Annotated in this window: 46 protein-coding genes and 3 pseudogenes (1 of these 49 running past the window's edge); 19 read left to right on the top strand and 30 right to left on the bottom strand. The window is 45.3% G+C overall.

All coding sequences use genetic code 11. From position 1 onward, the window contains the following. The 15 genes and pseudogenes from ACFQZT_RS20015 to ACFQZT_RS19945 form a co-directional block, all read left to right on the top strand. Window positions 1–352 carry the 3' portion of a VOC family protein gene (locus ACFQZT_RS20015; RefSeq protein ID WP_379302612.1) on the top strand. It extends 74 nt beyond the left edge of the window, so the window shows 352 of its 426 coding nt (coding positions 75–426); its start codon lies off the left edge, out of view; the stop codon is at window positions 350–352. A gap of 94 nt (window positions 353–446) precedes the next feature. Further along, window positions 447–815: a DoxX family protein gene (locus ACFQZT_RS20010; protein WP_379302611.1), complete on the top strand. Its 369-nt coding sequence runs from the start codon at window positions 447–449 to the stop codon at window positions 813–815. 248 nt (window positions 816–1,063) lie between these two features. Beyond that, the gene (locus tag ACFQZT_RS20005) at window positions 1,064–1,210 is read left to right on the top strand and encodes a hypothetical protein (protein WP_379302610.1); all 147 of its coding nucleotides are present in this window, start codon (window positions 1,064–1,066) and stop codon (window positions 1,208–1,210) included. Next, window positions 1,207–2,133, top strand: coding sequence for a phosphotransferase family protein (locus ACFQZT_RS20000; RefSeq protein WP_379302609.1), 927 nt, complete (start codon window positions 1,207–1,209; stop codon window positions 2,131–2,133). Before ACFQZT_RS20005 ends, ACFQZT_RS20000 begins: the two co-directional genes overlap by 4 nt. 249 nt (window positions 2,134–2,382) lie before the next feature. Continuing rightward, window positions 2,383–3,667: pseudogene (locus ACFQZT_RS19995) on the top strand (IS110 family RNA-guided transposase). Between the two features lie 508 nt (window positions 3,668–4,175). After that, window positions 4,176–4,331, top strand: a complete 156-nt coding sequence (locus ACFQZT_RS19990) for a hypothetical protein (RefSeq protein ID WP_379302608.1) — start codon at window positions 4,176–4,178, stop codon at window positions 4,329–4,331. 300 nt (window positions 4,332–4,631) lie between these two features. Next, window positions 4,632–5,744 carry a hypothetical protein gene (locus ACFQZT_RS19985; protein WP_379302607.1) on the top strand — a complete coding sequence of 371 codons (1,113 nt, stop codon included), beginning with the start codon at window positions 4,632–4,634 and terminating at the stop codon, window positions 5,742–5,744. A 494-nt stretch (window positions 5,745–6,238) separates the two neighbouring features. Next, window positions 6,239–7,615, top strand: a complete 1,377-nt coding sequence (locus ACFQZT_RS19980) for a PASTA domain-containing protein (protein WP_379302606.1) — start codon at window positions 6,239–6,241, stop codon at window positions 7,613–7,615. A gap of 214 nt (window positions 7,616–7,829) precedes the next feature. Then, window positions 7,830–8,354 carry a 5' nucleotidase, NT5C type gene (locus ACFQZT_RS19975; RefSeq protein ID WP_379302605.1) on the top strand — a complete coding sequence of 175 codons (525 nt, stop codon included), beginning with the start codon at window positions 7,830–7,832 and terminating at the stop codon, window positions 8,352–8,354. Window positions 8,355–8,934: 580 nt separating this feature from the next. Continuing rightward, on the top strand, window positions 8,935–9,840 hold the full coding sequence (locus tag ACFQZT_RS19970; RefSeq protein WP_379302604.1) for a hypothetical protein: 906 nt from the start codon (window positions 8,935–8,937) through the stop codon (window positions 9,838–9,840). A gap of 358 nt (window positions 9,841–10,198) precedes the next feature. Next, a complete protein-coding gene (locus ACFQZT_RS19965; RefSeq protein ID WP_379302603.1) occupies window positions 10,199–10,597 on the top strand; it encodes a hypothetical protein in 399 nt (132 codons plus the stop codon). 125 nt (window positions 10,598–10,722) lie between these two features. Next, window positions 10,723–11,241 carry a DUF4275 family protein gene (locus tag ACFQZT_RS19960; RefSeq protein WP_379302602.1) on the top strand — a complete coding sequence of 173 codons (519 nt, stop codon included), beginning with the start codon at window positions 10,723–10,725 and terminating at the stop codon, window positions 11,239–11,241. Window positions 11,242–11,407: 166 nt separating this feature from the next. Next, window positions 11,408–11,689, top strand: a complete 282-nt coding sequence (locus ACFQZT_RS19955) for a GrpB family protein (protein ID WP_379302601.1) — start codon at window positions 11,408–11,410, stop codon at window positions 11,687–11,689. A 410-nt stretch (window positions 11,690–12,099) separates the two neighbouring features. After that, window positions 12,100–12,840, top strand: a complete 741-nt coding sequence (locus ACFQZT_RS19950; RefSeq protein ID WP_379302600.1) for an SDR family NAD(P)-dependent oxidoreductase — start codon at window positions 12,100–12,102, stop codon at window positions 12,838–12,840. A 231-nt stretch (window positions 12,841–13,071) separates the two neighbouring features. After that, window positions 13,072–13,173 (top strand): annotated as a pseudogene (locus ACFQZT_RS19945) (chromosome condensation regulator); the annotation flags it as partial. Window positions 13,174–13,512: 339 nt separating this feature from the next. Here the strand turns inward: ACFQZT_RS19945 and ACFQZT_RS19940 are convergent. From ACFQZT_RS19940 to ACFQZT_RS19860, 17 genes and pseudogenes are all read right to left on the bottom strand, one after another. Further along, window positions 13,513–13,962, bottom strand: coding sequence for a DUF1569 domain-containing protein (locus ACFQZT_RS19940; protein ID WP_379302599.1), 450 nt, complete (start codon window positions 13,960–13,962; stop codon window positions 13,513–13,515). Between the two features lie 127 nt (window positions 13,963–14,089). Beyond that, window positions 14,090–14,455, bottom strand: a complete 366-nt coding sequence (locus tag ACFQZT_RS19935; protein WP_379302598.1) for a VOC family protein — start codon at window positions 14,453–14,455, stop codon at window positions 14,090–14,092. Window positions 14,456–14,509: 54 nt separating this feature from the next. Beyond that, window positions 14,510–15,022, bottom strand: a complete 513-nt coding sequence (locus ACFQZT_RS19930) for a MarR family winged helix-turn-helix transcriptional regulator (RefSeq protein WP_379302597.1) — start codon at window positions 15,020–15,022, stop codon at window positions 14,510–14,512. 189 nt (window positions 15,023–15,211) lie between these two features. Then, window positions 15,212–15,676: a hypothetical protein gene (locus ACFQZT_RS19925; protein WP_379302596.1), complete on the bottom strand. Its 465-nt coding sequence runs from the start codon at window positions 15,674–15,676 to the stop codon at window positions 15,212–15,214. Window positions 15,677–16,034: 358 nt separating this feature from the next. After that, the gene (locus ACFQZT_RS19920) at window positions 16,035–16,793 is read right to left on the bottom strand and encodes a cyclase family protein (RefSeq protein WP_379302595.1); all 759 of its coding nucleotides are present in this window, start codon (window positions 16,791–16,793) and stop codon (window positions 16,035–16,037) included. Between the two features lie 148 nt (window positions 16,794–16,941). Further along, window positions 16,942–17,325, bottom strand: coding sequence for a hypothetical protein (locus ACFQZT_RS19915; RefSeq protein WP_379302594.1), 384 nt, complete (start codon window positions 17,323–17,325; stop codon window positions 16,942–16,944). A 316-nt stretch (window positions 17,326–17,641) separates the two neighbouring features. After that, window positions 17,642–18,094, bottom strand: coding sequence for a CBO0543 family protein (locus ACFQZT_RS19910; protein WP_379302593.1), 453 nt, complete (start codon window positions 18,092–18,094; stop codon window positions 17,642–17,644). Then, window positions 18,021–19,103, bottom strand: coding sequence for a DUF2515 domain-containing protein (locus tag ACFQZT_RS19905; protein WP_379302618.1), 1,083 nt, complete (start codon window positions 19,101–19,103; stop codon window positions 18,021–18,023). Before ACFQZT_RS19905 ends, ACFQZT_RS19910 begins: the two co-directional genes overlap by 74 nt. Before the next feature lie 270 nt (window positions 19,104–19,373). After that, window positions 19,374–19,598, bottom strand: coding sequence for a hypothetical protein (locus ACFQZT_RS19900; protein WP_379302592.1), 225 nt, complete (start codon window positions 19,596–19,598; stop codon window positions 19,374–19,376). Between the two features lie 585 nt (window positions 19,599–20,183). Continuing rightward, a pseudogene (locus ACFQZT_RS19895) lies at window positions 20,184–20,333 on the bottom strand (SDR family NAD(P)-dependent oxidoreductase); the annotation flags it as partial. Between the two features lie 45 nt (window positions 20,334–20,378). Next, window positions 20,379–20,774 carry a DoxX family protein gene (locus ACFQZT_RS19890; protein WP_379302591.1) on the bottom strand — a complete coding sequence of 132 codons (396 nt, stop codon included), beginning with the start codon at window positions 20,772–20,774 and terminating at the stop codon, window positions 20,379–20,381. A gap of 264 nt (window positions 20,775–21,038) precedes the next feature. After that, on the bottom strand, window positions 21,039–22,166 hold the full coding sequence (locus ACFQZT_RS19885) for a response regulator (protein ID WP_379302590.1): 1,128 nt from the start codon (window positions 22,164–22,166) through the stop codon (window positions 21,039–21,041). After that, the gene (locus ACFQZT_RS19880; protein WP_379302589.1) at window positions 22,163–25,252 is read right to left on the bottom strand and encodes a hybrid sensor histidine kinase/response regulator; all 3,090 of its coding nucleotides are present in this window, start codon (window positions 25,250–25,252) and stop codon (window positions 22,163–22,165) included. The genes ACFQZT_RS19885 and ACFQZT_RS19880 overlap by 4 nt, the downstream gene beginning before the upstream one ends. Window positions 25,253–25,337: 85 nt before the next feature. Next, window positions 25,338–25,643 (bottom strand): hypothetical protein, encoded by a 306-nt coding sequence (locus ACFQZT_RS19875; RefSeq protein ID WP_379302588.1) that lies wholly within the window; start codon window positions 25,641–25,643, stop codon window positions 25,338–25,340. Between the two features lie 33 nt (window positions 25,644–25,676). Then, entirely contained in the window at window positions 25,677–26,183 is a 507-nt protein-coding gene (locus ACFQZT_RS19870) for a hypothetical protein (protein ID WP_379302587.1), read from the bottom strand. Between the two features lie 325 nt (window positions 26,184–26,508). Further along, on the bottom strand, window positions 26,509–27,024 hold the full coding sequence (locus tag ACFQZT_RS19865; protein ID WP_379302586.1) for a hypothetical protein: 516 nt from the start codon (window positions 27,022–27,024) through the stop codon (window positions 26,509–26,511). After that, entirely contained in the window at window positions 27,024–29,180 is a 2,157-nt protein-coding gene (locus tag ACFQZT_RS19860; RefSeq protein WP_379302585.1) for an ABC transporter transmembrane domain-containing protein, read from the bottom strand. The genes ACFQZT_RS19865 and ACFQZT_RS19860 overlap by 1 nt, the downstream gene beginning before the upstream one ends. Before the next feature lie 313 nt (window positions 29,181–29,493). Here ACFQZT_RS19860 and ACFQZT_RS19855 point away from each other — a divergent pair, with 313 nt between their 5' ends. Beyond that, window positions 29,494–30,480: a GNAT family N-acetyltransferase gene (locus tag ACFQZT_RS19855; RefSeq protein ID WP_379302584.1), complete on the top strand. Its 987-nt coding sequence runs from the start codon at window positions 29,494–29,496 to the stop codon at window positions 30,478–30,480. Between the two features lie 66 nt (window positions 30,481–30,546). Here the strand turns inward: ACFQZT_RS19855 and ACFQZT_RS19850 are convergent, their stop codons facing one another. The 12 genes from ACFQZT_RS19850 to ACFQZT_RS19795 all read right to left on the bottom strand — a co-directional run bounded on the left by ACFQZT_RS19850 (window position 30,547) and on the right by ACFQZT_RS19795 (window position 49,286). Then, window positions 30,547–30,960: a DUF5412 domain-containing protein gene (locus ACFQZT_RS19850; protein WP_379302583.1), complete on the bottom strand. Its 414-nt coding sequence runs from the start codon at window positions 30,958–30,960 to the stop codon at window positions 30,547–30,549. Window positions 30,961–31,145: 185 nt separating this feature from the next. After that, the gene (locus ACFQZT_RS19845) at window positions 31,146–32,975 is read right to left on the bottom strand and encodes a stalk domain-containing protein (RefSeq protein WP_379302582.1); all 1,830 of its coding nucleotides are present in this window, start codon (window positions 32,973–32,975) and stop codon (window positions 31,146–31,148) included. Window positions 32,976–33,013: 38 nt separating this feature from the next. Next, window positions 33,014–33,187, bottom strand: a complete 174-nt coding sequence (locus ACFQZT_RS19840) for a hypothetical protein (RefSeq protein ID WP_379302581.1) — start codon at window positions 33,185–33,187, stop codon at window positions 33,014–33,016. 294 nt (window positions 33,188–33,481) lie between these two features. Further along, window positions 33,482–37,345: a carbohydrate-binding protein gene (locus tag ACFQZT_RS19835; protein WP_379302580.1), complete on the bottom strand. Its 3,864-nt coding sequence runs from the start codon at window positions 37,343–37,345 to the stop codon at window positions 33,482–33,484. 35 nt (window positions 37,346–37,380) lie between these two features. Then, entirely contained in the window at window positions 37,381–39,402 is a 2,022-nt protein-coding gene (locus ACFQZT_RS19830; RefSeq protein WP_379302579.1) for an alpha-L-arabinofuranosidase C-terminal domain-containing protein, read from the bottom strand. 24 nt (window positions 39,403–39,426) lie between these two features. Then, window positions 39,427–40,320, bottom strand: a complete 894-nt coding sequence (locus ACFQZT_RS19825) for a carbohydrate ABC transporter permease (protein ID WP_379302578.1) — start codon at window positions 40,318–40,320, stop codon at window positions 39,427–39,429. Window positions 40,321–40,334: 14 nt separating this feature from the next. Then, window positions 40,335–41,291, bottom strand: coding sequence for an ABC transporter permease (locus tag ACFQZT_RS19820; RefSeq protein WP_379302577.1), 957 nt, complete (start codon window positions 41,289–41,291; stop codon window positions 40,335–40,337). Between the two features lie 27 nt (window positions 41,292–41,318). Then, window positions 41,319–42,923, bottom strand: a complete 1,605-nt coding sequence (locus ACFQZT_RS19815; RefSeq protein ID WP_379302576.1) for an extracellular solute-binding protein — start codon at window positions 42,921–42,923, stop codon at window positions 41,319–41,321. Between the two features lie 118 nt (window positions 42,924–43,041). After that, window positions 43,042–44,646 (bottom strand): response regulator, encoded by a 1,605-nt coding sequence (locus ACFQZT_RS19810; RefSeq protein WP_379302575.1) that lies wholly within the window; start codon window positions 44,644–44,646, stop codon window positions 43,042–43,044. 18 nt (window positions 44,647–44,664) lie between these two features. Beyond that, on the bottom strand, window positions 44,665–46,428 hold the full coding sequence (locus ACFQZT_RS19805) for a sensor histidine kinase (protein ID WP_379302574.1): 1,764 nt from the start codon (window positions 46,426–46,428) through the stop codon (window positions 44,665–44,667). Window positions 46,429–46,511: 83 nt separating this feature from the next. Then, complete coding sequence (locus ACFQZT_RS19800; RefSeq protein ID WP_379302573.1) at window positions 46,512–48,302, bottom strand: family 43 glycosylhydrolase; 1,791 nt, start codon at window positions 48,300–48,302, stop codon at window positions 46,512–46,514. A gap of 123 nt (window positions 48,303–48,425) precedes the next feature. Then, complete coding sequence (locus ACFQZT_RS19795; protein WP_379302572.1) at window positions 48,426–49,286, bottom strand: AraC family transcriptional regulator; 861 nt, start codon at window positions 49,284–49,286, stop codon at window positions 48,426–48,428. Between the two features lie 138 nt (window positions 49,287–49,424). Here ACFQZT_RS19795 and ACFQZT_RS19790 point away from each other — a divergent pair, with 138 nt between their 5' ends. Further along, window positions 49,425–50,939, top strand: coding sequence for a sulfatase family protein (locus tag ACFQZT_RS19790; RefSeq protein ID WP_379302571.1), 1,515 nt, complete (start codon window positions 49,425–49,427; stop codon window positions 50,937–50,939). Next, the gene (locus tag ACFQZT_RS19785; protein WP_379302570.1) at window positions 50,932–51,780 is read left to right on the top strand and encodes an AraC family transcriptional regulator; all 849 of its coding nucleotides are present in this window, start codon (window positions 50,932–50,934) and stop codon (window positions 51,778–51,780) included. Before ACFQZT_RS19790 ends, ACFQZT_RS19785 begins: the two co-directional genes overlap by 8 nt. A 73-nt stretch (window positions 51,781–51,853) precedes the next feature. Here the strand turns inward: ACFQZT_RS19785 and ACFQZT_RS19780 are convergent, their stop codons facing one another. Next, the gene (locus ACFQZT_RS19780) at window positions 51,854–55,441 is read right to left on the bottom strand and encodes a cyclic nucleotide-binding domain-containing protein (protein ID WP_379302569.1); all 3,588 of its coding nucleotides are present in this window, start codon (window positions 55,439–55,441) and stop codon (window positions 51,854–51,856) included. A 377-nt stretch (window positions 55,442–55,818) separates the two neighbouring features. Between ACFQZT_RS19780 and ACFQZT_RS19775 the strand changes: the two genes are divergently transcribed. Continuing rightward, the gene (locus ACFQZT_RS19775; RefSeq protein ID WP_379302568.1) at window positions 55,819–56,976 is read left to right on the top strand and encodes an RCC1 domain-containing protein; all 1,158 of its coding nucleotides are present in this window, start codon (window positions 55,819–55,821) and stop codon (window positions 56,974–56,976) included. The last annotated feature ends 695 nt before the right edge of the window (window positions 56,977–57,671 follow it).

The raw sequence follows: 57,671 nt of genomic DNA, 5'->3' as shown, positions 1-57,671 counted from the left end.
ACTGGATGCCAAGGTCGCCTATATGCTGCGATTCGGTGATATGCCGGAAGATCCCAAAGCTTCACTGCCTCCGGATAAGAAGGACTGGGTTAATTACGCCATCTTGAAAATCGGCGATTCGGAACTACAGATTACCGATCATATCACCGGGAGCACCTACGAGAAGGGAACACAAATCACCATCGTTGTTCAAACCAACGATAAAGATAGTGCTACCAAATATTTTGAAGCATTGAAGCAAGATGGTCAAGTGAACGATCCGCTTCAAGCAAGTTTCTTCAGCCCCGCTTACGGCAATGTTACGGATAAATTCGGCATCACGTTCCGAATCCTTACAAAAGGTCGTCAGTAATCAATTAGGTGAGAATGGGTGGGCAGTTCGAAAAGATGTTGGCAGAATGGTAATACGAAATTTAAGGTACTTATAATAAAGGGAGGAAATCCAAATGACTGTATTTTCCGTCGTTCTTCAAAGTTTGCTAGTCTTATACTATGCCTTTTCAGGAGGCGCCAAGATCGCAGGGGCCAAATACTGGGCTGATATTTTCAAGAATCTTGGACTATCGCAATGGTTTCGTGTCGTCACAGGTATCGTCCAGTTATTCGGAGCAGCATTACTCATCATTGGCTACTGGTATGTAGGGGCGGTCGCATGGGCTGGCATTTGGCTTGGAGTCACTATGTTATTGGCGTGTCTCGCGCATTTCAGGGTCAAAGATCCAATCAGCAAAACGGCACCGGCCATCGTTTTTACTGCGTTAATCATCATTCTAACCATCATTAATGCAGATGGTCTGATGCTTCCTTTATCTTAAGAATGCATTATCTCTATTGTTTCCGACGACTGGTTTTGTCGGCGGATGGGCCAAAGCACGCCGCCGGCCAAATAATTTGTTGAAGTAACGAAAAACGAGTGTGTAATAAAGAACAACTACGACGAGGCTGCCAGCATGATATGGCAGCCTCGTTAAGCGATTGGGCAGAATGGTTTTAATTATTTGTTACCCTGATTATCACCTGTGAGATGCTATAATTACAATATTATATTATCCGAGGGGCGCCGATGACTTACGGTCGCTTAGGCGACGCAGAGATGCGCGTCTGTGATGTGAAACGGACGATGGAGATCATATCTCAAATGCTGAGGGCAACCAAGATTCACGAACTACTGACCGAGAATACGTTAATGAACGGGGGGACGGAACCATGACTGCTTATGAGAAACCGAGCTTGGTCATGAGTGAAATCGAGAAAGTGTTGCGGAATCATTTCGTACGCGGTGCGGCCGAGATTACGCCACTGGCCGGCGGCAACTTGAGCAGCGTGTTTTCCTTCGTCCATGAAGGAAAAAGTTATGTCGTGAAATTCAGCGATCTGGAAGGCGCGTACAAGACAGAACGCTATGTCTCTGACTTGCTGTCGCGTCAAGGCATGACTTTTCCGAAATGTTTGGCGCTGGGGAAAACCGGACGGTTGACCTACATCATCATGGAACGGATGGACGGACGCAATCTAGCCGATTACACGGCAGAGGAACAGGCCCGTCAATTGCCGGAACTAGTCGGCATCTTGACGAAGCTGGCTGCTGTGGACGTCGGGGCAACGAACGGGTACGGGTGGATCGGGCCTGAGGGCAACGGAAATTACGCGTCTTGGAAGGAATTCGTCGTTGCCTGCAATGCGGAGGATCAGACGGGGACGTTCTGGGAGAACTGGCACGACCTCTATCGAACGACTTGCTTGGAGAGAGATGTATTCGAAGAAATCTATAACCGTTTGATGGCCTACGTACCGTATAACGGACCGCATAGGGGCTTTATTCACGGGGATTTTCACCAGTGGAATATTTTGTCGGACGGCACGCGGATTACCGGCATCATTGACGGCAATTGCCTATACGGCGATTCCCTCGTGGACCTTGCGATTCTCGATCGGCATATGCCGTGGAACGGCGTCATTCAGGCATATCAAGACTTTCAAGCGAATGTCGGCATCACGATTCCGAATTTCAAGGAACGGCTAATCGGCGCCTATTATTTCAAGGGACTCGACGGACTTCGATTCTATGCGAAGATGGGATGGATAGACGCCTATCAATACACGCGGCATTTTCTTCTGAACCTGGATGCTTGAGCGACAGGGCGCAAGCGGCAGCCAACCGGGACACTTGCGGTATAAGCAAGGTAAACGACGATAGCGCGGCGATGGAACGGATCCATCGCCTGTTTTAATTATTCTGAACCTCGTTCAACAAACGGGCAGCATTCCTATTATGAGGAAATATGAGGTTTGAGAAACAAAAAGACTCCTTGGTATGATGTTTGTGGGTCTCCCAAAGCTGGCCAGCGACCGGATCCAAAAACAAACCAAGGAGAATACAAAATGAATTCTACTCAAAATGAACGTATTAATCAAATTACTTCTTCTACCTTAATTGTCGGTGTAGACATCGCTAAATTCAAACACGTGGCTCGAGCACAAGACTACCGCGGAGTCGAGCTCGGGAAGCCCATGACCTTTGAAAATAATCGAGACGGTTTTGAGTTATTCGTTAGTTGGTTCCAAAAGATTATGGCAGAGCAAGGATTCCAGGACGCCATCGTTGGCATGGAGCCGACCGGTCACTACTGGCTGAACCTCGCTCATTTCCTAAATAAAAAGCAAGTAAAATACGGTGTGGTGAATCCACTGCACGTAAAGAAAAGCAAAGAGCTCGACGACAATTCGCCGACGAAGAATGACATCAAGGACGCGAAAGTCATTGCACAGCTGGTCAAAGACGGAAGATACGCCATACCAACGCTCCCTCAAGGCATCTATGCCGAACTACGGGAAGCGATGAAAATTCGCGATCATCTGACGACTGACCTGTGTGTCGTGCAAGCATGGTCCATACTGGTTAGATCGGTATTTTCCAGAGTTTCTAACGGTCTTTAAGGATTGGGAATGCAAGACCGCCATTCAAATGCTCAGCCTCTATTTATTGCCGCATGAGCTGGTTTCTGTACCCGACGAGACGTTGTTGCAGCATCTGAGAGAAGCTGCGAAGCGAGGGCTTGGTATAGGTCGAATCAAGAATCTAAAGGCAGCAGCCAGCTGTTCTGTCGGTATTCAACAAGGCTCTGAACTAGCTAAAATGGAGCTGAAGATATTGCTGACTCAGTACGAATGGCTTCATAACAAACTCGAAGAATTGGAAGCAAAATTAGATGAGTTGCTCATGCAAATCCCACATGTACAGCAAGTGTTGGCCATGAAAGGGATTGGCAGGGACACCATCGCAGGCTTTCTTGCTGAGGTAGGAAACATTAGTCAGTACCGGCATCCCAAGCAGATCATGAAGCTCGCTGGATTGAATTTAAAAACAATTTCATCAGGCACACATACCGGACAGACCAGGATAACCAAGAGAGGCCGGAAACGACTTCGTGCCTTACTCTTTCGAGTGATGATGCCGCTGGTTGCTAAAAATACAGCCTTCCGAGCGTTACACGAGTATTACACCAAGCGGCCGAAAAACCCATTAAAGAAGATGCAATCCCTCATTGCGTTGTGTAACAAACTCATTCGCATCCTATTCGGCATATTGAAAAAGGGACATGAGTTTAGGGAAGAGAAGATGATGCAGGATATCCCTCAATGTGCAGAATTGCCACAGGCAGCTTAACAGCACTTTTCCAATGATCATGACCCAGCAAAAGGCTAGATAACAAGAAGCACGGATGAGTCGGAACGGCGTTAACATACGGACGAAGAGATCCTGTCGGGCAGCATATCTGACCTCCACCTCATGGACAGGTTGAATGAAGGAATGTGGGAGCGTAGACTCTGTGAGATGTGGGAGGGTTGACCGCCATGAGCTCATGTGGAGATCCAAAGGTGCAACCATACTTTACCACAGTATCCACTTTTTACAGAAGGTGGTTTGGGGGGAGACTGTTTTGTGCTTCAATTGCCCCATAAATTTCTTCTTCTTCAACTTCGTTCCACTGAAATGATATCTGCCAAGAAGTAAACTTGGGTCAAAACCTAAGAAAACGTGAGCTTTTAAGAGAAAAGCGATTCTTCATAGAGGGAGTATAACGCAATAACAGGGGTTGTCTTAAAAGGAAAGTCCATCCTTGTTATATAATAAAGATAAGAATTGCAATTACTTCAATGAGCGGGAATGATTTATGGCGGACGAACTCTTATTTTCTAATTATGGAGTAGAGATATTTAAACGTGATGAAAAATTTTTCATCCGCTATAACGCACGTGGAATAGTTGTTCAAATGCGGGAAGATGAAGTCACCGAAGAGGAAGCCATGAAAGCTCAGACCTGGGAGTAGATAGATGAATAATGTTATTGCCTAAGTCAAGCTCGTTGACAGTTTTGAGGGGGAACGTGAGATAGGGGAGAATTAAGGCTCTTTTTCGCGTTTATCGTGTACGTGACTCACCGATCGCGATATAGGTGGGGGCTGTTCCAGCGGGTGGAGCAGGCCCTTTTTTCGTCATGGCAGGCAGAATTTTATCGAGCATCTCCCCCGCAGATTTCTAGCTAGTTTTTTCCTCCCCCCTTAAATACCGCCTCCCCCGCGAATGGTATCAAAGATAATAGCTGATCAAACAACACGGAGGGTACAGTAATGAAAAAATGGACAAAGTTGGGGATCGGCCTCTTGTGCGCAACCTTGGTTACGTTCGGAGTACGCTCGATTTCGGGCGTTTCGAATGCCGACGAAGCGTCGCAGACTGTGACCGGAACGGTGAAAACGATCGACGCAGCCCATGGCCAAGTAACGGTTTCGACAGACGAAGGCGCTGAAAAAACAGTGCCGCTAACGAAGACGGTATGGGTATTCCTGGATGACCACAAAGCGCAAATGAGCGATCTCGGAACGGGGTTTAAGGTCGAGCTGATCCTGAACGGAAAGAAGCAGGTCGCTTACATAAAAGCTATCTCGATTACAGTGACGGATAAATCGGGCAGCGCCCAGGCACCGGCGTCAGCACCGGCCGCAGCAGCTGCGGACGCAACACCTGTAACACCGGCCGCCGGCACGAGCCCAACTACATCTTCAGCTCCGGTGCAAACCATTGCACCAACGGCATCGGCGGATGCCGCTGCACCTTGGAAAACGCTACATATCAAGATCGATGGCAACGGCTTTACCATGGATATCCAAGATAAAGGCGATCACAATAACGGCATGTCGATGATCAAAATGAAGCCGAAAGGCCGCGACAGGCTATTCCTCAAAGGCGATGACGCGGAGCATTGGATCCGTACGCTGCTCGCCGGCATCGATCTGAAGGCGCCGAATGTACAGCAGCAAATCAGCGCGGCGTTCACAAATTGGTTTGAGCTGAACGGCACCACGCTGAACGTCAACATCGAGGTTGAAGCGAAGCCTGCGGCTTCCGCGGTAGCTACCTCAAGCGCCCCGGCTGCAGCTTCGGGTACTCCTACAGCACCTGCAAGCACTCCAGAGGCACCTTCGATTACGCCGGAAGCCCCTACAAGTACCTCGGCCTCACCTTCGACTGCCTCAGTCGCTGCCGCTGCAACTGTGAATGCGCAAATCACAATCAGCCAAAATAACAATAACGACGACGATGAAAATCACGACGACATCGAGGACAAACAAGAGCACGACAAGCAAAGGAAGGACGACCACAAGAAAGTCGAATTAAAGATCAAAGAGAAAGAGCATCAGGACAACGGCAAGCACAAGGGCAAGGGAGGCAAAGACGACTAAAACTTTCAGTATAGACCGGCGGATACAGTGAATAACTGTGCCACGGTCTTTTTTCTGCGTCTACCCGCATTATCTGAACAACAGTAGACAATGATGACTGAACTCCCATGAAAATTAAATCCGCGAAAAACCTCAAAAAGACAATATTAAAGTAGACCTAGCCGAATGATTTTAAAAAAGGATGAGCCTAAGATGGGTTGTGAAATTAATGTACCAAAGATTCTTTCAAGGCTGAAAATAAAATGAGGCTGGTGCAGCAACCAGAGTAGGATTAATCTCCCATGAGTGCTTCCCAAAACGGAGCGACAATCTGTGATTCACCGTGATCGTATTGATTTCAGCTTCTTTTTTTTGTTCTCTGAAAATTAAGTCTTACATGTTATTAATCGTATTTATGGGAATTACAACCATTAGTGACTCAAAATATGAATGATAGGCGAATAGACTATACATATAAGGGGGGAACGTCCATAGATAACATCGGAAACCGCTATATGCTCGATCAACCGCTTAAGCGGATGACGAACGGGCTGTTGTTAAGAGGGATGGATCTGACCAGCAAACGTGATGTTCTTCTATATACATTTCAAGAGACCGACGAATCAGCGCATCAGGAAGCTTTGCGTTGGCTGAGAAAAGCGTCCCAGATGTCCGACGAGCATTTCATGCACATTCTGGACGCCGGTTCGGAAGACGGAACATTGTTCGCCGTTCTTCAGGCGGTAACTGGAAGTCCTATGTCCGATCGGCTGAGAGATTTGGAAATAACGGGACACAAGGCACTCACGTATGTGCACGAACTGTCCAAGGGCATTCGAGAAAATCGCCGCAAACGGCTGTTGGAATGTTCCGTTGACGCGGAAAATCTGTGGATTGAAGATAACGGCCGGTTGCGGATCATGAACTTTTGGTCAGAAGGGAAGAACGGACGACGCGGTGTACCGGGGCTGGCTCTGCTTCTGTACCAGTTGGGTGCCAAAACGGATATTCCTACATCCTCTATTAGTGCCTACTCATTCGAGCTGAACCGGTTGTTTGCGGATTTGTCGGATGTTACTCGGGAACGTGCCATAGCTTTGGCCTGCAAGGCGTATGAAGGGATATGCACGCTTGCCGATTTTCAGCAGGAGCTGGAAGTACTGCTCGATTTCGGCGGCGAGAGGAAGGAGCCACTTCTTACATCGGCTTTACCAGAAGCCTACGATATAATGGCGTCCAGAGGACGGGAGCGGAAAGCAGCTATACGTGAGTCACATGCGTTTGTAGAACCTAAAACCGGGGAGAGAAAGGCCGAGGACCGAACGGCAGATGGGCGTAAGCCCGGGAAGCCTCAGGCGCGCATCAGTGCGGCTTCTGACCGCAAAATGGCTGAACTAAGCGAGCTGTTCCGCAAATCGTTCCAGCTGCGCAAATGGCATCTGTTTGCTTCCGTCGGCTTCTGTGTGCTCGTTCTGCTGCTCTGGCTATCACTTCGTCCGCACTCGGACCATGTGAATGGTTCTAAACCGCAGATAATTCCGACGCCCGAATCCACAGCGGTATCGGTGTATCGTACCGAACCGTCGAAGCCTTCCGCGTCGGCATCCGCGATGCCAGCTCGAACGGAAGCACCGACGGCTAAACCTCTAGACGCCGAAGTTCAGCCGGCAGACGATGGCGCGGTACAAGCCAAGGCGGGCGTTGTCCCGGATTTGGTCGCTCATACAAGGGAGGATGCCGAGAAGATGGCAATTGCCTCCGGGCTTCGATACCAGTTTTTACTGGAATCGAATGCCGCCGATAAAGGGGTCGTATTCAAGCAAGACCTCACTCCCGGAACTGCCGCCAAAAATGGCGACCGCATCACGTTCTGGGTGAGCAAAGGGAAGTAAATCGGCGACAAGAAACTGATTGGGTACCATTTGATGATATCTTATCAGTAGAATTGGTGGGATGGTTCTTTTGCTAGAACAATACTAAAGAAAGGAATGCTGGCAACTCAGCATGCCTCTTTCCTCCGAGAAGTGATTCTCCATAGAGGGAGTATAGTAGAATTAGTAACAAAAACATGTATAATGGTGTTCAAAGATAGGGAGGAGTGGTGATATGCAAAGAATTGCAATTGATATGGACGAAGTTATAGCTGATTTTAACCCGAAACATTTACGAGTGTTTAATCGTGATTACAATGAGAATCTCACTGTCAATGACTTGATGGGAACGCGTCTTAGGGAGTTGCGTCCTCAGTTAAAGAAAGAGATTATTGCTTACTTAAATGACTCTACATTTTTCCGCGATTTAGATGTCATGAAAGATAGCCAAGAAGTAATTAAAGAATTAAGTGAACAGTTTGAAGTATTCATCACCACAGCAGCGATGGAGCATCCATCTTCTTTCACTGCGAAATATGAATGGCTAAAGGAACATTTCCCCTTTTTAGATGAGATGAATTTTGTTTTTTGCGGAGATAAGAGTATTATCCATGCGGATTACCTTATTGATGATAATGTAAGACATTTTCAACGATTTAAAGGTCAAGGAATTTTGTTTACAGCACCGCACAATATAAACGAAACAGGATACGTTAGAGTAAACAACTGGTTAGATATACGGGACTATTTTCTGGGGTAATTTTGCACGGATAACGATAGAGGAATGCGGTTGCTTCGGGCAGCCGTTGTTGTTTCTGTACTAAAGGTGAGATTTTCTTAAGTAATCAAGAAAACTTTTCCAAAAATAACTCGTCTAACAAAGTGGCTGTAAAAACATTTAAGGTGGCAGGCATGGCGTTGATAATTGAAAGGTCTCGATTTTCGAAAGCTCGCCTAATATTGATACTAGTTGGCGTCCTTATGTTGTTGATAATGATATTTCTATACTTCTATGCTTTTAGAGGGTTTCCAGTCAATCTTGACAAAATTATTGTTAACAAGCCGGAAGTTAAGGATGGGAAACTCGTATTGAGCGGCTCGACTACATCCAGTGCAGAAGCTTATAGCGGTTATAGCTATCGTCAGCGTTAGGTATGTGCCATTACCTAATAAGTGGCATCCAACAGGGGATTTTAAGATTGAGATTTCTGTTAAGGACATGTCGCCGATCCGAGAGGGATGGATTCGATTAGGAACCACAGGAGTATCTACCTGCAATAAATAAAAGATAAGTTTCATAGGGCCAGCAATGTTTAAAAATGAGGGAAGGGTATGATGATGTGTTTCGATACCATGTAGCTATCAAGAAAAGAATACATAAGTCAAGTTTGGAAGATATTAATCATCAATTCTCAAAGCTTAAACTGTCAATATGTGATGAAATAATTGACTTTGGAGAAAAAAATAAAATATCAGACAATATCTTAATCAACAAATATAAAGAAAATTTATCTGAACATATTGGCAATGTTGAAATGACTTTCTTAGAATTGAACGAAGTAGTTAATAGGATTAATAATGAAAATTTGATACAAAATAAAGAATTTAATCATAATGGAAAAGTATTTAGGGTCTTTCCTTTAGGAAAGTCTGTGGAAGTAATTTATTTAAGTAGCTTTGACAGTTTTACAAATTATTACATGTATGGTTATTTAAATTTAATAGAAAATAGAAATAAGTATCTCGTTGAGAATTCTGAGGTACTTTTCAGTTTAGTAGAAAATTTAATTGAATTTAATCCGTTTGAACATATCGCTAAATTAGTAAATACCTTAAAGATATCGAACACGTTACAAGAAATAAATTCTCATAGAGGTAATATTGAACAAGCACTGTTTAATTTTTTTAATGTTAAAAGCTATAGGGAGTTACTTGATAACAATGATGGAATATTTACAGGTGAGGAATACTTAGAGCTAGCAAGATTGATTGGTACTGAGTTCAGAAGGAGCGAAACTAAGATTTCATTATTGGAAAAGGGAATAAACGAATATACTACTGACTTAGTGGATTTAATAATCGAAAAAAAACATTATGACGAACTTATTGATAAAAAAGAATGGTATACCAATGAATTGGGGCGTATTGATTTTGATAACGTTATTGCAAAAAAACTATTAAGTATTGAAAAATTAATGAAGAACTTAAAAATAGATATTATAAGTCTCCAAAACCTTATGGAATGAAATTTTTTTGTGTCCTATTTTATATATTTTTATTAATAAAAGAATGTTGTTTTTACACAAAAAAACTTGGTAAATCAAGGTTTTTTTCTTCTTTGTGTCCAAAAGGCCATACGCGGTTTTAGAATACAAAGATCATTTTACTATGTAGTGTAAATAGGATAGATGCACATAAATTCTTAATTGAACTAACGGATGACTAGAGTACGGAGTCATGATAATGCTTTTGTGGAAATATTAGCAAGAAATACACAACGAGATAGAGTTTGCATACGTCTAATGTGTTAGGAAATGGGGTGTATGCATAATACGAACAAAGGTAACTATCGGAATACTTGTTGGTATCATCGGGGTGTTGTTAATGATCTTAGTTTTAAATTTAACAACTGACAGAAAAAGTATAATCCTTCACAATTTCAATAAGTTGGATGTAGACCGTTTAAATGAGATGGTTCAGCGCCATAAAGATGGAAAAGGCGACTATCTCATGCTCATTCCACCGATTATCGACGGTGGTTACTCTATACATGATGTGCATTCAAACGGCAGGGAAGTCACCTGGACCATTGATAATACCAGGGATGGAATGAGTTCTGAGCATGAAAAACAGATTTACAGATGCAAGAGAATCAGCATGGATGAGACAAAAGATCATTATGTGTATACACTTAATCAATGTGATAATGAAGGTGAAAAGAGTATAACAATTTTTAGCCTCCTCAAGGAAGATGTTTTGTTACGCTCCCTCGGAGTACAATAGATAAATATCTGAAGGTCTACCACTTGGTAGACCTTCAATTCGTTAACGGGAGTTTAGCGCAACCATTTATTCCTATTTTCGTATATGTATTGTTCAGAAATAGGCTAGCGAAGAGAGGGATTTTAATGAATTTCGGTATGTATAGACAAGAAATTAATCAAATGATAGACAGTTTACCTGATGAAGAATTAGTGAAAGTTTACTGGTCCATTGAGGCTATCCACCAAAAATATCTTTTTACTAAAAACATGCATGATAAAGGGGTAGTTATTTTAACCTTATTGGAAAAAGAGCATGGAATTATGGATCTATGGGATAGATCATTTGCAAAGAACATTAGCGACGAGACCAAAAGTGAAATTCATTATAATCAGTATAAGTGGCATATTTTTAGTTTTAATAAGCAGGAATGTTTTGAAAAAGAAGTAGCGAGAAATGCATTTAATGCTATGACTAAAAGTGAATTATATGTCATGTATCAAAATCTTCCTGATATTGTATTTGAATATAATAATGCTAATGATATTGTTGCATCAGATTTTGATTATGAACTAGATATATATTTATTTGATAAGAATTTCACATGGACGTACGTATACACTCATGAATCAATGTGCGGTCCATACTTTTATAAGAATGTATAGGGTTTGTTAAGCTTTTCAAAAAAAAAGACAACTTAAATGACAAAAGGCTCCTTCATTTTTCGGCAGTCTATTGAAGTAATGGAGTATATAGTTCAATTATAATATGAAGGCAGCCAGCACATGATCGGCTGCGTTATCTGTTAAAGTAGCAGTCAGGAGGGGCTTGATGGGTGCCAGTCTAATAGTGAGTGAATATGACCCTAGTTGGGTTCAATTATTTCAGCAGTTACGATGCTTTGTAACTCCTGTTTTAAGTGATTTCGTAGTCACAATAGAACATGTTGGCAGTACATCCGTTCCAGGCTTGGCAGCGAAGCCGATTGTTGATATCGACGTGGTAGTGCCTACACAAGAACTTGCACGACGGTACCATAATGACCATTTGGCTTACACGAATGCCAAAGGCGAGTTTGTGAGAGGGATACTACAACGAGCGGGTTGGAATTGATATGTAGTTATAGTTCAGCCTTTGTTATTGCGCTAATTGATACGTTACTTTAATTAAACAGCCTGCCGGCATAATCCGGCAGGCTGTTCAGTTAACTGGCAGAAGAGAAGAATAATATTTCGTTTCTAATTGTTAATAATTAATAAATTTGCATATTTTCCGATTCCTGAAGTACAATTAATTTGGATAAGATTGGAAAGGGGAATTGAGACTCCAAATGTGGCAGACCGTGAAGCAACACTCAATTTCATAGCTGCACTCATAGCGGATTGGCTGGAGCAACAATCAGCTTCATGATTAACGACCCATCCGTCGTATCAGAGGAATTGAGACGTTTTGGAGGATGCTGATGATTCTATCGTTAAGTTATAATGTGCTTGTATCAAGTAAAAAACGAAAAGGAGCTCACTATGAAAGCACTCGTCACTGGCGCAAATAAAGGAATCGGTTTCGAAATCGCTCAAAGTCTTGGTAAGCGTGGCTATGACATTCTCGTTGGAGCGCGTGATGAAGCCCGTGGGCAGGCAGCAGTCGAAAAACTTGCCGCAGAAGACATATCAGCGACGTTCATCAAGATTGATTTGAATAATCTTGACAGCTTGCACGCAGCGGCTAAAATGGTTAATTCGCTCGATATTTTGGTCAATAATGCTGGAATTCCTGATAGTGTCAAGCCTGGGCGCGCGGCGCTCGACCTCGCAAAGCGCACATTTGACTATACAACTGAGGATTTACGTACGACGATAGAAACGAATTTTCTCGGCACACATGAACTCATCAAAAGTCTGCTGTCATCTCTGACAGACAACGCGAAAATCGTCAACATCACCGTTCCGATTTCGCCGACCGACTTTTGGCACCCGCTCGCTTACATTACGAGCAAGGCAGCACTCAACGTGATGACACTGACTTACGCTTACGAGTTTGAAAAAATGAGCAGCCATCGCCAGATTTTCGGCATCATGCCTGGCGCTGTCGCAACCGACTTGAACGGCATGGAAGCTGGTGCGCACGGCGGATTCGTCAAGTCTCCCGAAGCCGCTGGGCAGATGAGTACCGACATTATCCTGTCTGATAAGAATCAAAATGGCCAAATTATTCAGTACGATGGAAAGATTGTTACGGATTATGAGATTCAGCTGAGAGGCTAGAAACATCAAGCTCTGTCAGTGTGGTACTACTTCGACTGGCACTTTAGTTACATAGGGCTAGCTTAATGATTTACACAGCCTCTCCGATAGGACAAAACTTCGTTACAATCGTCACGTTCGAGCACTTCAATAGAGGATACAAGTTTATCCCAGGCATCACGGCCTCTAGCGCCACGAAGGGATCAATCCCTTCATGGCGCACTTTTATGAATGCCTTCCCTAGATTGGCGAAACGGCTGGCGCGACATAGTGGAGGCAGCGGCGGGTTACCTTCATACCGTCGGGCTTAAATCGGACGGGTCTGTGGCGGCTGTGGGTTTGAATAAGCATGGCCATCAATGATTTGAATTATGACAAAGCGTGAGAAAAGCTATAAATTAGACATATGTATAAAATACGGGTTTTGTGAATATGTCAGAAAATAATTTCTGTTATAAATTTAAAGTAATCTCTTGTTTCATTGGATTCTCTACTCCAAGTGATTGCCATGTTTAAAATGCTTTCTGATGCATCTAAAGCTGCCGATCATGCAGGCAGCTTTAGATGTTTATTTAACTTTAGTTAGCACAGTAATGCGATAAACTCCCGTTCGAAATGGCCACCGTTCGCTCATTATCGGATGCCTTTTGCACTTGTATCCGTTGAGCAATTATTAATCATTGCAAAAAAATACTAAACACCAAATTGTCTTAAATGATGGTCTAGATGTTTGTAAATCCCTTTTCCCCATTGCTCAGAAGTGAATTTCCCAAAAAAAGGATGTGGATGGGATGAACATTTCTCAGGACCGTTACTTTGGAAAGTTAAAATCTTTTGTTTCAGTTTTTCTTTTTCTATCTCAAAATCTCTGTCATCTAAAATGAGTATCGTCGAATCTGTTGGCACATTCGTTGGTAACGGTTTGTCATTATAAAAAATAGGTTTCACAAACCTTCCTATTAACCTTCCTAGCCAATCTCTTGGGGGAAAGGAATTGCCCATTGCGATGTCTTGAAACGAAGAGCAGTGAGCCAACATTTGAGCAACATTCATTGTTCCCCATTGTGGTTTTGAATTTGGACTTAAATTCTCGATACGGTTCAGTATTTCCGCTGTATGCAATTGGTTATATATATTTTCCATTAAAACACTCCATTAAAACACTCCATTAAAATTACCTTTTGTACTCGTGAAATTGACTTGGATAATCCCTGTATCAAAGTTCCAATATGGAACGTTAACCAGGAACAAATATCTTTTTTGCGGAATTTCATAAATGCTGTAGTCCGATGCGATTTCCTTCAGAATCTAGAAACATCCCCAAATAACCCGCATTCTCGCCAGTATACGTTTTCTCCATAATCACCTTTCCACCTGCCGCGTTAACCCGTGACAGAATTGTCGCTAGATCGGGGCTTCCGTCCAAATACACAGTGACGCCATCTGCAGCTGGCTTGTGATTCGGGCCTTGAACCAGAGCCCCCCCATTAAACTGCTCCTGAACAGGGAAGAACGCATAATCACTATCGCCCATCGCCATTTTTGGCATTTCAATCTGAAAAAGCTGTTCGTAAAACGTTTTTGCTCGTTCCATGTTACCTACGGGAATTTCGACCCAAATAAATAAACGCTGCATATTGCTATACCTCCTAATTGATTTATATTTACGACTCCTTAAAACCTTCAAAAATCACTTATTCTCCTCATCTTTTTTTTCTTCATTATTCATGTTTTGCCAATTCCCATTACTAAAGAAGTTTACCTCCTTCTCCAGAATTCGCCCGATATTCTCAAGAGCATCTGCTATCTTATCCAATTGCTCTGGGTCGAGTTTGGTAATTAGATGCCGGTTCCATTCAGCGTATTGTTCGTAGATAGCACCCAGTACTTCTGCACCTTTCGGAGTAAGTTCAACCAGCTTTGTGCGTCGATCGGTCTGGTGGTCCTTATAGATAGCCAGACCTTCATTAACTAATACGTCTGCAACACGTTGCACGCTCTGACGTGCATGTCCCATATCACGGGCGATCTTTGCAACCGTTTGGGGTTTATATCCAACGCGCCCAAGAACCTGCCACCTGGCACTGCTTTGATCAATTGAACGTGTGATAATGTCCCCGGAACGCATTAGTAACCCATTAATGTGGAATATACTCAGTGAAAATCTGCTTAGGGAGTCCTCTGGTTTATCTATTGTATTCATGATTGCATCATAACAATTCGACAGCATGCTGTCAATCTAATAATTACCATTAGTTTATCAGTTCATGACAAAGAAGCCGTACAAGGGCTTCTTTTGTCGTTGTATTTATCTTTTTCGACGAAATCTAAAATTTCCATAATCAATCTCATTTGGAATCAAGCCATATTTAAAACATACCTGTTGCCGAGATCATGATTTATGTGCATATTTAAATCCTCCATAATCAATGACCACGATCTGTTTGCTTCCTTTCAATCGCAAGTGCTTCAGGCGCAGGTTAGGAGCATACGGATTATAATAACGACCTATCCCTTTTGATGGAATGATTCCTTGATCCAAAAATTTTTTAACCAATTGCCTAAGTTGCCGTTTATATATCAAAGAATCGGAAGGAAATTTTTGAATATATTTTTTCATGATTAACCAGCGGTAAACCTTATCGTAATTGATAATCGGTGCAAAATATTTTTTAATTGCGTTCGGCGATGACCGGTATAACGTTACTTCCATTTTGTTGCAACGGATCCCTTTTTGAGACTTAGCTATCTTAATAACATAGCCATTATCTAAATCGTAAACAACGCGCGTTCCGCCGGATCCAAGAATTTTTTTCCCTCTTATCATCCTTTTCATATAATTATTCATTTTAATCAAGGTGGCATCCTACTCATTTCATCAATTTTAACGACAGTATATTATAAAGGATCTGATTGGTTTTGGACTTAACGGGAAATTGGGCACCTGTTACCAGTGTTTGGGCTGCGGAAAAATAAAAAATTGATGATAGCCAAATATTAAGCACCGGCGGTTGGTTTATCGCTATCCTGCCTAAGGCTTTATTTTATTAAGCAAAAATAACATAAAAAGAAGCTGGATCATTGATCTCAGCTTCTTCATTCTTGCGCGTCATCCGGTAAACAGGGTTTCTTTCTTTTCCGTTTTATAACGCAATAATGACATTAAGAAAATAACGCTACTACACGATGGTAAGTGAAGTAGCATTTATTCCATCTCATTCTTCAACGATTGCGACCGGACGGCTCCAGCCGGCACTTGCCTTTTCCACTTTTATCGGAAAGCAGCATACTTTGAAGCCGAATGGCTTCTGAATTTTCTCCAAATTGGCTAGTTTCTCGATCTGACAATATTCCCGGTCCTTGCCAACGTAATGCGCTGCCCACAGGACGCCTTCCCTCGGCTGTTTTTTATACGCTTCAGCCTGCAGGTTGAGCGGAATATCCCAACCCCAACCGTCAGTACCGACTACCTTAATGCCTTGATCCAGTAGCCATAGCGTAGCATCTGCCGATACCCCTGCGTGGAGGAATGCATAATGTTCGTGGTACAACCGTTTGTCCGCATCGCTCCGGATGAGAACGATATCGAATGGTTTCAACGTATACGCGATCCGTTCCAGCTCGGCGATCAGATCGTCCGTCGTAATCTCGTAACCCGGTGGCTTCATGCTGAAATCGAGAACCACACCGTCAGAATAGAACCATTCGAGTGGCAGTTCATCAATCGTTCTTGCTTGCTTCCCTTCAGAAGTCGGCCAGTAGTGCCATGGCGCATCGATATGAGTACCCGCATGCGTATTCAGCGTTACCGTTTCCGTCGCCCACGCCTTGCTTTCCGGAAAATCGTCCTGCTTGAGGCCAAGGGCCGCCGCCGCTTGCAGCGCTCCATCCTCATGATTCGCATAATCGATCTTCGCCGGTAATGGCTCGCGAATGTATGGACTAATCGGCACGCTAAGGTCAATAATCTTCATTACGTATTCCCATCCCTCTTCTCCCGTTTCAAGCCCATTATACCACACGCAATGCTGAGTTATCTAAGATGTTGATGGTGGCACATATTTAAATCGGATCAACACTGTTTGGGTTTGGGTAACGTATTTATCACCAAATAGGCAAGGATTACCTTTTGATCAGCTCATCTACCTTCGCTTTCATGGATCGTATCGTCGTTTTCTTGTATTGAATTCCGAGTCGAAGTACCTTAAGCTGCTCTCTGCGGGTTAACCTTTTGAACCGGGAATCCTGCTTCAAAAACGAGCGGATGATGGACCAGCTGTTGCCGGCGATATGATCTGTGTTGGTGTATGGCAGTGCATAGGGTAGCTTGCGTTTTTGAAAACGCTTCAATAACGATTCAAAAGTCGATGAAACTTTGCCTTTGTCCACCAGACAGGGTACTACGTTTTTCTTCGTATATCTTTTGTAGTACTCCAAGTGGTTATTTCCGCTTACAATGACGTAACCGCCTTCTTTTCGGCTTTTCCTGACGATCAATAACTGCATGCAATCCTGCGCTACTTTGTGAAGTTCTTTGCTACGCCTTGTTGATTTGCCTATAAACCCAGACTTTATCTTTTGTAGAGGTATATATTGCACCGTATAAGCCACCCGGAAGCACCCCTCTTGATTTTTTGTTATTGTAGTTTATGCCGTCCTCTTTCAAATGTACCAGCTCACCACTGCCGTAACGAATCCTTGTACTTTGTGACCATCTCCATGCTATCCTGCCCTTCACATTTGTCCTTAATTGGGAAAATGACTATCCTAAAATGGATTTTTGTTGTATTTGGATGAAGGTAACAATCGGATGCTTTTTGTTTTAAACACTTTCTTTTTTTAACCAAAAATGAATCCCTGAAATTAACGTTAGAAACAGTAAATAACCAAAGAAGCTGTATAAATGTATCCACTTATCTGAATGGAGAAACACGCCTAGTCGCTCTGCTAATTTTTCCAAAATCGGTATTAACAAGCTGACAAACAGGATCATACCTGTCTTCCCCCATCTATTCATTTGGGAAAGGAAGTACAGAAAAACCATCGTCAATACAGGCAATCCAATTAAAGTGAAGATGATATTAATCGAAAAAATCTCCGGAAGCAGCCTGTGAGGAAATTGATACAGCCCTTTACCGACAAAATAGAGGTCGGAGTACGTACCAAGCAGTGATGCCAGCATTGCACATGTTAAACTATCTTTATTCCAAAAAGTTAATCGTTTTTTTGGCGAGCGCAGCAACCTCGAGTCGTTCCAATGTTTTACAGTATTCACTCTTAATCTCTCCGTCCATTATTTCAATGTCATCCTCTAAGTAATCTGCCACGCTTATATCTTGAAACCAATCGCCCGGTTCTGCTTCCGGCTGGCTGACATTTTTCCAGGCATGCTCAAGTCTTGGACTGTAAATTCTCCTCGCTCCCTCACGGAGCCGGCACGATTTTAACCTAAATGGATAAGTAATTCCCGGCGTACCTTCATTTACATAATTGAATAAATGCGGCCAGTAATCCTTCCTTGATCCAGTATGCGGATGACGTTTTGCCCAATCCAGGACCTGCCTATTAAAATCCTTATTTGTAAACAAAACGGCATATAGCCTTTTCCCAAGTAAAATTCGCTCATGGAGAGACTGGAATTGGTGAAGTGTCTGCCCCTTTAAATTCTCATCTTCCGAAGGAAAAAGAATTTGATTAAATGACAGCCAATCCTGAAGGTGAAATTTGAATTTGTTTAATACTTCATTTTGATAATTGGGATTTTGAATGACCCTCTGTTCCAAGTAGCTTTGTTCATTGATGACTAACGCTATACAATGAATATACGTATCTCGGACTCTCCAAAAATAGTTCCAAATCGTTTCCATAAAAATAGAAACATTCAGATGTGGTAGTAGATAAAACATTGGTTTATTTTGCTTTAAACTCTCATCGTAAAGTAGAAATTGCGGGTATACATCTTGGAAAATGAGCCAGTTCCCGCGTTCTAAAAAATGAAAAAATGATTCCTGCTCCTTTTTTGTGAGCAGCTTGGTTAGATACTCTCCCTTGAGATCGGTCATATTCCATCCTCCATTCCGTGATACCATATGGCCTAAGAATGCCCAATGGATTTCAGGATGTCGGAGATAAAACTCGAGATAGGCTTTTGTTCTAGTCACATTATTAAGGTTGTTGTCTTGAGTAATCAATCTAATCTTGTTCAAAAGCTTTTTCTCTGAAAGCGCTAAATCATTTGTGATGGCATAGGAGTGTTTCTTTCTTTTCTTTAATTCTTCGCGAATCGTTTCAAGAGGTGTTTTGGGGCGGTTTCTTGTGAAAAAGAAAGCAACTTCCCTCCCTTATGAATTTCTCTATAGTGTTTGACACGGGCATTTCTACCGATGCTTTTATGATTATTTTATTAAGGACTCAAGAGAATGATGATGAATTCATCGAAGGGCTTCGCCAAAGTGAATTTTTCAATAAAATCAAAAAGGAGCTGCAATAAAGCAGCTCCTTTGTCTTCATTCAACTCCCGCTAATCATGTCGCCTCATTGTTAAGATTAAATCGTTAAGGGCTTTCTTTAAATTGTGATAATTTCCGATCCTGATGTTCATTCCATAATGGGCCGATGTATGTTTCGAGTCTTTTAACAATAACATTTCTTTGGCTCTCTTTGATATTTTCAATGTCATTTGCAATATCGTTTCTGACTCGAATGAGCACAAATAAAGGTGGTAAATCAGCCTCACGGAAAGCCTTAATCATGGATTCTTCTTGTGGTGTAATATTCATAAAGTATCCTCTCCTTCTCCTCGAGATAATCTCATTCTAAACCCTGCCGTTAGCGTTAGGGTCAAGCGTAAAAAAGTGATGACCAATGTTCACAAGCATGATATCCAAAAGGTGAAGAACCTTTCAATTAGGCATCTGCACAAACATTTAGTTATTCACCTACGTATTATACACAGGAATGACGAAGTGCATTGAAAACTGAATTAGATAGCGAATCCCCATTTTTTCTTCTTAAGGAGTGAAGTCAAATGGCATATATGCCAGAGTCCCCTCCCCCTCCATTCGTTCCACAAAAACCTGCTGTATCTTATATAACTGATTGTTTATATGAATATACTTATGTCTGGCTATGGAATGGGGAAAGTTTTTGGTTTTATCCGACTCGGGTTGAGTATGGTGAAGTTTCAGGTTATCGATGGAATGGGGTGTTTTGGACGTTTTATGGGTTTGATCCAAGGCTAATTAATGCTGTTTCCTGTCCTCCAATTCCTACCCTTTACTAAAATAAAAAATGCCTTGTTGCATACTACAAGAACAACAAGGCATCTTTTTATTTTATATTCTAAATGATCTGACGAATTATATTTAATAAATAGTCGGAACCATTCCCCCATCCATACGGATTGGAGAGCCTTTAAATGATGAAGCGTATGGACTACATACAAATGTAGTTAATCTTCCTATTTTAATCGGCTTGATAAATCGCTGTATTTCAGATTGAGGTAGATTCGCGCTGCATGCGGTTCTCTATACATATATGTTTGACTAAATGTCTCTCATCTATTTTTGCGCAGCAAAGAGTTTGCGCAGCTGCTCATTTTTCAACCAAAGACTTCCCCAAACCAATACCGCAAGATAAACTGGAAAAAGTATCGTAGAAAAAAGCGGGGCATCTAGACGAACCTGTGTCGCGATTACGCCGCCAAAATAACCGGTCAACACCACCGCACCTAAAATCGTTGTACGAGGTATTGCATAAAGAATAGTAGAAAGAAGTCCGAGAATGCCAATCAAAATAATATGGTGTTCCTGATATCCAAGTGATACAGTAGAGTTAACAACAAACGCGGGTTTAAATAATTTCATGATACTGTCAAGAAGCATAAACAGAATGGCTATTCCGCTCATCACTCTTGCCGTCCACAGTCGGCGGCCTTTAGAATTTGTTCTTGTCATCGTTCTATCTCTCCTTTAACTGAATTCTCATTGTTTACAAAATTATAGTAACACAAATTATACGGTTGAATAACCACTAAGCACAATCATTTATAGTTCGTCACATTAATTTTTACGTTTGAATAATTGGAAAAATTACCAACCCCACCAGCATCAACAACTCTAATTTCATACCTTCTTGAAAGTCATGAAATACCTAAATTTGCTCAAAAAAAAGACAGTCAAGCCCCATGTAATTAAAGTCTTTGACTGTCTTTTTTTCATTCAAGAGAAAAGCCGTAAAGTATTATCAGCTATACGGCCGTATTCAATTAGCGCAACTTCCTCTTCCTGATCTAGCATCTCCCGTGCAAGCTCGTAGTAGGATCTTGCTTCGGACTCCCTGTTCATAAGCAGAAGCAGTGCGATCATTTTACCATGAAGCCGTCCGCTTAGAGGATTAAGCTCCGCCCACTTCCGCAGCGGATTCAACGCGATATCGTAGCGCTGTTGCCTCACATACATATTCACGATCGCCTCCAGAATTTCCGTGTAGCCCAGCTCCAGTACCGCCTGTCGTGGCGCCGCCCAAACATAGCCGCTTCTCGCCATGTACCCTCCCTCATATAATTGAGCAGCTCTTAATGCATGTGTCAAAGACGACGTAAGTTTAAATAGACGAATCTCTTCCTTATAAGTGGCGACATCATCGTATGACGTCGTCCATTGCAGACAGTAGCTGCCCCCAGCTATTTTCGTTTGAACAATTAGATTGGCCAGTCCGCAGGCCTCCAGATCTTTTCGAAGCTGATAGATTGTCGAATGCAGGTTAACTTGTGACCGCTCCACATCGCGTCCATACCAAATATCCTCTATGATCTGTGCTTTGCTGACCGGCATGCCCTGGTGATGATGCAAGTAAGCCAAAAGTTCCTTCGCTTTCGAATTTCGAAAACGGACCACAGCGCCACTGTCTGTCATCACGGTGAATGAGCCCAAGCTGTGCACCGCAATCCCTTTTTCAGACATCTTGTCTAGGCCGCGACCGCTCCGTCTCATATACCTTTCGATGGTGCGGGCCAAATCTTCATTCATCACCGGCTTCAATAAATAATCAAGCGCCTCCACTTCAAAAGCATCTTTAGCAAACTCCTCGTAAGCCGTCAGAAATGCAATATGAATCTCAGGCCGACATTCACGAAGCCGTCGAGCCAGTTCTAGTCCATGCAGAGCAGGCATTTCCATATCGAGCAGAACCAAATCAATCGGCTCCGGTTCTGTTAATACGTATTCCAGGCAATCCGTCGATTTATCGAATAAACCGGCTACATGGACTTGTTCGAATTGCTCTAGCAGCTTTCCGACTCTGCGAAGTACGGGCTTTTCGTCGTCAACGGCGACAATTCGTATCATCGATACTCCTCCTTACTTTCCCTTGCGGCATGAGGGACGCACAGGGTGACTTTGGTGCCTCCGGCGGTTCCCGTCCCGATTTCAACACCTGATCCGTACAACCTTAGCATTCGGAGATGTATGTTACGCAGCCCTACGCCGCCATGTCCCTCAGCCTCCGTCGAAACAAACGTTCGGGCCCATTCAGGCATACCTGCGCCATCATCTTCGACCGATAGCGTCGTATAGCCGTGATCGGCGCGAACTGATATCGTAACGGTCCCCCCGTCTACATTTTTCGTTATGCCATGACGCACCGCATTTTCGACGAGTGGCTGCAGGGTTAAAGGCGGAAGCAGACAATCGGCGGCCTCGTCCAACTCATAGCGGATGCGGAGCCGATCGCCGAAACGGACCCGCTCGATATGGAGATAAGCCTCGACAAGTTCCAACTCTTTCCGTAAAGGCACCAACCTATCTTTGTTTTTAAAGTCGAAGCTGCCTCGCAAGTATCGGCTAAGGTTCAACAGCAGTTCATGCGTCGTCTGCGGATCTTCTAGCGAAAAAGTAATGATTGTGTTCAAAGCGTTATAGAGAAAATGTGGCTTGATCTGTGCCTGCAAAAACGCCAGCTCCGAACGGACCGCATCTTCGGCGGAGCGCTTCATCTCCAGCAGCGTCCTCGTCCGCGCCCGCAATTCATAAGCTTGGAAAGGCTTAGCCAAATAATCGTTGGCCCCAGCCTCAAAGCCGATGATCACATCCGATGGCTCGTTGCGTACGGTTGTCAGCAAAACCGGCAATTCACTGAGCGTATAGGTTTGCCGAATTTGCCTGCAAGTTTCATAGCCCGACAGTCCGGGCATCATTACATCGAGAATGACCAGACCAATTTTGCCTCCTAATCGTTCCAAAGTCTCAATCGCTTCTTGCCCGCTTGTAACCGCAATGATCTCGTAAGGCTCGTCCGCCAGCACCGCTTGCAGCACACGCAGGTTGACTGTATCGTCATCGACCGCCAGAATCATGTTTTCTCGTCGCTTGGTGCCATTCGGCATATCGGCTTGTGCCGTTCTAGCCGTCTCCAGCCTGCCTGACGACATAGTTGCAACGGCACGAGCTTCCTCACTTAAGCGCGGTTTACTTTCCTGCACTACGCTGCTTTCGCTGATCGGAAGCGTAAAAATAAAGACGGATCCTTTCCCTATCTGCGATTTTACTGAAATTTGTCCGCCATGCAGCTCGACGAGTCGCCTCGCAATACCGAGTCCAAGTCCGGCTCCGCCATATTCTCTCGCAACGGACGTACCCACTTGCTCGAACGATTGAAATATCGTCTCCAGCATATCCTCCTCGATACCGACCCCAGTATCGGCTACTGCCACATGCAGCATCCCGACTTCGGTCCATGCCGATACCGTGACTTCGCCCTCCGGTGTGAACTTGATTGCGTTTCCGATAAGGTTGTACATAATCTGCAGCAGACGATTCTCATCAGCATATGCATATGGCAACTTATCCGGCCAATCGAGGCGAAGCGTTACCGGCTTATCGCCAATATAGTGACGGAACACCTCTTGCTGAGCCGATACGACTGCACGAATATCTACGGGCCCGAGCTCTAGCTCAATGCCGCTGTTTTTCAATCTGGACAAATCGAGAATATCGTTAATGAGATTCGACATGCGGCGGGCTACGGCAATGACAACTTCCAGTTGTTCACGCTGCTTTCCGTTCAGCGGTCCCGACTTCTCCTCGCTGAGCGCCATCGAGAGATTGATAATGCCGTGAAGCGGCGTCTTCAGCTCGTGAGAAGTATTGGCCAGGAATTCGTCCTTCATCCGGTTCGAAGCAATCAATTGATCCGACATGTGGCCGATGATGTGGTAAGCGTTCGTAAATCGGCGGGCAAGTTCCATCGCTTCGATAAACACAAGCAAGCTGAAGCCATACGGCACGAGCTGAAGATCCCACCAGGTGATGATACTGTTGCTGTATAAAATATCGTGGAGCGCTGCCGCTCCAAAGATAAGCCACCCGGAGAGCTGGAGCGAAGCGCCTTCCCTTCTCCGCCAACATGCCATGGCAAAGCCGTATAAAATATAGGCCAGACTTACAAGAGAAACGTATTTGAAAATATCGATGAACTGCGTATACCATTCAGCCGGAAACAGCACGACGGTTCCAATGAATGCGCAACCGACCCAGACGATCGTCTTGATAACGGCCGATTGGAATTCATTCGGATACAACTGTCTAACAAACAACAGTGCTGCGGTAATTCCACCATAATAAGTCAAATATTCAAGCATAATCAACAGCCGAATATCGGTATGCGGATACAGATGGGTAATATACATCCCGCCCACAGACCCGATGCGAACGGCGCCCAATATACAGCATATGCCGAAATACAAGTTAGAGCGTTCCGAACGGCGCATCATGAACAAGGCGAGTTGATACAAGCCGAGCAGCGCGCAGCCTCCGAACACTGAGATATCTATGATTTCTGTACGCTTTTTCAAAGCGACCATTGACTGTTCGGTGCCGAGCGTCAAGCTGAACCAGATTCCGCCTTGCGGATAGAGCTCATTGGCCACTTGAATAAATATGTCAAACGACTGCCCGGGCGGATTGAACGAGACGGTCTGAGGTAGATAAGCTGCGCGAACGGCTGCCCGTTCGCTTGCAACGACCCCCGTTTCCGCGATAACGCGGCCGTCGATCAGTATTCTGTAGGCTGGCGCTATGGCAGGAATTTGCAGTGCTAAAGTACCGGCATCCGCTTGTGTATGTACGGTGAGGCGGTACGTAGCGTAACCGCGTCCCGGCAGACCACTGCTCCTCCATTCGCCCGGCACTTCCGCAAATGTCGGCTTCTCGCCACTCTCGTCCGTCAGCAGCTGATGCCAATGCAATGTCCAGCTGCCGTTAAGCCGGATAGGGCCGTCTTTATTCAGATCCAGCTGACTTAGATCCAGAACACCCTTTACGGCTCTCGGGACGCTTTTCGCGGAAAACAATGTTACGACCGATAGACTTAATACCATCAGGACTATTCCAGCCCCAATGAACAACGCGAATCTCCCGCGCCAATTTTGTAACATGGATAAACCAGCTCCGACATTGATGTGAGACTACTTTATTCTTTATTGTAGCATACGAATCACCTGATCGGTGAGACAGGTTTAATCACATATTGTACACTAATATGATGATCACGCTTAGAATCCACATCGAAGGTACCAGGTTCCACAAGAGCGCCGCTTTAAATTTTTTACGTATAAACAGCCACCAGCCGGCTATTATTGTCACGAGCAGTCCGAGCGGATATGCAGCCAAGTAAGCTAGAAAGTACCAAGTTGTCTTTTCCTTGAGCACGCTGGCATCGCTGAATCCCATCATCGCCATGCCGGCAAGGAACAGCCATACGAAGATAAATAACACGAATATGAGATGCAATCCGATTAACAGCCACAATGTTTTGGTCCGGCTCATACAAGTTCCTCTTTTCGATTTAAGTTTATTTGATCAACGATAACGATTGCAGAATTCGATATATTCACCAAACGGTATCGAATAGACGTGTATTTTTCCATAATCGGATTCATACGAATAATGCTTTGACGCCAGCTTTTGATACAGACGATTCGTGTACGCGTTGTCGGCCTGTGTCGGAATTCGCACCTCTTGTACATCAGGATTTACCTCTAAGATTTGTGCCGCCAACACTTGTAATCCCCGTATGAACGTCCGGTTATTCTGATATTCCTCCTTAAAGCAGCTGTTACCGAGCACTGCGATTTCTTTTTGCTGAAACCCGTCTTCCGCCAGTCCAAGTACAAAGCTTCCAATACCGATGACCTCATCCCTTTCATTTACGATAATGGCGGCCCTGCCTTGCAACATGTAATTTTTGACGTCTCTTAGCGCAAGATTCACAGGATAGTGTGGGATGATGCGAGCTCGGTGTTCGATATAAAAATCTGTAAATCTGCTCCATTGCCGCGTATCGGTGCATATTTCGAATTGGATCATAATAATCACCTCTTAATGGTTATTTTAGTATTTATTAACTTTTATTCTTGATGTTTCCATCTATATATAGTATAGTTACTTATAATTTAATAGAGGAGGTGATTTCAAATGGGTGCTCCGGCTTGCAATCCGCCCCTGGCAACACAAAACAACGATCGTTCATCTGCAATAGTGAAACAGTAATAATTGACTTAAGCAGAAGCCACAGTAAGAAACGATGAGAACCGGCAGCCATGCCGGTTTTTATACTTTCTGAATGGCGATAGCAACTTCCGCTCAACGCGGTAGCGCATCTGCGGGAAGACTCCGAAAGAAGGTTTTCTCACTATTTCTTTAGCGAAGCGTACCGCGCGACATATTCCTTCAGTCGTTCCGGCGTCGTTACGTAAAAACTCAGCATACCGCATGGATGCATCTCTGTATTGCTTACTGTTGCGAACTTTTCGAATAGCTTTCTATAGCCTTCGGTTGGCGTACAATAAAATCCGATCTGTTCAATCGGCTCGTACAATTCTTGTTCACGCTCAACTAGTGCAGCCATGGCCTCCAAGGGCGTCCTCCCTCCACGAAATCCAGCCTCCAGATAGATGAGATGCACTTCGATCCGGGTCCGATCCACATTTCCATCTTCCGCAGTCTCGAACGTGTACGCCAACAGACCTCGAACTTGTCCACGGCCATCTAAGGCGATCATAAAGCCGTTATCGCACAGTGCAGTAAGAAGCGATGACATGATTGTACTCCACTTGTAGGGAACACCGAGATCCTCAGCGTACCGGCACAGAAACCGGACCCCGTCCTCCTTGAGCTGTTCCGATTCGGCAACTATCCATTGCAGCATTAGGCCTCTCTCCTTTGCATTCGCGTACTTAATGTGGCTTCGAGCGCCTCCCGAATGGAGGGGTAGCGCATCAGCAGCGGGTGGAACTGATCGTGCGACAGCGACAGTAGCAAACATGGCACCATCGTGATGATGCTGGCTGTTCTCGGTATACGCTGCATGAGTGCAATTTCTCCAAAATGATCGCCGTCTTCCAGCACGGCTACTTTACGCCGTTCGCCCGATACCGTTGCGATGACGACTTCGACCTTCCCTCTTGCAATCAAATAGAACTTTTCCCCTTGATCGCCTTGTTCGACCACCGTCTCGCCTGCTTCGAATTTCTCGGCCACAAAAAGTCGTGATATTTGGTTCAGTTCGACTTGTTCGATCCCTTGAAAAAAGGGCAGCTTTCGCAACCGATCCGCATGCACCTGCGCGTATCCGCCTCCACTGGACAGCACGAATCCTTGCTGTTTCTCCCACATTCGGCGATACAAGCCATTTTGTTCCATCAATTGTTCATGCGATCCGGATTCGGCGACCTTTCCTTTATCGAGGACGATGATTCGATCGGACATCGCCGCATAAGCCAAGCGATGCGTTACAGAAATAATCGATCTGTGGCGCCCAAGCGACAGGATCGTTTCGTTCACCGATTGCTCGGTTTCCGGATCTAGCGCCGAAGTGGCCTCGTCGAGGAACAAGATATTCGGATTCCGCAGAAGAGCCCGGGCGAGCGCAATCCTCTGCCGCTCTCCGCCGGACAGATTATCGCCATGATTGCGGACAAGGGTATCGTAACCGTCACGAAATCCTGAAATTGTCTCGTGTATTCCGGCCGCTCGCGCTGCTGCTCCGATCTCCTCATCCGTCGCATCCGGCTTGCCTACGACGATATTGTCCCGGATCGAAGCGTGAAATAGGACCGAATCCTGAAAGACGATACCTACCTGGCGAAGCAACGAATCATACCTGGTTTCCTGAAGATCGTGACCGTCATACAGAACCGCTCCCTTTTCCGGTTCGACGAACCGCAACAATAGCTGGAGAACCGTACTTTTACCCGAGCCGCTGGCACCGACGATAGTAATATAGCCGTTCAAAGGAATGTTGAGATCAAAATGCTGCAGCACAGGCTCGCCGGGCGTATAAGCAAAAGTGATATCGCGCAGCACAATTTCCGAACGGACGGACGGCAGTTCCTGTGCACCCCGCTCAGTCACGTCGGGCTTCCACTCCATCACCTGCTGCAAGCGATCAAGGCTTGTCCGCGCCGCCAAAAAATATGGCAGCACTGCGGCAACGCCGAACATCGACTGGCCAACCGTAATAAAGATAGAATTATAGGCAATAAATTCACCTATCGAGAGCCTTCCGTCAAAGGTCAAATAGCTGCCATACGCAAGAATAATCGCTGTCAAAATCGAAATGGCGAGATTAGGCAAACGGTTCAAATTGGAATTGACAAAATTCCTTTTCACGCCGATCGTAAGCATTGAATGGAGAATCTCTTCCACTCTCACAAGCATGCTCCCGCGTAAATCGAACGCTCTTATGACCCGGAATGCTTTGATATTCTCATCAATCGATCCATTGAACTTTTCGAGATGCGCATAATAGGCATCGGCCAGTGCAAGCGAACGGGGCTTGAGCAACCGGTAGGGCACAAATAACAGCACCGAACCGCAGAGTGCAAGCAAAGTAAGCTTCCACTCCATCGTGAATAAGATACACAGCCCGATAACGACGCTTGTAACGGACAGCAATCCCCCGGTGAATGTCTGAAGTATGGCTGACTGAATCGTCGGAATATCGTCGGAATACCTTGCAAGTAGGTCACCGACTTGGAAACGCTCATAAAATCTTTGAGACTGCAGCTGCATATGCCGAAACAGAGCAATCCGGAAATCGAACAACATCCTGGCACCCAATTTGGCTTTGGCGTAATCGCCTGAAATACCGGCAATCACGTTTAGCAAGCCCATAGCAAGCAATACGCCTACAACAATCGCCAAGGCCGTTACATCGCGCGGCAGCAGCGCTTTATCGATTAAATATCTATAACTGAGAGAGGAAAGATAGTGGAACAAAAGGTCGATGAGGGCCCCCATCACAATGAGGAAAATATATAAAGGGGACGATCGAACCAAAGCGACTAAATACTTCCATAACATCTAACCGGTCTCCTTTGAATGCAAGTGATGGCTGCAAGTGAAAGCTCATACCCGTGATTTAGTCCTATTTTACTAGACGCAACTACTTCACAAACTGAAAAGAAAGCGCTTCATGTAAGGTTTTAACGATATTAACCGACATAAAATCCTCTATTCGCGCAAAAAACGACTTTTCCGCAAAGGAGTTGCCGTCTTAATGCCCATTGCCTTGTTGGAATAATCTTTTTATACCCATATTTTACCATGAGGGCGATTTCAGGGGCATGAGATAATAACTACGAGTGATTACTTGAATATGGTGGTGGTAGGATTGATGTCAAGGTTTGTTATTCGAAGGATGCGACAACCGGACGATTTTGTTGCGGTTGCACCATTGTTGAATATGATATGGTCGGAGCCTACAACGGCTAAACGACTGAAGGAAGACGAGGACAAAATTCCTCCTGGCAAGCTGCATTACAATGAAGATGGCGAGCTGATGGGATGGGACCGTCCCAAGTGGGTGGCTGAAGATGAGCATGGACAAGTCGTCGCCTACGCGATAGCTTGGCGAGCTCCGTGGACAGAGCCCGGATCATTGATCCATACCGTTGTTGTTCACCCAGAAAGCCGTGGGAACGGAGTTGGGAGAGCCTTATACTCTTCTCTTCATCAATGGTCTGTAGAGGTCAAAGCCTCGCGCCTAATCGACTTCATGAGGGAGACGGACAAACGTTCGATAGCTTTTGCAGAAAACCGGGGTTATGTAAAGGAACGCCTCACATTCGAATCCGTTCTTGATTTGGGATCGTTTGATGGCGGCAAGCTTTATGATTCGATTCATAAAGCGGAACGAGCTGGAATCCGATTTGTAACATTGGCGGATGAGCCGGGGGAAGAAAACGAGAGAAAGCTATATGAGCTCTATAAGGTCACACATCCCGATATTCCGGGTTTCTCCGGCAGTTTTCCCTGGTTCGAAGAATGGAAAAAGTGGAGTATCGAGCAAGCCGGTGTGCGCCCAGAATGGATCCATATCGCCAAGGATGGCGATCGTTACATCGGCGTTGTCACGCTGCAACAGAACGAGCAAACACAGGCGATGTATCATGACTACACCGGTGTGCTCCCTGAATACCGTGGCCGACGTATTGCGCTCGCATTAAAGATGCTCGGTGTGAAAACGGCCTGCACAATCGGTGTCCCTTATTTGAGAACGCACAACGATTCCATGAATGTTCCAATGCTAAGAATTAATCGGGATCTGATCGGTTTCCGGGCGGAGCCAGGGCATTACAAAATGGTGCGCGAACTCAAATGAGCACAAAGTGCATTCGTTCTGGATAGAAGCAGCAGTCTGTGATGAGTTCCTCGACAATGGTTGCGTTCACTCACTCCTGAAATCATATTTCTCATTTGGCAATCTTAAAACGTGACCGTTAATCCTAACCGTATCATCGTCAATCCAATCGATATTTGCATTCTCTTCTCTATAATTCCAATAGATATTCTTATTCTTCTTAGAGGTTTTGTTGAAAACAAGTTCTGCTCTGACAGCAAAGTCAGTTGTTGCCCCCCCGCTAGATACGTACGCATTAATTGTATATTTGCCGTTCGGAGAGGTAGATTGTTCAATTAAATCACCCGTCTGGAGCCGATTCATGTCAAAGAAAGCCCAATAAAATCCATATCCAATTAAACTAATGAATAGCAAACCAATTGAAAGTAAAAATTTGAGCAGATTTTTTTTGGTTCTTTGGATTTCTAAAATAATACTTTTGTCATCGTTTGAATGTTCCATTTTCCTCCGCTACTTAATAACCTCTTTGTTATTTTCTTATAGTATACCATCATATTATATGTTCTGAATTCTTCCATGGCAGCTCTAATTCGCCATTAAAGAATTTAAAGAGGACCTATTACCGGCTTAACCGATAAAGGTCCTTTTTCTACGTAATTAGTAAAACAGCTGGTTAATTTGAAATTCTAAGGAATCTTAACTACGAGTTCACTGAGATAATTGCTTGTGGATACACCCTTGGGAGGGCCAAATTCGAATTCTACAGACTCGGCATATTTGCCTTCGGAGTAACTAACCAGTATGGGCATTGGGGCGTGACCTTCCGGTACCCATCTAGCTGTAGCTTTGTACCTACCGATCGGAATCTGATCAATACCTGCGCCGCCTTGTATAGGACCTCCGCGTTTCGTTATTGACTTGCCTGCACTGCCGTCAAGCAGCGGACCGATAGGCGTCAGCGTCACTTCCAGATCGCTCATATTAAATTCCGGCAGAGATTCATCATTGGATGAAAAGTACGGATAGATATAGATTTGCCCGTCAAATTTGCTCCAAGTAAAGTTACGAACGGCTCCAGTACTTCCCGTGAGCGGAAGATCAGCGTCAGCATTCAAATGGAACGAGAAATTTTTTCCGTTAAACGATTTGGTCAGTTCAGCACCCATCCTCCAGGATGTGGCCATCTGAGGCAATTCGATCCGATAGTGTCCCGAATCATCGGTAACTCCGAGGATGTTGCTGTCATAGAGCAATGTGTTATCCGCAAAGACTGTGATTCCCGGTAATGGTTGACCTTTTGCATCGCGAACATATCCTTTTACGACATAGGGTTCAACCTCCTCTTTGGGAGATTCGGGAATTGGGGCCGGAGTTGGTTCTGGCTTAGTAGTCGCGTCGGCCTCTTCGATCCGGACAGTCGCATCGCCACCATCTCTAGAGTATGACACCTGATATCCGCTGTTTTCTGCCACAAAACGCAGTGGAACTAAGGTGTTTCCATTAACGATCTGTGCAGGAATATCCAGGTTTACATTTTTTTCGTTTACTCTTGCAGTAGTACTATTGATCGTTAGTTCTATGGTCAGACCATCCTTCGTTCCGATCGCCTTTTGGAGCATCCCAGACTCAATCCATTTTACCTCAAAGCCAAGAGTTTCGAATAATTTACGAAACGGGACCAGCGTTGAGCCATCCTTCAGTATTGGCCGTGCATCATTAAACTGAAGCTCTTGTCCTTTGAAGAGCACATGGAACATCGGACTATCCGCTGGAGCAGGAGTCGGTGCCGGGCTTGGTGTCGGTGTTGGCGCGGGTGTTGTTGCAGGGCCTGGCGTCGGTGTTGGCGCTGGCGCAGGTGTTGTTGCAGGGCTTGGTGTCGGAGTCGGCGAGGTCGAAGGTGTTGTTTCCGGTGCCGGTGAGCTTGAAGTCCCCCCTGATGTCATCGGATTTTTATATTTAATCGGTTTAGAAACGATCGTTCCTTGCGGCGTGCCAATTTCCAGCACATAATTCTGTGTCTCCTTGATCGTGCCGTTATCGCTCGCGTACAAATCAAAGGTAAGCTCTCCAACAAACTCTCCAACCGGTTCTTTGACGTCCTTTCGAAAACCTGGGTTGACGATGGTGCTTTCGATGGCGGTACCGCTTGCCGTTGTTACGGTTTTGTTCTGTACAATACCGAGCAACCATCCGGTTGTCACGTGGTTTGTACGCCAAACCCCTTGATAATTATCCTTACCGTATTCATCTGTTGAACGCAGAACGACGGAATTGATAACTGTCTTTTGAGCAAGGCTTAGAAGCAGCTTGAAGTGACCATCCTTATTGCCTTCAGGCGTAAAATCTGCCGAACCGACGACGTCAGACGCAGTGTCAAGCAGGCTGAATTCCTTAATCTGTATGCCTGGAGGCGGTGTCTCGCCAAAAGCGCTTGCGATCCCGCTAAACGCTATGCAGCCTGCCAGCAGAAGAGTTATTGCAGAAGTTTGTTTTCGTTTGCTGAAATTTAACATCATTGTTCCAGTTCTCCTTTTCTAAAAATACTTCGTCCCAGTTAAGCTACCTCCGGTTTCGCCTCTGGCTTAGCTGCAAACATCACTTCCGATTTCGCTGCTGAAGCTACCTCCGGCTTCGCTTCCGGCTTTGCGCTCACAGTTGTTGGAACCGCAATTGCTGCAATCAACGCAGCCCCTAACACCCATTTCAATGCATTGTTCATTTTTTTCAATGTGATAACCTCCATAAAATGAATTCACTTTCTACATTCATCTTACAACGGGTGCGCTCCTGATTTCATGAGTGTTGACCGGGAAATGTATCGGGAAGATTATAGGATAAAATCGGATCGATTATAGATAATATCGGGAAAGAATCCGGGAATCGCCGACACAGGTGATAAAATGAAAAAACCTCCTAATCGCTTAGAGCGATTTGAGAGGTTTTTGATGTTAAGGCGATCTCCTGCAATCGGCTTCATCTTTGCCTGTCTATCCTATACATGCCACAGATGGGATTTGGTCGGTTATTCCGCCAGATATGGCGTTACTTTAAAGTTATCGATAAAGCTTTCACTGTTGAAGCTTCTAACCCCTACGTTGCCATGCGTGAAAGGAGTATCGCTCCGATCCGTGTAATCAATAAGGGGATTATCCATATCCCCAACATAAACCTTGATCCTGGTTCCGCTCACGACTACCTTCATGTGCATCCAATTCCCAACCGTGCCGGCTAGCGCCTTTCCGGTCAAGTGCTGGAAGTTATAATTGAATTTGCCCAGATGCACGCCGTCTGCGGTCAGGTATGCCATGTAACCCTGTAGGAAATCGTCACGATTCTGACTCAATGCCGTTCCGTCAGCCGGATTGTTTACGCGGAAAATAATTCCTGCATTACTTTCTCCTCGCGTATTTGAGCCCAGTTTGATATCTGTCTCCACGGAATAGTCCGACCAATTGCTGTCGCCAATAACCGACTTCGGATATCCTCTCAGTTGGGATTTATATACGCCTTGTTTAGGAACGATCGGGTCATTATGGAAACGGAAGCTGTAAAAGTCGAATTCACCGGTTACAATTTCGACCTTGATCGTGTGATTGCCTGCTGGAAGGGAAATCCCTTCTTTCGTTACCGTCATCCACTCGTTAAAACTGCCGGTATTGGGAACATTGATGATACCTGTGAGGTCGGTCGTATCGTCCAACCAAAATCTGACTTGACTCCCAACCATGGCCGTAGCCACTCTCAAATCCAGCTTATATGCACCCGCTTCGGTGACATTCACATTGTATTTCATCCACTCGCCGGTCTGGTTCCAACCCGTCGTGAACCCTTCCGGGACCGTACGGATATCGACGTCATCGGAACGGTACAGACCTCGTATGTTATCCGGCGTGTTGTCATGGTAAGCGACACCCTCCCCTCCGTTCATATAATCCACGGCAAGAACGGTCCCGGGAAGCGTTTTAGGTTCATTTAACGTAATGAACGAGAGGCTTGCGAAATCATATTCGCCTTGGACGATCTCAACCTTGATGGTATGGTCTCCTTCCGGCAGAGTTAAGTCTCCAAGCTTGACATTTTTCCAGTTATTCCATCCTCCGGTATTGGGGATATCCACGACACCGGTCAAATCGGTCGTATCATCCAGCCACAAACGGATTTTCCCTCCGTTAAGCGCCGTTGCGATACGGACACTGGCGTCATAAACTGCCGATTTGGCAACATTGACGTTATACTTCAGCCACTCGCCGGTCTGGTTCCAACCGACGTTCCAGCCACCTTTCGGATTAATGCGAATATCAACCGAATCATTGCGATACTGACCGCCGATATTCGAGGGCGTATTGTCGTGGTAACCGACACCCTCGCCACCCGTGTTATAATGAACGGCTTCGACAATACCCGGAATTGATTTGGGAACGTCGAACGATACGAACTTCAGCCTCGCGAAGTCATACTCGCCTTTCACCGTATCGAAAGTAATCGTATGTTTGCCCTCCGGCAAGTAGAAACTCGGGGACAACGTTGTTTGCCAAGTATTCCAATCTCCGGTACTAGGAATATTGATCGCACCGGTTAGATCCGTATGGTCGTCCAGCCAAATACGCGCTTGATTATCTTTGAACGTGGTTGCTGCCGTTACTTCGACCTTGTACATTCCTGCTCGCTTCACGTCGATGTTGTATTTGAGCCATTCGCCGGCCTGATTCCAACCGACATTAAGCCCGTTAAAGTTGCTATTCGTTCGGATATCAACGGAATCGCCTCGATAAGCCCCGCCGATGTTATCGGGCGTGTTATCATGATAAGCTATGCCTTCTCCGCCCGTATTATAGAAAGGTGCTTCTATGATACCAGGAACCGGCTTGGGAAGATCAAACGGAGGCGCATCCCCGGTATCTACCCGCCAGCCTTGTTCAAATTTCGTCCAATCGAAATCGTTGTCATCGTTAAAATCATCAGTTACGGCTGTCGTTGCAGTGGAAAGGTTGAACTTCAGAGAGGCAAAATCGAATGTTCCACCGTCTGCTATCACTTTGAGCTTATGCAAACCTTGTGGAAGATTGACATCCCGAATGATCTGATTATCCCATTGATCCGCGCCACCTGTCGAAGGGAGCCGTACCGTGTCCGTTAATTCGGTAGATTCATCGAGTTCAAGCTTTACTCGCGCATCGGCTGCTGCGGCATACCTGATCACGACATCATAAGTTCCCGCTTCGGATACATTCACGTTGTATGGCAAATTCCCCTTATTAAACGATTCGACATAATGACCGCCATATGTAGCTTCAGAGATACTGATATGATCGGAATTACCATTAGAATTAGACTTGCCATTACCTTTCGGGTTGAAATGGATTGCCTGGATCTCGCCGGGAATCGGCTTGTAAGCGGCATTTGCGCTGTTACCGCCCACTTTATTGCTAAACGCAATATATTCGAAGTCCGCATGCGCATCCGTTGTCGTGTAACCGATCTTGCCCTTGCCAAGTCGTTCGACGGAACGGGTTTGCTTCAACATGCCATCTACATAAATGCGATAGTCGGAGTCTTCCTTCTCCACGCGGATCTGGTGCCATTTTGTATAATCATAGCCATCCGGGAGAGAGGTTGTTACCCGTTCTGTATCCTTGCCGTCCACGCGGAATACAGTCTCCAAACGATTTTGATTGCGGTTCAGTACGGCAACACCGTAATTCTTCTCATTATTGTAGGAGAATATTGCACCCATCAGCGGATTCGCGCTGTTCCCCTGCTCTACTTGCTTCAGGTTAAACTCCGCAGTGAAGCTGTCTTCCGTCGCTTGGCGGGATAGAAGCATAGGAGATCGTTCCGGTTCACCCATGGCATCTTGATACAACGTACTGCCGTCCCGGATTCCCCAATTCCCTCCGCCGACGGCCTTCCAATCGTCGCCTACTCCATCCCGTTGGAACCGGTCGCTAAACTCAGGCATGGAGGGGTCTGGCTGTTCCGATGTCGTAGGACCCAGAACGAGCATTTTATCCCCGTTCCATACGATCCGGTCCAAATTCAGATTACGCCCAGGATTGGCATGACTGTGGTATACGATATAGTCGGAATCCAGGTCGGGACCGCGAACGATGGAGTTATGCCCAAGCCCGACATGATCTCCTTCTGCGTCGAGAAGAATCGGGTTCTGGGAGGCGGCCGGCACAAAGCCCGTAACCGGACTTGAGCTGCTCGCATAATCCACCCTGTATGCATCGCTCCACACGTGGTTTCCGGTATACGTCATATAGTACTTACCTTTGCGTTTGAATACCGTTGGCCCCTCGGTCCAACCCTTCATCGTAGCTCCGGTATTCGATTTCTCACCAAACGTATATGGATCGGACATCGGGCGAACGTCGATATTCCCGTTGCCCGTGCTGTAGAAGTACCATTGTCCGTCGTCGTCGATGAAGACGTCTCCGTCAATGCCATTCACTTTATTGCCTGTTTGGGCCGTGAAAGGACCTGTAGGACTGGAGCTCTTTAGCACGCGATGTCCGCGCTGCGTGGTACCGGGTTCATCCCGAAGCAATGCCGTATACATGTAAAAATCTCCGTTCCAGTAAACAACTTCTGGGGCATAGGCTCCTTTCGTAACCGCTTCCGTAGCGCAAAGCCCACGATATTCCCAATGCACCAAGTCTTCTGAAGACCAAACCTTCACACCTGGCTTATCGTCAACCGTACTGGTGTATAGATAATAGACGCCGTTAAATTTCAAGATGAACGGATCGCCTTCCCCATAAAAATCCCCATTATTCCAACGCCATGAGTCCGGTACGATTTGCGGATTGCTGTAAGCGAATCCTGATGCCGGAAAAGACAAGATTAAAAGTAAGGCAAACAATCCCGTTAACCATTTTTTCATTATCATCAGCTCCTATCAATTCGGATTCGCTACCGTTAGCGAATGATTTCCAACACGTAGACGGATGACGGTCTCAACAAACAGGTCACTTGAGATTTCGCGAATGACAATTTGTGGGCTTCGCAGACCACGGAATCTGGGTACTCGGCAGTATTTATGCATTCATAATTTTCAGCTGTTAATTCCAACAATCGGGCAGTGCCCGACTCTGCAAATCCGTCCAGCTGCACTTCGGTTAAGGTATCTTCAAGACTCCGGTTCACCATAAAGATCGTTAGCTTATCTTCACGAGCATTCATGCAAACCACGACGTCCAAATTCGGCAGTTCATCAAGATTTGGCGCAGTCATAGCGCTATTAATCTTGCTAACCTTAAAGCTGCCGCATTCGGTTTGACTCTGAACAACATAGCCCAAGTCTCTGTTTGCATACATTTTCATGACATAATAAGTTGGAGTGCCATAAACAGTTAAAGAATTCCCGCTTCTGCCTGAGGACTTACCGCGAAATTGATCCGCATAGAAATCCCCTACTCGGATGCACCCCCCAAGCCAGCCGTTGACAAGGTCGGAGAAGCTGCCTATCTTGATCATGTCGCTATTTCGAATAAATTCATTCAAATTTGCCGCATTCGCAACTGCTGCTTCTAGCGTGTGTTCATTAGGAAGCCCCTTGCGGATGGTATTCGGATAGTACATCGTGTTGTATTCCGTTATAGCCAGTTTCAGGTGGGCATAGAGCTCGTTAGAACTGAAAATGTCCCTTAATTGCCGTATCGTTTCCCTCGTCCATTCCGGATAAGAGACCATTGCCTTATAACGCTCTTCTTTTGGCGTAAGTGTATTCATTCCAAAACGTGCGCATCCGTGATACAAATGTAAGGTTAAATAATCGATGTGCTCGGCTGCTCGTTCTAGTAAGGTCTTGTTCCAATCCATTTTGTCATCCCCGCAAGCGAGCAGCCTAATTTCGGGATCTACAGCCTTCATGGATTGGGCAAAACGCACATAGCGTTCTGCGAATTGTTCTGCAGTGCAATGTCCAACTTGCCATGAGCCCCAAACTTCGTTACCAATCTCCCAATACTTCACTCCATATGGTTCAATGTGGCCATTTGCTGCTCTGAGTTTGCCCATCGGTGTATCCACACCGCCATTACAATACTCAACCCAATCGGCCGCTTCTTCCGGTGTGCCTGATCCATCGTTTACACAAATCAGAGGCTCCACGTTCAGTTCACGGCAAAATTGAATAAACTCATCCGTGCCAAAATACTTATTCGTCCACCCGCCCCATGCTTCATTGATAACATTGGGACGCTCATACACTGGACCAATTGCCTGCTGCCAATGATAGGCACTAATATAATTCCCTGCAAGCCGCATCATACCGGCGTTTAAGTCTCTGGTCATATCCATGACTTCTTTACGCACATTGCCTACACGGTCGGAAGGGAGCAACGAAATATGATCAAGCCAAAGCATCCCCGTAGATACATGATCCAGCCAGCGCTCATGATCAGAGGGTACATAGATCCTAAACTCCGCATGCTCACAATACCGTTCAACCGTGAGACGTGATTCATAATGCTTCCAGTTATGGCTAACCAAATCTATTCGCGCCCGTCCAATCACTTCTTCAGTCGCCTTATCCACAATCTCTGCTATAACAAACTTGATTTCGATAGAAGCTCTTGCATACAGCGCCAAATCATAGCCATGCAGATCTTGTTTTACTGCAATCGCTTGGCTAATGCCCGCATAAGCCTCGTCATCGCTATAGATTCGAACCAGCTGGCTGTGACCGGAATGATGTGCAGCAGCAGGTTCGAGGGCATAGATGGTGCTTTTCCCGTTCGTATAAGGACGCCAGCTTCCGGAAAGCCCTCTAAACATCCCGTCCATACTTTCAAAATCCATATTCGAAAGCGGATATGCCAGCATAGCATCCATATGATCTCTGATATCTTCCACAAAATGTCCGAACAAATAAGGGTTAATGCTGTCTTTGCCGATTTGATTCGTATTCACCTGGATCTTAGCTCTAGATTGCACCATGAACGCAACTCTTCCTTCCACCCATTATCCTTTTAATGAACCAATCATAACGCCTTTAACAAAATGCCTCTGTACAAAAGGATACATCACCAGTACCGGTAAGCTGGATATAATGATGACCACATATTTGATACTCTCGGCCAACAGCACTTTATCTACCAGCCCCGCGCTACTATCAAAAGAATCAGCCTGACTGATTAACAGCATTTCGCGCATCACGAGCTGCAGCGGGTACAAATCCTTGCTGCGAATATAGATTAAGGCATTGAAGTATGAATTCCAGTGACCGACAGCGTAGAATAGGATCATTACCGCCAATATCGGCTTGGAAAGCGGCAAGATCACATGTGTGAGCAGCTTCCAGTTCGAGCAGCCATCGATATGAGCCGCCTCCTGGATCTCCCAGGGGATGCTTGTTTGAAAATAAGTTCTCATGACAATCAAATTATAGGTGGCAATTGCTCCCGGGATGATTACCGCCCACATCGTATCGACCATTCCTAAGCTTTTAACGATGAGATAAGTAGGAATGATTCCTCCGCTGAAAAACATCGTAAGCGTAACAAAAAACATGATGCCCCCCCGCCCGGGAAGGTCTGGTCTTGAAAGCGGGTAGGCTGCCAGTGTCGTCATGAGAAGATTGATCGACGTTCCTACGACCGTATACACGAGGGTATTGCCATAACTATGCCATATTTGATCGTTTTGAAATACGTTCTTGTAAGCCTCAAAAGTAATATGCTTAGGCAGCAAAGTCACTTCGCCATTCAGCACCATAGCAGGATCACTGAAAGATGCGCTTATGATAAATATTAATGGGTACAGCACGACTACAACTATAAGGGCAGCCAATGTACCCACGACGGCATCGAATATTTTTTCATCCGATTTCTTTCTCTTGAATGTTTGTTCCCTCATCGCATCGCCCCTCCTCACCATAAGCTTGTCTCGGCTTTTTTACGGGCAAAACGATTTACGAGCACGAGCAGCGCCAAGTTAACAATGGAGTTAAACAAACCTATTGCAGCTGTATAGCTGTATTCTCCTTTTAGAATACCTGTTGAGTAGACGAAGGTAGATATAACGTCGCTGGATTCCGAATTCAAATCATTTTGCATCAACAATATTTTCTCAAACCCGATATTCATGAAATGTCCGATATCGAGAATAAGCAAGATGACGATGACAGGGAGAATGCCTGGGACGGAGACATGCCAAATTCGCCGCAACCGGCTTGCTCCATCCATTTTGGCCGCTTCATACAGCTGCGGGTTAACTCCGCTAAGTGCCGCAATATAGATGATCGATTGCCATCCCATATTTTGCCATATATTGGAGCCGATAAAGATGGTTTTAAACCAAGCGGCTGAATCCAAAAATCGAACCGGTGCTCCGCCAAATGCTTCAATGATCGTATTCACAGGACCTCCTCGCGGAGATAAAAACAGCATCAACATGCCTACCATGACGACGACTGAAATAAAATGCGGGATATACGTAATGTTTTGCACAAGCTTGCTGAACGCTTTGTTGCGGATTTCATTAACAAGTAAAGCCAGAAATACCGGAACAGGAAAAGCAAACAATAAGGAGAACAAGTTAATCGAAATGGTGTTCCACAGCAGCCTCCAGAAATAGTAAGATCCTACAAAGCGTTCGAAATGTTCTAAGCCCACCCATTTGCTGCCAAGAATCCCCTTGGCTGGACTAAAGTTTTTAAACGCGATCTGCAATCCATACATGGGCCCGTAATTGAACACAAGATACCATACGATAGGAACGAGCAGCATCAAGTAGAGATCGTATCGACTGCCGATCGATTTTAAGAGGCTGGAGCGCCTCAATTTGGGTCGAGGCGCAACGCCTACAGGATTTGCCGTACTCTTCATCTGTAGCCCTCCAGCCATCATGCGGGTTTATTTTTGCTTTCTCATGTTATCATAAGCATCCTGGTACAGCTTTTGCAGTTCGTCAATTTTCAATTTCTTCAAAGTAGCCTGGAACTCTCCCCACTTATCGAAGCTAAGGGCGCCTGCAATAAACTTGGTGCTCTGCTCCTCGTAATACTTATCAATATCGTTCCGCAGCACATTGATTTTTTGAGCCGTTTGTTCATCGAACATAGGTGACGCGTAGCGAACCTTCGGCATGAATGGATCCAGCTTCTTTTGAGCTTCCTGAACCTGCGGCGGATTAATGTAAGAAGCTACCTTCTCGCTGATCAGATGCGGTGCCCCGCCTCCGGCATACGGAGTGATTTTGGATTGATTTTTTGTCGCCAAGAAGGCATCTGTATAATAGGGAATCCCATCCCGCAATTCATAATTCTCGCCCTTACGACCGAATCGCAGCAAGGTGGATCCTTCATCGCCATAGAAATAATCGATCCAACGTATCGTTGCTTCCGGATACTTATTAACAGAGGTGATGGCAAATGCTCCAAAATCTCTGGGTACCGGAGCTGCTGCACTCTGCATTCTATCGCCATGCGGTCCCTTGAGCGGGGCTATACCTATATATTGATCTGCAACTTTACCGTCCAGCATGGGATTGTTCGTCTGATCAAAAAAGAAGCCGGTATTTCCTGTCCCTTGCTTGGCCAGATATTGAGCCTCCTTCTGAGTAAATAGCTCCTGATCCAGCAGTTTTTCCGAATACAACTTATTCATATACATTAACATCTCTTTGTTCCGGTCATTACCCATCCAAATTTGCACGTTGTCATTTTCAAGATTAATATAATAGCCGAGCTGCTTATCCAGGCCGAATGCTCCACTCATCATGTCCAGGACAGGTAAACCTAGGCCAGGACCAGCACTTGCGCGAGCGGTCATTGGGATTTCATCCTGTTTGCCGTTGCCATTAGGATCTTTATCCCGGAAAGCTTTCAGTACCTCGTAGAGATCGTCTGTAGTTTCAGGTTCCTTCAGGTTCAGCTTCTTCAGCCATGCTTGATTCATCCATTTTTTGTCGGTTCTTGCAGCGTTGACGGTCACAATGCCAGGGATGGCATAAATATGACCTTCGGGTGTTGTAATAGCAGAGCGAATCTCGGGATAGGTTTCCATTAGCTTTTTAAGGTTTGGAGCGTAAGTATCAATCAACTTCTCGAGCGGGATTAATTGACCGCCTGAACCATAACGAATGGTTTCTAATGGAGTAAGGTTGGAGCGGTACAAAACATCAGGAAGCTCATTCGATGCAAATAACAGATTCTTTTTCTCAGCAAAACCATCCGTAGGCGCTTCGATGAATTCTACCTGAACATTGCTCATTTTTTCATAATCTTGAAACACCGGCATATCCTTAAAAGGTCCGTTGGATGGCGCAATTCTTGTGAACATTTTCAACTTAATTGGTTCTTTGACTATAGGAAATCCATCTGCAGACACGCTTTTTGCAGCATCTGCTTGGGATTTGCCCTCTTTCTCTTTACTCGGGGTATCCGAGCTGCAGGCGGTAAGTGCCATGCTGGATAATACCAAAGTGGAAAGCAGTACCGTCCCCCAATTTCTTTTCATTCTTTCGTTCCTCCGATCGAGTCATTGTTTCCCTCAAAAAAGAAAGCGTTTTCCAAGGGTTGATCTTAGTATAGTCAATTCATTCTTCCAGATGGTTCAACATATTTGACTTTCCATTCTACTTTTTTGACTGTTTCAAGTTATCCATGTACGCCTGAGGCGTCATACCCGTAATGATTTTAAAGACTTTAAAATAATAAGTGTAATTCAAAAAACCTACCTGACTGCTGATCTGTTTCAATGAATAGGGGCCGGATTCCATAAGCAGGCAGCTTGTTTTAATGCGAACTCGGTTCAAATACTCTGTGAACGTCATTTGCGTTTCCTCTTTGAACAATCTGCTTAAATAGGAAGGATTAAGATTAAGGGCACTAGCCGTGATGTCCAATGAAATGTTGGAAGCATAGTTGTCCGTTATAAATTGTACGGCTTTCAAAATATGACGCGAATAAGGTCCTCCGGAATGCTGTTGCTTGATTGTCTCAACAATACGAGCGTAGTAATCTAACAAACTGTGCTCCAACTCGGCAACGCTTCCCATTCGCCCAAGTTCACTCCGCGAGGGAATGAGTTTGTTATTTTCTTTGGATGCATGAGGAAAATGCCGATTCAATAACATTTCAACCATATGAAGCATTTCGCTTACAATGATTTGTACAGTCATGGCGTAGACAGGCTGACTCCGTACAACAGCGAAAATGGTTGAAATAGCATGGTTAATTCTTTCCCCATCAAACTGCTCCAGAAAAAACAACAATTGCTTCTTTGCTTCAATAAACAAAGAATCTCTCAAGATGGGCGTGTTCAGGCCTTGACAGAAAATATCGTTAATTTCCTGATTGGCTTTGCTATAACTGACGCCAAGCTGCTTCAAACTTCCACATAGCGGCCCCATGGCATAGACGCATTTTAAGTTAAGGAACTTTTCGAGGGAATGGGAAAGACTGCTCATGGCTTGATTGATTTGGGTTGTAACCGTGTGTTCGCTTCGATCCTCCGAAGAAAACAGGACAATAAAGCGCCCTTCCCCCGCATAACCTACCGTCCGCTTCTGAATGTCGCCAATCGCCATTTGCATGACTTCCGTCGCCTGCAGCACAAACCGGTTTTTCTGCACATCGGTAAAAGACTCCGTCAACAACAGAAAAGGTACGATTTGTACAGCTGCGGTTCCATAATTGATAGAATGGGTATAAAGACCATTGTCTCGTGCATAGGAATGCAGCGCTTCACTGGCTTGGGGCACGTCTCTGCCCAAATTAGCTACATGCTCGCGAAGAATAACCGGACTTAGACGTTCAAATATTTTGGTTTGAGCACTTCGAGCTTCATGCTCCCGTTCTTCGCTCTGCAATTCCTGGACCGCTTTAACAAGCAGCATCAATAGACCAGCGGCGTTCAAGCGATGCTTGAGCAAATAATCCATAGCCCCGTTCATCAGGCAAGTCCGAACGTAGTCGTAATCGTCAAAGCTGCTCAGCATGATCATTTTTACCTTTGGAAATCGGTCTTTGATCTTACGGCTCAGTTCTACCCCATTCATTACCGGCATGCTTACATCCAAAATTGCAATATGCGGCGTATGCTGCTCCATCATGGAAAGTGCCATAGTTCCGTTATGAGCCTCACCGCATAGGGTGAAACCGTGTTTTTCCCAATCCAACATACTCTTCACATCGTTACGTGCCAAAGCCTCATCATCAACCAATAATACCTGAAACATTCCTCATCCCTCCTGACCTTATTGATCCTTACCAGGCAGCAATGGAAATCTGATCTGCACAGTGGTATAGGTGTCTGGCGCACTATAAAGACTCAAGCCGTAAGGCTCCCCGAACAGTCGAATGATACGTTCATGCACGTTGCGAACTCCCATGCCGCTAAAGCGTGTGCTTGTTGAAACTTTATTCACTTCAAACAGTGCATCCATCTGTTCCTTGGACATTCCTTTGCCGTTATCCCTAACTTCGATTCTCAGTTCTGCATTTTCCTCATAAACGCGAATCGCCACCTGGCCCTCATGCTCCGAAGAGGAAAGTCCATGTATGATAGCATTTTCTACAAGAGGCTGTAGCATTAACTTTAAAACGCTGAACTGTAATAGCTCTTCATTTTCAACTTCTATATTCAAATGTATGGGTTCCACATATTTGTATTTTTCAATATTCACATAACTGCGGACATACTGCAGCTCATCTTGCAGGGAAAGAAATTCATTCGTATTCCCCAAAACACCTCGCATGAGCTCAATCAAAGACTCCGATACTTCAACAATATTCGGCACCCCGTTCAATTTGGCCAAATATTTGACCGTATTCAGCGTGTTATACAGAAAATGAGGGCGGATTTGTGCCTGCAAAACAGCAAGCTCTGCTTCACGTTTCTCCTTCTCGGTCGTTACGATGCCTTCAAGTAAACGTTTTAATTCGGCCACCATACTTTTGAATACGTAATAGAGCTGACCTATTTCATCCTCGGAATGAATTTCGACAGTCGGGAGGGTCAAGTTGCCTTCCATGACATGCATCATCATGGATCTCAGCCTTCGAATATTTCTTGTAATTCTCGAGGAAACCTGTAAGGTACCGATGACGATAAATACAAACACAATAATGGCTACTGTGGCTAATACATTCCGGATTCGTGTCGTTTCGGTCAACAACGATTTCATCGGAACGAGTGCCACCGTTGACCATCCTGTATAATCGGATTTCCGTGTGATGACCAGGTAAGACTTATGGTCGAAGACCCTTTCAACTGAACCGTCAGTCCCTGCCAGCTCCTGTTTGAGCCCCATGATCGTTTCCTTGTTAAAAACGCTTGTTTGGGGTTGATAAATAAATTCGTTGTTCCTATCAACCACATACAACATACTGTCAGGTGTTGGTTTGACATCATAGATTTTCTTAATGAACTCGTCATTCAGATCGAACATCACCATACCGATTAAATTACGGTTATATCGGAGCTCGCGCCCGGTCACAATGGAGTCACTGACGCCGGTTTGATGAAAATACGCATACCCTGTACCATTTTGAAGCAAATAATCCATCATCGGTGTGAATAATACGTTTTTATCGAGCCATGGGGTGCCGACGAAAAACACCTTTTCGTTCAGCCCTATGACGGCGACTCGAGAAATATATGGCTTGTAAGCAATCAAAGCCGATAAAAACTCCTCGATCCGCTTTTGTTCCTGGAACCACTCGTAGCTTGGCTCCTCTGTCTTGCTAAGCAATGTTTCAAGCACCGTTTTATTGGTAGCGACGACCGTATTTAATCGACTAACTTCCTCCAGACGAATATTCAATGATTCGTCCGCTTGTCGGATGCTTTCCGTAACGGAAATAATCGCATTATTCTTGACCGTTTCTCTCATATACAAATAAACAATACTTGTCACAGCTACGATACCAAGCAGCGTAACCAGACTAAATGCGACGAAGATTTTCCCCTGGATGCTTACCGTGGGTGAAATCAGCTTTCTTATGGAGAAAAACTTCATGAACCGTCAGCTCCTTTCCCTATCATCAGGATGTGAAAAAACATGAATCCGGCCCGATGAGGAGCTTAATTCATGTTTTAAAATTACACGCTACAAGGTTCTATGCACATCCCCTGTCCATCTTCTTCGGCTTGCAGCAGGACAATTCCCGGACGGGTCCGAAATGGAGCGGTTCGATCATTTCCGAAAAATGTCGACATGAGTCTTCCTTCATGATCGATAAACATCGTCCCGTGGCCTCCGTGGGGAACTGCCAACCGTCTTGGTGTATACGGACCGTATAAATGATCTGCAACGGCATACATCATATCATAAGTACCGTCCACTCGTTTATCGCCATTCCATTCCGCAGCACCAAGAATATACTTACCTTTATATTTCACGATAAAAGCACCCTCATATCCAACGCGCTGTCCATCTGAGCACAATAGCTTGCGGGGGTCTTCTGCAAAGCCCGTCATATTCGTTTTCATCCTGGCAATTTTCCCGTCCTGCCACACAAAATAAACTTGACCATCGTCATCCTGGAACAGGCTGGAGTCGATATCCGTATTCGTCATTCGTCCCATATCGATATAAGGTCCCTCTGCATGTCCGGATACACTTTTAATCAACCCGGTGCCTCCGCCTTGAAGCGAATATGTGATCCAGAATGTTCCGTACAAATAAATCATCTCCGGGGCCCAGAGACAAGGATTCTCATAAATGTTGTTCTCCCATGTACCGTTCTCGGATAAATCCCATACTTTCGCTACATAGTTCCATTCCTTCAGATCTATGGAGCTCCATAAGTGAAGCTGGTTATTCCGGTCCCAAAAATTTCGATGCGGCTTATCTGTGGTCCCCGTCAAATAATACACCACATCCGGTCCTTTGCTAATATGAGGATCCCGAATCATGAAATCAGCAATGGGTTTGAGACTTCCAACAGCCCCCTTCTCAAGGACTGCACCCTCAATCGGTCGAATGAATCCCGGACGTGCGATGGACATGGGGACCAAGGAAGGATAATGCTCAACCGGCGAATAGCTGCCGCAGCCCGTAAAAGATGCATACAGCTGATTGTCAATTCCGGTAAATAAAGAGATTTGCCCGCCATGGGGAATTGCCAGATACCGTCGGCTGTATGGTCCATAGATCGATGGGCTCACCGCTACAAAGGTGTCAACAGCATCGCTGCCCATCCGCTCAAACGCATCTGCACAAAACATATAGTAGTACCCATCCCGCTTGTATAAAAAAGCCCCGTGTGTTCCAATCTGCAGTTTTCGAATGTATGATGGATGATCCTCACGCCCCGCGACCTTCCAAGGCTGCACTTCTACCATCCGAGGAACTTCCTCAAGACCGGTCATGTCCTCATTCATGCGGGCAATCTTTCCATTACTATAAATCCAATATACAATTCCGTCTTCATCTTCAAATAATGAAGCATCCTGCCCATCATCCGTCATCATACCCAAATTCTGGTAAGGACCTCTGACGGAGTCGGACAAGCTTTTGAGCAAACCGGTGCCTCCTTGACTCAACCCATAGGTGATCCAGAACGTTCCTTTTACATAGTGGATTTCTGGAGCACAAATTCCATTGGCGCCCTGGCTCCCCTTTTGCCATGATCCCTCTTGCTCCAAGCACCAAACTGTGACTGGCACCGTCCATGACTTTAAGTCAGCGGATGTCCATACTTGCAAGTTTAAGCAATCAGTCGTTCCGGTCAAATAGTACATACGATCCGGTCCTGTACAAATACTGGCATCTTTTAATGAAACATCCAAAATTCGTTCTATGAGTACGGGAGATTCAGAGTAACCCCTACATGCGGACCACTCTGTTTCAGGGTGCGGAGGTTGAGTAATAAAATCGTCACTTTTCATTGATGCGTCCCCCTTAAGCAGTTGTATGTTTGAGTTCATTATATCGTTCTTTTAACAAACTCTTAATGGAGAAAACGGTTCATCAGGTGAGGAAAAGGGACATCATACTGCCCGCTCCTTTCGTCATGGCTTGCAGGCTGGAGAATGGCCATAATAATTGCGATATGCTCGTGAGAATGAGTATAAACTCGGATAGCCTACCGTATAAGCGACCTCAGTAATATTCCGATCGCCTAATGAGATCAACGCAGCTGCCTTTTCCATTTTGAGCCTGTACAAATAGCGGTTAGGAGATACGCCGATCATTTTCTTGAATATATCCGAGAAGTAAGATCTGTGTACCCCCGCAGATTCAGCAATCTCCTTGATGCTGATGCCTTCCATATAGTGCAATTGCATAAAATCAAGTGAACGTTGCAACCAAGGTATGTCATTCACTTTGCTTTTGGTTTCGCTAAGAGCCCTTCCCTCTTTCAAAAGCACGGCAAAAATGGCATATAGCTTTTCCTGAAGTTCTAATGAGAAGCCGATATCCTTTACTCCATCCGGTTGATCCGAAATATAGCGAAGTAATGCATATAATGAATTCCAGACTTCCTTGGTACCTTTTGCACGAAGAATGGGAGTGGCTTTAGTTAGACCTAGCGATCGTAGCAAAGGTGCGGTCTGAGGTCCTTGAATAGCAATCCAGATCAGCTTTAAGGTCTTTTCCGGATCGTAAATGCGGTAAGAATAGGGTTCAGCCGGGAAGAAGCAGCAAATATCGCCACGCTGGAGAATAGCTTCCCGGTCTTCGTATTGCAACAGCAATTGACCTTCAACCACGAAATGAAGGCTGAAGCATTCGATACTTTTAGGCCCAACCTGATAGTTAGGTTTAGCAATGTTATGTCCAAGGCGAAGGCACCATAAACCGCTCATTTTAATAAACTCACTCGGGTTCAAATAAAGCTGTTGTGCGTATTCGTGGGCAAATTCCTGCATGGTGATCTCCCTCCCCTTTTAAACTTAAGATAACACAACCTAACATAATGTTAAATGAATCCTAAATCATGATATTTCCAACCCGTCTCTCATCCCTTACTCTAAAGATAGAAATGAGAATCTTGGAGGAGCTTTCGAATGAAAAAACCTAATATTTTGTTAATTACAAGTGATCAGCAGCATTGGAATACGCTGGGGGCTTTTAATTCAGAAATTTCGACCCCGAATCTGGATCGTCTGGTGAAAGCAGGTACAACATTTTCACGAGCGTATTGCCCGAACCCCACTTGTACACCGACTAGAGCTTCCATTATTACCGGTATGCACCCTAGTCAGCATGGAGCATGGACACTCGGCACGAAGCTTTTAGAGAATGTTCATACGGTCGGAGAAGATTTTCGTGGAGCCGGTTACAACTCCGCTCTCGTAGGAAAGGCTCATTTTCAACCGCTAGCTTCTACTGAGCAATATCCATCTCTCGAGGCTTATCCGCTCTTACAGGATCTTGATTATTGGAAGGATCATAACGGACCTTTCTATGGCTTCGATCATGTCGAGTTGGCCCGCAATCATACGAATGAGGCACATGTCGGCCAACATTACGCACTATGGATGGAAGAGAAGGGCTGTTTGAACTGGCGTGATTATTTCCTGCCGCCAACGGGTACGATGGATCGTTCCATTCTCCACAAATGGCCGATTCCTGAAAAATATCACTATAATACCTGGATTGCAGAAAGGACCAACGCTCTTCTGGAGCAATATAAAGAAGATGATCAAAGTTTCTTCCTTTGGTCCAGTTTCTTTGATCCTCACCCCGATTATTTGGTTCCTGAGCCGTGGGATACGATGTATGACCCGACTCAGCTGACCATTCCTGTTGTTACTCCCGGCGAGCATGATCAAAATCCGCCTCATTTTCACTTAACGCAATTGGAGAATCCGGATTTTGAACCCTGGAATGAAGGAGAATATGCGGTTCACGGATATCATTCCCATACAACGTTATATTCTGAGCATGACCGCAAACAACTGGTAGCCACTTATTACGGCATGATCAGCCTTATGGACAAATATATCGGAAATATTCTAGACAAGCTTGATGAGCTGGGGCTTGCAGACCAAACCATCGTTGTATTTACGACAGACCATGGGCACTTTTTTGGTCAACATGGCCTTCAGGCCAAAGGAGGTTTTCATTACGAAGACCTGATCAAAATTCCATTTATCGTACGGTATCCTGGTAAAGTTCCTGCTGGGGTCACCTCGCCGGCCATTCAGTCATTGGTAGATTTGGCCCCTACCTTTTTATCTCTATGCGACATTTCGATTCCCCACCATATGACAGGTGTGGATCAGTCACAAGTATGGTACGGTAAGATCAGCCAAGCTAGGGATCATGCCATTTGCGAGTTTCGACATACCCCAACGACGATTCATCAAAAAACTTATGTCGATCAAAGATATAAAATTACCGTGTACTATAACCAAAAATATGGTGAAATCTTTGATTTACAAGAGGATCCGGGTGAAATCCGTAACTTATGGGATAATCCCGAATATCAAACCTTAAAATCAGAGCTGTTGCTGAAATATGTATGGGCAGAGCTAGGCAAGGAGTCGATGCCAATGCCTCGAGTCTGGCATGCCTAACTTACCCGGCAAGTATGGACCCATATACCACCTGCCTCCGATAGGAGAGCCTCCTCCTCTGAGCGTGCAGTTCTTGGGTATTAATAACTGTGAAGCGGGTTACTGCAATATTCGAAAGCTTGCAAAAATTACCGTTTTCGGTTTTGTACTCTCAGGGCAAGGCTGTGTTAAGGTCGGTTCCCAATCGTATATGGCTCGTCAAGGAGACATGTTCATCCTCCCAGCTGGCTGCTACCATGAAGTTTTCTCAGCCCTTGACGGGCAGGAGCAATGGAGCTATATATGGCTTAACATTAGCGGAAACTGGATTCTTAAGATGCTTGAAGCTTATCAACTGCTTCCCCATGTTGTGACGCAGGATAGCGGGTTGGAACATTTGTTTAAAGAGGCTATTGAAGGTGCTAAGCAAAAATCAGTAGAGGAAATGCAAACTGAGCTGCAGATCACCCTTATGCGAATGATCGTCAGCCTCTCTGAAACTTTGCGTAAAAGAGGAAGTGCTTTAACAACAACCGTACAAGCTATAAAGCAAATTTTGGATAACAGCATCCTGCAACCCTTAGACTCGAGCGGACTCTCCTCTCAAATTGGCATTTCAAATAAACAAATGAATCGCTTATTTAAAAGAGAGGTCGGAACCACCATCTATAACTATGTCATCTCCAAAAAGATAGAATCCGCTAAATTGATGCTGCTGAACACACAGCTAACCATTAGCGATATTGGTTATAAACTTGGATATGTCGATCCGCATTATTTTTCGAACCTGTTCCATCACAAAACCGGTATGAGACCAAGCGATTTTCGAAAGATATTAGTAAAACAGGGCACCCCGCAATAAGGGTGCCCTAATTTCTCGGAAAAAAGTTCAGCGCTACGGAATAAATCCATAATTCACCGAAGCGTCAAATCGTTTAACCTTTCATGCCTTTCAGCCGGTCTCCCATTACCTGCATCATGCTGCGGAGCACCTCTATATTCTGAAAGCAAAGAGAAAATACCTGATCTTTATGAAGCTGAAGCAAAACGGTCGGGGCAGTCGCCGTGCAGTCGGCCGATCGCGGACCGCTATCGATAATGGCCATCTCCCCAAAACAGTCTCCTTCACCGAGGAAGGCGAGCGTAACATCATCCCGATGGACACGGACTGTTCCCTCAATGATGCCATACAACGCATCTCCGTAATCACCTACCCGGCATACAACTTCCCCTGCATCGAACTCCACTTCTTCCACCATTTGCGCCAGCTGGACGATATCCGCTTCCGACAGGTGCGAAAAGAGATCGATTTTTTGCAATATCAACACGCGGCGAAGAAGCGAATCCGGTCGGTTGATCCCGACAATCATGGAAGACGCAGCGACCTCCTTGGCTGCCATCTCTGCCTCGTCTAGAACATTCTCTTGCGCGCTACCTCCTACGGATGCCTCTGCCGCTTTTTGTTGAGACAACACCGTTCTTAGCCTTCGGGACAGCAGTTTCATCATCTCAATTGCAATGGACGAACTGTCGAACATGACCTCGTAGAAGTCATCCGAATCCAGTCTCCAGAACTGGCTATCCTCCTCTGCCTTCGCATCTGCCATACGCTCCCTGCGGACGAGTACCCCGGATTGCCCGAACGATTCCCCTTCCTTCCGCTCTCCTAATTTCACCCCGTCCCGGTAAATCCCTACCGAGCCGCTTCGTATCAAAAAGAGTGAGTTTTCGGGATCGCTCCCTTTGAAGATATACGCTCCGCTCTTGGCGCTTGTCTGCGTCAGCTTCATGGCCAAATCGGAGAGTTCCCTGCTCGTCAGCCCTTGGAACAAGGAGAAGTTCCGTAAAAGCCGGATGCGATCCATATGCTCCTTCAGCTCATCGGATTCGTCCGGGTTTACGGCATACCGAATGACTTGACGCAACCATAAATCGTCTTGCCGGTTCAGCCAAGTCAACTGATCTATCAGTTGGGACTCTGATCTGGCGGCGTTCATGATCGTATTGGTCGCCTCCATGATTTTCGCCAGTTCGATTCGGATCGGTCCATGCGTCAACTGATCCATCAATTCCATCGCGTTGGCTTGTTGGCGTGCGTCACCTTCCGTCCAATTCGCGTACACGGCCCGAATCGTAGCGGAATCGTGTATAAGAGCTAGCAATTGAAAAATACGCCACACGACAGCAGACCTAAATTGTACGCCGACTTCCGCCACTTCCCCGTAGCGTTGTACGGCCGAAAGCCCGGCCAGTTGTTCAGTCAGTTTCCAATAGAAGTCCATTTCTTGCGCGATGAATCCTTCGATGTACGAAGTCTGCTTTTTAGATGCCTTAATGTTCCGGGAAATGCGATTCATCGCCTCTAGCAGCCTGTTCCTCATCTCCAAACCGGATGAAGGATATAAAGCAAGCAGCTTGTCGAAAGCTGACGACGTCGCGATTCTCTCGAACACTTTCGGCAAATGCAAAGGAGAAAGCTCTCGGCTGAAATAAGGATCTAGCAGAGCAAACAGTTTTTTCTCATCATAAGCCGCGAGCGCCTCGATCGCTTCCTTGCGAGTCCCTCCGTGTTGAAGCATGGGCACGATGTACCCGATCAACTCAGGCACCTGGAGAACGCCTGCTGATCGAAGCGCCCGCCTGCGGACCCGGGGAGATGGGTCCTGCAGAAGCGGGATCAACGGCTTATAAAATTCCTTGATGCCTATACTTCCAAAAAGTGCGGCAACGGCAGTTCTCTCTTCTTCGTCGGTACTCTCTAAGAGTTGTTTTAACGCGCCGACAGCCCGGAACATGCCTTCAATCCCATAATGTTTGATAAGCCCTGCAATCGCGCCGGATTTGATTTCCATATCCGTTTCTTCCAAATAGTCCGAAATCCGTTCTAAATATTCCTCCTTGGCATAGGCGGCCAGTGTCAGGAGAGCTTGCGATTTGACCCGGTTGTCCGAATCGGCGAGCAGATCGAACAGCTCCGTCTCCAGGCCTCCCATCTTTTTACGCTCGATATGCAGAAGTACCTCGATAACGACTTCACGGGATGGATGCCGAAGGAGGCCGGGAATATACGGCACCAGATCAAAGCCGTTCATGTCGCAAAGAACTCGGAATGCGTAAAGCGCTTGCTGTTTGTCGGAACTTTTTAGCGCACCAGCCAGCAACTGCACACTCGCAGGGTCCATCAAATCAAGCTCGGCATCGTCAGGCTTGGAACTGCCAGTTTGCAAGGTAGCTAAGAGCGTTTCCAAATAAGCGCCCTTCACCTTGATCGCTGCCGCAATGCATACAACAAGCAGACCGATAATGACATAGCTGAATTCTCTCGCCGATAATAAGGGAGACAACATAATGAGGCCGACTGCAGCCAGTCCTTTGGCTCCATTTCGAACAATGCCGTCCAGAAAGCTCTTGGCTTGGTTTCGCCATTGAGGAGAAATCGGGAACATAATGAGCTGATTGACCGAAGAATTAATCGTATCGCCGACAACTTTATCGCTCCCTTTGACGATGACCGACATCGCCAATATTGGAAACAAGAGTACGCCAAAACTTCCCGTCAGAAGCACTGCCGGAAAAACGAGGATTGCGGTCATGACACCAAACCGGGTAAGCAGCTTGCCTGCTACAAACACCTGCACCACTAAAGCCAATAGTCCCGCTAACCCGTAGAAACTGCCCATGAATCCCGCCAATGCGTCTTTCTGCAGCTCGCCTTTCAAAATCACCTTAAACTGGTAATCAACGAATGTAAGTGCCAAAATCAGCGACGCCGACATAATCGCTACATACCCCAGATGCGGCACGGAATGGAACAAGCCTTCCTTTTCCTTATTTTGCCGCTTCTTTACTTTCGCAGTCATGGACGCCTGCGTTATCTTGCTCGTTGTTGCAAACACGTTCGCCGGATTTCCGCTCAGCCGAACCAGCGCGAATACCGCCGCCAAAGCTAGCAACTGAAGCGCCGCATAGAAAAAAATCAGGTTAGCCGTCCCGACCCAAGGGACAACCAGCTTAAGCCCGAACCCGCTTATAATGCCGCCAATGATGCCGCCGCTGCCGACAATGCCAATTGTGCGCTTGGCCTTTCGCTGATCGAGAATGAAAGTGGCAAATTGCCAAAAGCAAACAATCATCAGGAAGTTAAACACATCGTAAGCCACATAGATGATGGGAAGCACCCATATCTGCCCCAAACCCACGCCGATTCTCGAGACGACAACAAGCAAGGTAAGCGATGGAATGAGCCAATAGATAAGGCGGTCAATGCGTATGCGGTGACCAAGTTTCTGGAATATGATTCCAGAAAGGATAAGCGCCGCGGACTGCGGCAAATACATTTTGGATAGCAAGGTCGAGTCGAACTGCGACAGAAAAAGCGCATCAGCCGCTGTGCGACCTACTGTTGAAGCTGATGAGACAAACAATAAGTAGACTAACAACAGAATTACTTTGCGGTACTCTTCTCTATCTTCCGAAAAGCGTGCGATGGCTGCGTCCAGCGCTTTGCCTGAAGAGAATTTCATCTGCGTCAACGCCCCTATTCCCCTGTATTGATTCCTAATTAATAATAATTCCACACTCGACAATTTTCACCTTTTTCTGACAAGAAATACATTCGTCAAACATGAAAAAAAACCGACCTTTATGGTCGGGTACAGTATAGTTGTAACAGGATCTTTTTTGACGAGCAATGTCCCCGGTACCAGATTTTCTTCCAAAACTCCAATCAAGGCTAAAACCGCACACGCCCAATGGCCTCTGGGACATTTGGCAATTAAAGTTATTCGTTTAAGAAAAAAATGCAACTTTTTTTAATTTAACACGTCTAACGTATGGATATATATGGAATATTCATTCATATTTCCCTTAATTAATGGAGGTTTGGAAGGAGATGCAAATTTTGAAAAAGAAACAAATCAGACAATCTGCTGCTGTGATTGCTGCTTCCGCCATTCTGTCGCTTTCTTGTTTGACTTTTCCGACAGCACTTGCGGCAGAGACGTCTAAGACAGATCCGAAAATTGTCCAAGTGGCGGAGTCCTACTCTCCCTTAGCCCTCGACGACAAAGGGAACGTTTGGTGCATGGCGTTTCATGCCATTTCTGTAAAAGAAGGTTATCATCCCATCCTCATGATGAAGGCTAAGGGACTGGATCATGTAGTCAGTATGAGCGGGGACCTTGTATTAAGGGATGATGGAACGGTTTGGACCATCGAATCGACGGATGTGGATCTATCAAATGTGAAAGAACATGTTTCTGCAGAGTTAGGCGATCCTCTTCCAGAGCTGAAAGAGATCGTAAAAATCCAGGATATCGGTATGCTAGGGTTGGCGATAGATAAAGCAGGAAAAGTTTGGCTCTTTGAAAACGCTCCTCGCTGGATAAAGAATGATCCGACATTTACTCTGCAAACCAAACCAGTACTTATCGAGGGACTGGATCATGTAAAGGACATTTCCGTTTCTTATGACAACGCATTGTTTTTAAAAGAAGATGGTACCTTATGGGGGATTGATCATTATATTCCGGTGTCAAGAATTCACAGTAATAATCCATCCTTGTATGATACCATCCGATCGACGAAGCCAGTTCAGATGAATAATTTGAACGATATTGTGAAGATTGGCAATGATATTGCGCTGAAAAAGGACGGAACGGTTTGGGTATGGGGACGTGATAAATTTGCAAAACCGGAAAATGACGGTTCTGAAAATGCAGTTGTTCCTTTTCAAGTAGCTGGACTTTCTGATATTACCGATTTCTCCAAGTCGGGAGATCAAGCACTCTTCGTGAAAAAAGATGGAACCGTGTGGGGTTGGGGATATTTCAGTGAAGATTGGATACTCGGAGGGAAAGCCGTAGGAACTTGGAAAGACATTTTCCAATTGAAGTCATTAACCGATGTCGCTTCCGTCTTAGTCAGTCAAACGAGCGTGGTCGAAACCGAAGCGGCAGTGAAAAAGGACGGAACGCTATGGATGTGGGGTGCTTCCGGTCCTTTCCAAAGTTTTTTTAAGGATCCTATGCAAGTAGATTTCAATGTAAATATGAAGTAGTTTTAGGTAACGAGCAGGTATCTTTAACAGCCTGCTCGTTGTTTTTTTCGAATAAGGCGAATTTTTTCCACTAAGATCGCGAAGAATTCTGCACGGACGGTGAATGAACATTGATTAAGAGTCTGCTGTAAAGTTGAGTAAATTTGTCTTTCGAAAAAGCAAGAATTTATATTGATAAAAAAAACCGCGCTAAGCGCGGCTAAAAATTTTTATCCTATTTATATCAACACCAAACAGCAAGTGCGTGGCTGCAGAGGTGTTTTTGAGGCTGTTGATTATTGGGGATAGTTTTGACGTGAACGGAAACATGCAGAGAATGTATATGATTTTTCGGATTTATTTACAGAATCAGGGCCCAAATCGCGTTTTGTGTATGAAATTTCGAATAGAATCGACTGATTCGATGTGTGCGCCGCTCATTTTGTATGATTTTTCGCATACATTTTGTGGTCTCCCGCAGATTTCCGAAGGTATGAACAGTTAATCGACAGCCTCTTTTTCATCGTTACAGTGACGAAGGGGAAATCAAGTCGTGTTTCTAACGATGTTTTGAATGCTTACAGACGAGAAAATAAGCAGCTTTATACGCTGAACGAAGCTGGAAAGATGTTTAATATCGTAAGGAACATGGGGAGATGTTGCAATCGTGTCTCTAAACATTCCTGTTAATGCTAAGAAATTGCCTTAGACAAAAA

The organism is Paenibacillus sp. GCM10027628, assembly GCF_042676385.1.
In the GTDB taxonomy this organism is placed as follows: Bacteria; Bacillota; Bacilli; order Paenibacillales; family NBRC-103111; genus Paenibacillus_E.
Note: the sequence above shows the minus strand (reverse complement) of the source record. Positions and strands in the feature narration are given on the sequence as shown.

Bases quoted from the DNA above. Each gene is read 5' to 3' on its own strand.
- ACFQZT_RS19920 (WP_379302595.1), bottom strand. From the start codon at position 16,793: ATGAAGATTATTGACCTTAGCGTGCCGATTAGTCCATACATTCGCGAG.
- ACFQZT_RS19850 (WP_379302583.1), bottom strand. From the start codon at position 30,960: ATGGAACATTCAAACGATGACAAAAGTATTATTTTAGAAATCCAAAGA.
- ACFQZT_RS19990 (WP_379302608.1), top strand. From the start codon at position 4,176: ATGGCGGACGAACTCTTATTTTCTAATTATGGAGTAGAGATATTTAAA.
- ACFQZT_RS19815 (WP_379302576.1), bottom strand. From the start codon at position 42,923: ATGAAAAGAAATTGGGGGACGGTACTGCTTTCCACTTTGGTATTATCC.
- ACFQZT_RS19860 (WP_379302585.1), bottom strand. From the start codon at position 29,180: ATGTTATGGAAGTATTTAGTCGCTTTGGTTCGATCGTCCCCTTTATAT.
- ACFQZT_RS19805 (WP_379302574.1), bottom strand. From the start codon at position 46,428: ATGAAGTTTTTCTCCATAAGAAAGCTGATTTCACCCACGGTAAGCATC.
- ACFQZT_RS20010 (WP_379302611.1), top strand. From the start codon at position 447: ATGACTGTATTTTCCGTCGTTCTTCAAAGTTTGCTAGTCTTATACTAT.
- ACFQZT_RS19950 (WP_379302600.1), top strand. From the start codon at position 12,100: ATGAAAGCACTCGTCACTGGCGCAAATAAAGGAATCGGTTTCGAAATC.
- ACFQZT_RS19875 (WP_379302588.1), bottom strand. From the start codon at position 25,643: ATGAGCCGGACCAAAACATTGTGGCTGTTAATCGGATTGCATCTCATA.
- ACFQZT_RS19810 (WP_379302575.1), bottom strand. From the start codon at position 44,646: ATGTTTCAGGTATTATTGGTTGATGATGAGGCTTTGGCACGTAACGAT.
- ACFQZT_RS19835 (WP_379302580.1), bottom strand. From the start codon at position 37,345: ATGAAAAAATGGTTAACGGGATTGTTTGCCTTACTTTTAATCTTGTCT.
- ACFQZT_RS19820 (WP_379302577.1), bottom strand. From the start codon at position 41,291: ATGAAGAGTACGGCAAATCCTGTAGGCGTTGCGCCTCGACCCAAATTG.
- ACFQZT_RS19855 (WP_379302584.1), top strand. From the start codon at position 29,494: ATGTCAAGGTTTGTTATTCGAAGGATGCGACAACCGGACGATTTTGTT.
- ACFQZT_RS19780 (WP_379302569.1), bottom strand. From the start codon at position 55,441: ATGAAATTCTCTTCAGGCAAAGCGCTGGACGCAGCCATCGCACGCTTT.
- ACFQZT_RS19845 (WP_379302582.1), bottom strand. From the start codon at position 32,975: ATGATGTTAAATTTCAGCAAACGAAAACAAACTTCTGCAATAACTCTT.
- ACFQZT_RS19935 (WP_379302598.1), bottom strand. From the start codon at position 14,455: ATGCAGCGTTTATTTATTTGGGTCGAAATTCCCGTAGGTAACATGGAA.
- ACFQZT_RS19985 (WP_379302607.1), top strand. From the start codon at position 4,632: ATGAAAAAATGGACAAAGTTGGGGATCGGCCTCTTGTGCGCAACCTTG.
- ACFQZT_RS19940 (WP_379302599.1), bottom strand. From the start codon at position 13,962: ATGGAAAATATATATAACCAATTGCATACAGCGGAAATACTGAACCGT.
- ACFQZT_RS19865 (WP_379302586.1), bottom strand. From the start codon at position 27,024: ATGCTGCAATGGATAGTTGCCGAATCGGAACAGCTCAAGGAGGACGGG.
- ACFQZT_RS19885 (WP_379302590.1), bottom strand. From the start codon at position 22,166: ATGATACGAATTGTCGCCGTTGACGACGAAAAGCCCGTACTTCGCAGA.
- ACFQZT_RS19790 (WP_379302571.1), top strand. From the start codon at position 49,425: ATGAAAAAACCTAATATTTTGTTAATTACAAGTGATCAGCAGCATTGG.
- ACFQZT_RS19880 (WP_379302589.1), bottom strand. From the start codon at position 25,252: ATGTTACAAAATTGGCGCGGGAGATTCGCGTTGTTCATTGGGGCTGGA.
- ACFQZT_RS19980 (WP_379302606.1), top strand. From the start codon at position 6,239: ATGCTCGATCAACCGCTTAAGCGGATGACGAACGGGCTGTTGTTAAGA.
- ACFQZT_RS19900 (WP_379302592.1), bottom strand. From the start codon at position 19,598: ATGAATATTACACCACAAGAAGAATCCATGATTAAGGCTTTCCGTGAG.
- ACFQZT_RS19825 (WP_379302578.1), bottom strand. From the start codon at position 40,320: ATGAGGGAACAAACATTCAAGAGAAAGAAATCGGATGAAAAAATATTC.
- ACFQZT_RS19870 (WP_379302587.1), bottom strand. From the start codon at position 26,183: ATGATCCAATTCGAAATATGCACCGATACGCGGCAATGGAGCAGATTT.
- ACFQZT_RS19960 (WP_379302602.1), top strand. From the start codon at position 10,723: ATGAATTTCGGTATGTATAGACAAGAAATTAATCAAATGATAGACAGT.
- ACFQZT_RS20000 (WP_379302609.1), top strand. From the start codon at position 1,207: ATGACTGCTTATGAGAAACCGAGCTTGGTCATGAGTGAAATCGAGAAA.
- ACFQZT_RS19965 (WP_379302603.1), top strand. From the start codon at position 10,199: ATGATCTTAGTTTTAAATTTAACAACTGACAGAAAAAGTATAATCCTT.
- ACFQZT_RS19785 (WP_379302570.1), top strand. From the start codon at position 50,932: ATGCCTAACTTACCCGGCAAGTATGGACCCATATACCACCTGCCTCCG.
- ACFQZT_RS20005 (WP_379302610.1), top strand. From the start codon at position 1,064: ATGACTTACGGTCGCTTAGGCGACGCAGAGATGCGCGTCTGTGATGTG.
- ACFQZT_RS19890 (WP_379302591.1), bottom strand. From the start codon at position 20,774: ATGACAAGAACAAATTCTAAAGGCCGCCGACTGTGGACGGCAAGAGTG.
- ACFQZT_RS19800 (WP_379302573.1), bottom strand. From the start codon at position 48,302: ATGAAAAGTGACGATTTTATTACTCAACCTCCGCACCCTGAAACAGAG.
- ACFQZT_RS19915 (WP_379302594.1), bottom strand. From the start codon at position 17,325: ATGCAGTTATTGATCGTCAGGAAAAGCCGAAAAGAAGGCGGTTACGTC.
- ACFQZT_RS19975 (WP_379302605.1), top strand. From the start codon at position 7,830: ATGCAAAGAATTGCAATTGATATGGACGAAGTTATAGCTGATTTTAAC.
- ACFQZT_RS19795 (WP_379302572.1), bottom strand. From the start codon at position 49,286: ATGCAGGAATTTGCCCACGAATACGCACAACAGCTTTATTTGAACCCG.
- ACFQZT_RS19955 (WP_379302601.1), top strand. From the start codon at position 11,408: ATGGGTGCCAGTCTAATAGTGAGTGAATATGACCCTAGTTGGGTTCAA.
- ACFQZT_RS19830 (WP_379302579.1), bottom strand. From the start codon at position 39,402: ATGGTGCAATCTAGAGCTAAGATCCAGGTGAATACGAATCAAATCGGC.
- ACFQZT_RS19930 (WP_379302597.1), bottom strand. From the start codon at position 15,022: ATGAATACAATAGATAAACCAGAGGACTCCCTAAGCAGATTTTCACTG.